The following is a 57671-nucleotide window of genomic DNA, read 5'->3' on the forward strand; positions in this document are numbered from 1 at the left end:
TTTCCTATTTGTAATTTAAAGTTATTCTTTCGCTGACCTTTATTAATTTGAGGACTGAGGTAACTCAGTAACAAGTCGCAAAGAAACTGACAACTCATCCAGCTGGAAGTGTGGTCGCAAGAAAACCACAGATTTGTAGTGACCTGGTTGAGCAGGATCTTCTACAACTTTTACAGACGCTTCGCGTAGAGGGTATTGAGCTTTTGCTTCTTGAGAAGCACCATCATCAAGTAATACATACTGTGACAACCACTCATTTAAGAATGCTTCAACATTTCCAGCAGAAGCAAAGCTACCCACTTTGTCTCTCATCATTGCTTTTAAATAATGAGCAATACGTGAAACGGCCATGATGTACTGAATTTGACTTGATAAAGCAGAGTTAGCATTTGCTGTATCATTGTCATATTTTTTAGGTTTTTGAGTTGATTGCGCGCCAAAGAAAGCAGCGTAATCGGTATTCTTACAATGCACTAAAGGAATAAAGCCCAAATCGCTTAATTCTTTTTCACGGCGATCAGTAATCGCAATTTCTGTTGGGCACTTGAATACCACTTCGCCATCTTGTGTTTTAAACGTATGAACAGGTAAGCCTTCTACTAAACCACCGCCTTCAACACCACGAATTGCAGCACACCAACCATGCATATCAAATGCATTTGTTAAACGAGTACCGAAAGCATAAGCAGCATTCATCCACAAATATTCGTTATGGTTTGCACCCGAAACATCTTCAGCAAAATTAAACCCTTCTGTAGCAGTTCCTTCCTTTGGATGATAAGGAAGACGACCAAGCACATGCGGCAAGGTTAAAGCGACATAACGAGCATCTTCACTGTCACGGAATGAACGCCATTGAACATATTCAGCTGTTTCAAAGATTTTCGACACATCTCTAGGGCGATCAATATCTGTAAATGATTCAAGACCAAGAATGCTTGGACTAGCCGCCGAAATAAACGGTGCATGTGCCGCTGCAGCAACATGAGAGATTTGCTCAAGCAAATACATATCAGAAGGCGTACGGTCAAATTCGAAATCACCAATCAGTGCCGAATATGGTGCACCACCAAAAGATCCATATTCTTCTTCATAGATTTTTTTGAACAAAGTACTTTGATCAAAGTCTGTAGCACCTTGAAAATCTTTTACCAGCTCTTTTTTAGTCGTATTCAACATACGAATTTTAATGAGAGGATTAGAAGGTGTTTCTTGACAGAAGTAGTAAAGACCACGCCAAGTTGACTCAATCTTTTGGAATTGCTCATTGTGCATGATCTGACTTAATTGATTTGAAATCAGAGCATCAATTTCTGCAATACGCTTATCGATTGATAAAGTCATATTTTCAGAAACTGTAATTGTTCCTGCCATTACTTCTTTAGCAAGTTCACCGATTAAGCTTTTTGCACGCGAATGTTCTTCTTCATTTCGAGCAATACGACTCTCTTCAACAATCGAGTCTAGAAGATTAACTTGTTCATTTTCAGCAAGAGGCATTGCTGCCGATTGAGCATTATTCATGATCAGCCTCCGCACTTAATTTACGGATTTGATCAGTACTCTTAAGCACTTCATCAAGTAAGTCTTCTAAACGCTCACTGTTAGAAATCTTATTTCTTAAATCTGTTAAACGCTCACGTGCTTCAACAAGTTTCTTTAATGGGTCAACCTGTTGAACAACATTTTCTGGGCGAAAATCTTCCATTGACTTAAATGTTAAATCAACTGCAATTCTTCCGCCCTCTTCAGTCAGCGTATTATCTACTTGAAAAGCAGCTCTTGGAGACAATGACTCCATAACTTCATCAATATTATCTAAATCGACATTAATGAATTTTTTATCTTTTAATTTTGTACGTTCAAGCTCAGAAGCTGCCGAAAAATCACCCATCACACCAACAACAAATGGTAGTTCCTTCGCTTCTTTTGCATCACCAATTTCGACATCATATGTAAGCTGAACACGTGGAGGTCGAATTCGCTGAAGCTTCTTTTGTACGCTTTCTCTCTTAGCCATAAGATTCTATTCCTGATTATTTAATTAAAGGGTCAAAAGGCGAACTTTTTGATTTATTAACATTGGCTACAGGGGCAGTTTTTGGTTTAACCGCAGTTGCTTTTGCTGGAGTTGCTACTCGTTTTGTTGCTGCTCTGGAAGCTGTAACTCTGTTGCGGGTTACAGTTTGTTTTCTATAACTTCTTCTTTCATTATCAACTGAGCCACCTTCTGTAGCCGCCTTAACATTTGAAATATCTGGCGCAGGCATTGAAGTATGGATATTTTCAATTAATTGTTTAGCGGGTGGATAAGTTACATCATTGCTTAAATAACGCATTTCCTGACTTCGCATTTGCTGCAAAGAGTTATTTGCAATGCTTACACCAGATAAAAATAAAACATCTGTTATTAATGAACCGCGTATATTTTGACTTTGCAATTGACTTGCCAAATTTAATGCTTTAACTGGTTGATTGGTTTGATAAAAGCGCATAGCTGCTTTAGCTAATAAATCATTTTTTTGAGTCGTATTATCACTATCACAAACTTGTTTAAAAATATTCAATAGCTCAGGGTCATTCTGACCTTCTGCTAAAGGATTTTTTTTAATACAACTTTTTTTAAGTTTTACAGGCTCAAGTTCTGCTGCATGAGCACCTGATAGACCGATAATGTTTCCAGTCAGAGAAAGTATCAAAATACTTCGTTTCAACACAACTTTCATTCCTCTGTTTTCTTATTTATTCAAGGCTTTACTGAAAAGTTAATATTAATAAAACATTAAAAAATCAGTCTAAAAACCTTATATTCAAAAAATTTACGCGCAGTTTATCATATAAACAAACATATTTTATATAAAAATCATATCAACTTAAACTAAAAGTAAATAGTTAAGATGGTTATAAAATATAGCTTAATAAAGTTATTCTTATAAAAATATAATATTGTTATTTTTTGTAATTAAAAATAAGTTGTTGATTTTTATGCATTAAATAAAAATTAAAACTAAACCAAAAATTATCATAAATATCATTTAGTTAAGTTTTATGAAACATTTTCTTAAAAATATTTTATTTGATTTAAACGATTGGACAGATTAAATGATTGCAAAAGATACATTTCAAATTTATGAAAGTAAAATTCAATGTAAATAAAATTTAACTTGTCAAGACTAATCTGTCTATTTGGTATATTTTTTATTTCACTCTGGGAGAGCAATTAGAATCAATAAAACTCATAGATTTATGAGTAACCATCTTTCTCTTAAGGTCAAGTTCTTAGATAGTTCAAAACCACACTCAATATCAAGAAAAATAAACTATTTGGCGTTATAGTTTTAAAGAATATTGCGAGTTTTAAGTTAGAGAAAAATAAAAAGACCTTTCCACTCAAAAGAACTTTTATTTAAGTATAAATTTATATTTTAGACTTCCAATAATTAGCTTTTTCAGGACTAAATTTTGAACTACTATCATCCGAATAAATATTAAATAACAACTCTGCTCCAGATTTATTTCCATTGCGTACAGCCATTTCTGCATATCGGATTGATTCATCTAAATTCTGTTTCATACCTGCACCATTATAATACTTAAGAGCAGTATTATATTGCGCTAACGCATGTCCATGATCAGCAGCGCGTTTAAACCAGACAAGTGATTGAAGCGGATCTTGCTCTACACCATCACCTCGCTCATAAGCCAAGCCTACATTGTTTTGTGACTCAAGATCTCCCTGTTCAGCAGCTTTTAATAACCACTTAAAAGATGTTTTGATGTCTTTCTCGACACCATCACCTACATATAATTGAGCAGCAACTACCGTCTGGGATTGTATGAGTCCTAATTCAGCAGATCGAATAAAATATGTAAAAGCTTTTGCTCTATCCTGTTTTACATTTAAACCTTTGTAATAGGCCAACCCAACATTGTGAATTGCGGAAGGATTTCCCTTTTTAGCTCCTTCTTCAAACCAAATTAAAGCTTTTTGATCATCTTTTTTAACAACTTCATTGCCATTTCGATAAATCAGTCCTAATTGAAGCATGGCATTTGAGGAGCCTAGTTGTGCAGATTTTTCAAATAGTTCCAATGCTTTCTTTTGATCAAATTTTTCACCTTCGCCTGTGGCATACATAGATGCTAATACAAAAATAGCCTCTGCATCATTTGCCTTCACAGCCTTTTCCAGATCATGTTTAGACTTGTATTCAGACACATCTTTATAATCTTTAGTCAAAGTTCCGTGAGTGTGTTCTTCTTTGTCTTGAGTGCATGCAGATGTGAATAATATTAAGGTAATGACAAACAATCTAAGCTTCATTAATTAACCTTTTACTTCAAAAATTTTTCTTATCAAAATAATCTTCTGGATAAGGATCTTGGCCTTTTAAATTTTTTCTATACTTCATTACACTAATCTGAACACCATTATCAGTTAAAAAATCATTATAAAAATCCTGCTCTTTAGGATTTTCAAAACCTAATTTTTCAAATATTTGTTCAGATAAATTGCCAAAATTCTCGTATGATTTTCGAAAACTAAAATAATTTATGAATGCAGAAAATGAAAATGAAATAAAAAATGTTATAAGCACTGCCTCAAAGAAGAATATTATACTCTCACCAGAATAATCAGAAGAAGAGATAAAACTAAATATAAGTATCACCATGAACAAGCCAAATGACAGAGCACTAAAAAAACAAGTCTGCATCATAATAGCTCTATATCCCATTTTTACTGAACGACCCATTTCATAGATCATATACAATAGACCTGATTTAGGATCAACAATTGCATAAACTTGATGACGTCCATCAATAGTTTTTTCGCTAATTACAGCAATCAATTCGTCATTTTCTTCAAAACGTGCTGTCGTAAATTGCCCTACTAATGGATACTTATCTATTTCACCTATAAAAGTTATACCATCTTTTGCTTTTCCAGCCATTAATAAAATAGGTGAGCTTGTAAGTAAGGAGCTGCTTCCAGCAAGTACACCTGCAAAAGCGGTACCTGCTGCGATGTCGCCCACATCCTGATTTACAGGTATTTTAGATTTGGCTTTATCTAGAGAATGGATTGGGCCCTGAACCAGTTGAAGATGTAATTTCAAAATCTTTACCTTTAAATAACCTTTTAGCCTTTAGTTATTGGCCCCATTCTTTTATTTTTGCTCTATATAGCTTTCTGGATATGGATCACTTTCAATAACTTTTCTATATTCATATACGGATTCTAGTAACAAATGATCTTTTTCACTCAAATAACGACTTGGCAATAAAAAAACCTCTTGCGGATCTTTAAAGCCATACAAACTAAAAATTTGTTCTGACTTTTCTGAAAAATGTTTTAATGAGTTGGATGCATTTTTAATAATAAAAAATAAAATAAAATAAAATAAAATAGCCACTCCTAAAAAAATTAATATATCAACCTGATTAAAACCTCTTGCCCAAAAATAAATTAAAGATCCTAATAAAATTGTTATTGCGTACCAAACATTTCTACCTTTAGCTATAGAAGTCTGATGAGCTTTAACAGAAGCTCCCATCCCAACCTGCATATGAAGTAAGCCTGTTTTAGGGCTCAATACTGAATAAAGTTCATACAAATTTTTTTCAAGACGTCTTACGACACAAATGACATATTCATTATGTTCAAATAACGCACGATGGAATTGCCCTACGCAAACTTTACCATCGATTTCCATAACAACTGATTTGACATGTAAACGACTACGTGAAGCGAGAAATACAGTTTGTGCAGACAATGAAACATTTTCTGCCACACCACTCAAAATCGCTGAAGATGCAATTTGAGCATCACCAGACTTTCCAAATGCACTTAAAGAGTCATCATAAATCTCTAATCTTTGAATGCGACCTTCAAATTTTAACATCTCATACATTTTAAACGCTCACTATCGCTTTCATAAACTCTTCATATTCTTCATCTGCAGTTTGGAATTTTTTTTCATTTCTAGATGTAGATTTAAATATTGACTCTTTTTTAGGGTCAGATGCTAATTTAAAAGCTGTTTTTTGACACCAATCTTCCATTGCATCATCCAAAACATATTTTTTAAGTAAAATTTCTGCGCTAATTAAGCCTAATGTTATAAGATTCAATCCAGCAATTACTCGAGCACTCATTAAAAATGCGACTAGAGCATTCGCTGTGAATTTAGTTAAAACTCTTTTAATTACTGCATTTTTGCTATGTTGTAAAATAGCACTAGCTAATACACCTGCCTGTCCAATTGACAAGCCTAAGTTGATCAAAATTCTGGTAAATAACATTGTTTGGATAACAAGTGAGTTCGTCTCTTTTAAGGTTTTTGAATCTACATATAAACCAGTTATTCCACCTAAAGTTCCAAGACTTCCAGCAGTTAATCTAAATGCTGCTGCAGAGGCCGCTGCACCTGTGGCAGTTCTACGGCTCCAACTCTCACCTAACATATCAAATGCAACAGCAGATACCGAGAACATCGAACCTACTAATTGTACGGATAGCTCTGGCTTATCTTTAATATCAGATTTCCAAGCATCATATTGGAAATAAAAATTCAGTAACTCAAAAACACCTACGATAGCAAGTATTCGATTTTTGGTAATATCAGGTTGCCCTTTAACTGCTAAGGATACTGAGTTTTTAATTTCTATCGCCCTAGTATTTCGATAAGTATAAGTCATACCACTTTGCGGTAAAGACGAAATTGCAGCAGCTCTAAATTCTAGGTTATACATCAATCTCATCAATGGGATTTGTTGAGCCAAATTTCCTGATCTTAAATATAACAATTGAGCTGTATGACGTTGAGCACCTTCACGCGCCATTATAGTAATTGTACTAATATTTATTGTTCTTAAACGTATATCACCAAACTCTTTTAGAGCCGTATTCAGCATCAAAGATATCCAGTAGAACAGTTTATCTGGCCATTTAAAATCATTTGCCGAGATAAATTTTTTCCCCTCAATACTACCCAACCAACTATCAAAGGCAGCATCGGCTGCGGTAAACATACTAAAACTCTGTTTACTATAATCCAGTAAGTCTTTTGCTGAACTTGGACTTTCAAATATCTTGGCATACTCATCCATCAAGACTTTGTTATTAAAACAATAGGCTCTCAAGAATAGGTTTTTATCCAAAACTTTTTTTTCACATATCCATTTATTAAGTAAATCTTTCCCTTTTTGCAATAAATTCATTCCATACATTAAGTCCATAATAACCGCATGAAAAATAAAGCCATTGCTTTCTTTCGGTGTTTTACCCTGTTTCAATTCCTCACTCTGGTCAAAATAGAACAGACCTTTTAAAAGATTAGAAGAAACCAGCCAGTTATAATGATCATCTACATAGCGAGCCGCAGCAGCATAACTCTCTTCCGATTTCTTATCGACATCCTTACGGAACTTTTCCAAGCCATTCAGATCTAACTGTGCTTGATACTTTTTCCATGCATGATCGCCATCCACAGTCGCTTGTTTAACAGCCTCTGCTCTCTGTTTTTCAAGTTCGGCTGCAGCTTTTGCAGGCGCATTTTTTTCGAAATTTTTAAGATTCTCAAGTCCCTTTTTATCACCCATACGTTCAGCTCTTTGAATCGCTGCTTGAAGATAAGGTTCTGTAATTTTCTTCCTTTGCTGTTCATTTGAATCAATAATTTTGAACTTTGCCTGAATAGAGTTTGCAACTAAGTTTTGCTTCATATTATCAATCAAAGTCATAGTTTGAAGCTTATGTTCGTTGCTAAAGCCGTCTTTATTTTCTTTTAAGAAACTATCAATCTCTTTAAAGCTTAATATATTACGATCTTCATTTAATTTAGAAGTAATTCCAATCGGATCATAAAGCGCAACACCAATATGCTCTTTCGGTTTCTCACTAAATTTCTTGTTTATTGCTCCCCAACGAGCAGAACCATATGATTCTAATGGCAATGCAACAGCACTTAACTGGGCACTAGAAAGACAATGTTGCTGGACAGCTCCTTTTGTTACATCAATTTTTTGCCAGTAGCCTGAAGTCGCATACTGATCAGCATTTTTTTCAAATTGTTCTCTCATTTTTTTGGTGAGTGGAGCGTGAGCATGAAGCAAATAGACCGTCTGGGCATCATCATTATTTATAGAAGGAATGGTAATTAAAGAAGCGTTAGCACTATGTCCAGCTTTATTGCATGCAAAATCTTGAGCAACAATTGGAGCTTTACCCCCTATAGCAAACTCCTGATGAAACCCCTTCTTATTAGTAATATACGCAACCCACTCTTTTTTCCCTGATTTTCTTTTTATGAGTAAGTAAATATATCCTGAATTAATCATTCGAACTGTATATTTATATTCCTTAAGTGAAACATTAGTAACATTGGCCCCTAATTGTGCCGGTAATGGTTTTACTCCTAAACGAGCTACCGAATATTTAAGAGGTAATATATTTATACCTGTAGGGCGACAAAAGTTAGTACATTCCTTTTTAGACATCTGAGTGACTGGTATTTTATTATTCTGAGTCGTCGATGCAGCAGCCTGCTGACTAATTTTGCTTGGATTTGGACTAACGCCTAACTTTTGAACTACTTTCTGCTCTTGTTGTGCTGGCGTCCCAAATTTTTTCATTTGTTTCGCAAAAGTCGGTTTATCATTAGCCATGGTAGCTCTCTTTACATTCTCTTATAACTTGTGAATATTGATTTTCTTCTAAATAGTCCATTGCTTTGGTAAATGAGTTGGCCTCACTTCTATCAACCCAATAATGATCAAGTATGGCTGAAATCAAACGACTTTTTATAAAATTTCTATGCAAAATAACGGAATACATTCCATAAGCAATAAGATCCGTTACATGTAAAATTCCATAATGTGTTATTGCGTGATGAAGTGAATCCAATATCTCATCCTGACGAATCAACAACTTCTCGTCATATATAAGAGATTGTTTAATCACCGTATTCGACAACTCAATTAAATCTAGTTTTGCTGACTCAGCATTTGTAAAAGTAAGAGGAAAAAGCGACCTTTTTTCCTGAATTTTCACCTCATACAAACCGTTAAAAAAAACAAAATGCCAATTCTCTAAAAATGATTCAATTCGTTCGCTTTTCTTATCAATTATTGCGGGCAAGTAAACCAACACTCGTGGATCATACCAACGAAAAATAAATTTATTGTTTGTATCTTTTGCAATAACAAGTTTTTTAAAAGTTTGAACTGCAATTTTTAGATCAACAATTTTGCTAAATCCATGAATAAAATAACCATCCTCATTTTGATCTAAATTCATTAATAATGTATGAGTAATAAAGTCTAATGAATTTGCTAGATCTTCTTTCACTTTTATTTTTATAAAGAAAAGAGCTGGACGGCTATTTTTTTTAGCGCCAGCTGCAATCTCTATTGGTTCCAATTCATAATCTTTTAACTTTTCGATAAACTCATCAAAAAATCCATTCAATAAAGTCTCATCACATAAAAAACTAATATGACCATTTTGTTCAAATAGGTTTAATATTAAATTACTTAACTTTTTAGAATTTAATTCATCTTTAGAAAATAAAAGCTTCATCTTAGTCTAATATCACTTTTGCTGATCCATTTTGAGCAGCTTGAGTCTGTTTAGCAGAACAGTCTGGTAAATCTAATGCAGGTGGATTTATTGATGATCCTCCCATAAACAAATGCTGCCCTGCTTTCACCTCAAGCTTACCGCCCGTAACAGGGAAAATACCCGAACCATTCAACTTAACTTGAGATCCACTTACAGTCAGATTAATTTCAGTTGGGCTAGTAATAAAAACCGTGTCTTCAGTTGAAGTAATTTGTACGCCCTTTCGAGCAATCACATCTAAACCATCACCTTGTGCCTGAATTTCTAGTTTACCTTGACCAGCAAAAATCCGAGCACCTTCTTGGGCGGCAAATAGACTTATTTTTTGACTCGCATGACTCACTATATTCTTTTGCGTACTAATATTAATACTATCTCCAGCACTTTGAGTGAGCTGACCATTTGCACTAAGGTGTATATCTTCATTACTACTTACAGCAATACTTTTTGGAGATGCCAGCAGCATCACTGCTGATTGAAACTCAGCAGCCTTTTTAGGATCTTCTTGTTTGAGAACTTCTAAGAAAGTCTGAATATTCTCAAGCATATCTAACGGGTCGGTTTGCTGATTTTTAGCAACTTCACTGAGTGCCTTGGCATTGTTGAGGCCACCTTCTATTTGTTGTTTGGCCTCATTTGCATTGAGGTGTACGCCTTGAGCTTGATCCTGTTTGTGGGTACTAAGGAGTAAGCCGCTGCCTGCTCTGACTGCCCCCCACTGGTCTGTTCGTAGCTCGAAACCTTCACCACGACTATCACTTTCCGCCTTGTCTTTTGGATGACTTAAATTACCTAAGTTTAGTTGGCTGGCCGCATGGCTACTTTGTAGCTGGGCACTAATTTGCCCTGTGGTGTCATCAAAGCGTAGCTGGTTAAAACCTTTACCGTCGACTTCTTCGGAGCGGATACCACTGAGTTTTTTAGTATCAGGTAACTGCCCTTTCTGGTCGAATTGCGTTGGGTGACGTTCAGCCTCATGAATACGACCCACCACAAACGGGCGGTCAATGTTGCCGTCAAAGAAGTCGATCACAACGATCTCGCCCACGCGAGGCAAGAAACGTGCGCCATAACCCTCACCTGCCCATGGGGTTAATACATCGACCCAAGCCGAGTCAGTGTCATTGTCATTACTTCCTGCACCACCATCATGGCTATGGTCGTCAGTTCGGGTAAATAGGAAGCGAACTTTAATGCGCCCCCATTGGTCAACATGGATACTTTCGCCTTCCAAGCCCACCACTCTAGCGCGCTGCGGGTAAGCAGCTGGACGGTGCTCTAACGGATGGTACTGAGGAACAGTTTTAATATTTCTACGCGACAGAATGAGCTCATTAATCTGACGCTCAGTCTGGTCATTTAGCCCTGATTGATTGTTTTGCCATTGGCTTTGACTAAAAAGTTGATTGATTTGCTGTTGCAAATCTTTAGGCAAATTATTTTGCAGATAGAAGCTTTTCCCAACAATCAGAAACTCTTTGTCTGATCCACTATGCGTATCTATTTCAGGATGTTCATCCAATTCAAACCAATAGCCAACTTGCGCATCACGTACCGTGGTTTGTGCACGGAAATATTTTGATTGAAATGCATAATAATCAGATAGATTCTGATTGAGTTTTTCTAGCTGCTGGTGACCCGATGCAGTGGCTTGGTCTTCTCCATTTAAGTCTTGCATCCAAGCAGGACTGACATGCCATGCATGTTCTAGACTTAAACTCGCATTATCCTGATTAGCACTATGACTATGCTTTGACTGAACACTTCCCATGCCTTCTTCTTGACTTAAAGCATCAGCCTGCCAGCGTTGCACATGCACGGCTGTAGATTGCATGCTCCGAGTTGGTACAAGGCTTGTCATACTGTCTTGTTGTTCAACAGCACTACTGCGGTGATAACGGATATTTCTTCGGTCTAATGCTAAATATGATTCATTATTATCAATTAAACGTAACTTTTGTGATTGAATCTCATCCGAGCTATCAGTGGCAAACAACTGAGCTTCATCAATTAACCAGTTAATGCCTTCACTACGCCAAAGTCGGGTTAAAAACTCATAATCCGTTTCGTTACTTTGCATAACAAAAGGTCGAACATCATAGTCTTGGCTTAGGTTTTTTAAATCCAAAGTTAAGGCAGAAGCAAACAACGGGCTTTTGTTCTGCCACTCAGTAAATAGAATTTCAGTAATGTCCCGTACACTTTTATTCATAAATACACGGCTATTTCGGCGTTTATGCCATAGCGCAGTTGGATCTTGTAATCTCAGTTTATACAAAGTTAATGAACCATCACTCTGCCCCTGACTGGCTTCGGTAATAATTCCTGTAGTTCTAAATAATTGCCCTTGATCAGTTACTTGATCGACTGCAACCTGACAACCAATAAATTGTTTTAATGAAATATGGGCACTGGTAGAAAGACAAAATAAATCAGCAGTTAGTCCTTCATTTAGCTGATGCTGTCCTTCAATACTTTGTAAAAAGACTTGAGTATTCAACGATGGATTAGAAAACTGAACATGAAGCACGCGCTTTTGCGAGCTAATACCCAAATCTTCTAGAATTCTATGTATATGAGATAACATCTTTTTATGAAAATTTTGTCAGGATTGGCATTATTTTATAAAATACAGAAACATCTGTCTATTTTGTAAAGAGAAACTTAACCATATGAATACACGAATGAATGAGAATAATATCCGTGATAAATATAAAAAAGTGAATTAACAACTTACGCTATTAATTCACTTTTAACGATTATTAATTTTTTAGTATTCCAATAAATTTATTAACACCTCTACTAATTATTTAGAAATTCAATTTTTATTTTTTCAAAATTTTCAACAGGAATGACTACTTTAAAACTTCCTATAACTTTAAAAAAAATTTTAAATTTACTTTCTCTCAAACCATATCCACTGCTATTACCTTCTCTCACGTCATACATAAAATCACCAAAATCTGTAGAAGGAATATAAACTCCATTTTTTACATTTAGGGTGTCTTTTATATTTTCAATAGATAAAAAACATATACCATCACTTTTACTCGAAAAACTACTAAAAAAGTTTTGAAAAGGAAAAGTGATACGAATAATTTTATCAAAATAATCATGAGCTATCGTCAACGTAATTTCATCTTGATCACAACTCAAATCCAATAACTTTGAATCATCACTGTTTTCAGTTATTTCTAATAAACTCATGGACATCCTCGAGCCTTTTCATATTTACTATAAAAGTCATCTACCATACCTGAATTTTCAATTTTGTCTTTCATAAATAAGTGCCCTTTCTTCCCACTCACGTCATAATTCAAATGAGGGAAAGTTGAGGTACCAACGCCTTTACCCCAATCTCCATGATTCCAATATACAGTATCTCCTTTAGCATTTTTCCAACCATTCCACTGACCTTTTTCATTATAAGTTCTCACAGCCCCTGGCCCCAACATTTTAGATCCAGCATTCATTGCATCATTTTTATTATTAAATAAGAAATCATCTTTTCTAGCATCATCAGCACTAACTTTTTTCCCGTCTGCATTAATGCAATTTACTAACTTTTTAGTATTACGACTTCTCGCATTAATTGGTAAGGTTTTGTTTCTACTTCTTAAGCCTAACGGATCAATCCAATTATTAGGATTGGGTGCATAAGAATACACATTAAACCCACCCAGCAATCCAATCGGGTCTTTACTAATAAACCGCCCTACATACGGCGAATAGTAACGGTAACGGTTATAATGAAGTCCTGTTTCCCCATCATAATACTGACCTTGAAAACGGATGTTATTGCTTACAATCTCTGAATTTTCAAAGAAATCTGACTTAGCCTGTTCTACCTTACAATCACCCCAAGCTTTATATTGAGCTTTCCAGACAATGGCACCTGTTTGGTTACTCATTTCTTGCGGTGTGCCTAAATGGTCGCAGTGATAGAACCATACATCATCAAAACCTTGGCTTTGTTTTACCGTATTCCACAATGGATCTTTATAAATACTATATGTTTTTTCTGTCCAGTCTTGGGTTTGATGTAGCTCAATGGGGTGATGATACGCTGCTTGCAACAAAGGCACGAAACTATCTTTTTCGTAAAAATAGTGTTTAGTTATATCAGCGCTAGATTCATAAGCTAAAGTATCACCATCCCAACCATAAATAATGTTCTGTTCTTGCCCAGTATGGTGATGCTTACTTCTTTTTTGAATACGTCGACCCAAAGCATCGTAACGATAATCCGCCGTGTATTGATTGTTTCTACTACGAACAAGACGTCCCAACACATCCCACTCAAGATTTAAATCACCTTGTGATGACTTTTGTCGAATCAGTTGCCCAAAAGCACCATATTGATATTGTTGGTCAAGATATTCCTGCACAACGTTATTTACTAAACGGTTATAGCCAAGACCTTTTTCAGTGGCAATATGCTGTGAGGATTGCTCTTTGGTACTGTTATATCGATCTAAAATATTACTTGCTGGGTCAAAATTAAATGTCTCTTTCCCAAGTTTACTGGTTGCCTCTAATAAACGCCCAACAGGATCATATTTATAGTGAATAGTTCCACGACGTGTATCTTTAATGAGCGTTAACTCACCTGTTTTATCGTAATGATATAAGCGTTCAATCAATTGGTTGGTATGCTGGATAGCATTATTTTTAGTTTGAGCCTGATAGCCTTTGTCATGCCCACTCAACATTAATTGCTGAGTTAAGCGCCCGACTTCATCATAACGTTGTTGTTGGCTAAGACCATTTGCATAGTGACGTAATGTCTCTCTATGTAAATCATCACGTTCAAAGCTAACAACATCTTCACCATTTAAGGCCATGCCATAGACATGCCCACTCCCGTAAGTCAGCCAATCTACTTTCTGTCCATCTGGTCGGATGGTTGTAGTTCGATTATTTAATTCATCATAGACATGTTTCCACACCGCAGTTTTCTGAGTCATAACATCTTGATGATGTTCTTTAATTAAATTACCTGCTGCATCATAAAACCATTGCAAGTTAGTTTCGGCATTTTTAGCCTGAACTAGATTACCTAAGCCATCATAAGAAAATTCTTCTGTTTGCTTTTCTTCAAGCTCTTGTCCTTGGTAGCCATATCCTGCTGTACGTTGTTCTAAACGTCCCATGCTGTCAAAAATAAATTGCTGAATACGGTCTTTAGGAGCAGCGCGATCTTTGAAATCTTGACCATAGGCAGAAGCGACCTCAATGCTACTAGTTAAACGACCATTATATTCATCGTACGTATAAGCAGTTTCTTTGCCATCAAAATCAATTTCTTTTACTAATCGACCCGCAACATCATAAATAAATTCATAACTTGCGCCATTTTCATTAATTAAACGTTTTAAGCGACTCAAGCGGTCCCATTGATATTTTAAAGTTTGATTTAATGGGTCTGTACGCTTGGTAATTAAACCAGCTGCGTCATATTCATAACGTGTCAGCTGTCCTTTAGAGTCAACATGAACTAATAAGCGACCTTCTTCGTCATGAATAAAATGTTCTTCAGCACCATCAGCATGTTTAATTTTTTCGAGCTGTCCAAAAGCATTTAGCGGTAAGCCTTTTTTTAGAGGCTGTCTTGGTTCAGCAGTTAATTCCGTATAGAAATATTCAACTTTTTGCTTTAAGGCATTTTCAATAAATTTGACGCGCCCGCGATCATCATAGTGCCAGTGCGTTTCTTTACCAGAACAATCCGTATAAGTAACCAAGTTGCCTTGATCATCATATTTGAGTGTCTTCTTACCGCCTTTAGCATCTTTAATGGAAGTTACCAAACCCATTGCATTGTAGGCATAGGCTGTTTCACGCTTCAGCGGATCAATTTCTTTAATTATATTTCCTGAAGCATCGTATTCTTTAAACCAACGCCCCTGTTCAGCGTCAACAAAACCGGTCAGATTATCTTTTTCGTCATATTCATAATAGAAGGTTGAACCATCGGCCTGAACCATACTTAAGACATTACCACGTTCGTCGTAGGTATACGATGTTTCTGTTCCATCTGTGGCAATATGCGATGTTATATTTTTTGCTTGGTCTCTAAAGAACCATTCTTGCAAATTGTCTGGATAAATAATTCGATAGGTGTAACCCGTAATACCATAATAGTATTCAGTCACATTCCCATCGATATCCATAACAGAAGTTACGCGAACGTTTTCATCCCAATCTAATTTAGTAGCGGAACTATAGTCATCAGCCCATTCTTCAATCGCTTTTGAGCTAGGTAAAACGCCATCCCACTTTAAGTTCATTCCTCTTTGAGTAAGATCAGTATAACGAGTCAATAAGTGAACTTGGTATTGATATTCATAAGAAGCAGCAAACTCATTAGTTGCCTTAATTAAATCGCCTTGCTCGTTATATTGATATGCTGATAGTTGTCTAATGAGTTGACCATCTTCAACCAACCAAGCTGCAACAACTTTCTGCATATCATTAATCTGTAATGCTACATGCGCTAAAGTTTGCTGTTGCTGTTTAAATATAATGTCGGATAAATAGCTATCACCATTTTCTAATTCATAGTCATAACGTAGTCCGATACTAAATCCATTTTGACGTTCTATGGAGACTAAACGAAACTCATTTTTATATTTTTGATAAAAGCGAGTTTCTGAAACACCATATGAAATTGCTCTAATTTCAGGTGAGACAACTGTATAAGTAAAAGTTTCTACTTCATCATAGTAACTCTGCCCAACTTTTAGCTCTGGTAAGCGAACAGGACGACCATCGCTACCAATATACTCCCAACCCTCTTGCTCAATCGGTTCTTTAGGTTCATTTATGTTGTAAGTAGAACAACGAGCAATCTTGGTTGTAAAAGGTGTAATCCACCGTGCTCCGAAAATCGATTGATCATACTGATATAAGTTTGATACATACGTTCTCGAAAATTGCTCTATTAATAATGGATGAATTTGGGCATCGGTATGGTTTAAAAACTCAGTACCCATGGCAAAAGTAATTGATCGTTTAGTCGCAGCACCTTTACAGTTTTTACATGCATTCGCATTATGAGTCGCGTCGGGTTCAGTATTCGCCTTTTCTAATTTATTATTTTTCTTGTCATGTTTAACTTGTGTGGTTTGAGTTGGCTTAACTTGAGCTGGTTTCTTTTTCCTAAATTTAGAGGCACTCATTCTTAATACATCAAATAGCCACCCAATTGTTTGCGGCTGCGCTGCATTTCCCAAGCCTTTAATTTTAGTATTGGCAGTGATACCAATTTTATTAATCGTTGCGCCTACATTTAATATCGGCTGCTTTAAATGTGCAGGAACTAAAGAAGTAACAACTTTAGCATTGGAGTTTGCTCCTGTTTTAATAAGAGCTTTCCCCCAGTTTTCGGTCATGTAAACTAAATTTTTTCCAGCTCGCGTTAAGTCACCACTTTTTATTCCCTTAATAACACCGGCAGCTTGCTGTTGAGCGCGGTTTGTATTTGAGCCTGCATTTGTAAATACTTGGCCTTTTGTTACAACTCGAACAATTCCGCCATTAATTTGTGTAGTAGCATTTTGGACGGTTCCACCACAAGTGGCTAAAATTGAATTTAGTTTGTTTAACCCAGTTTTGCAGAATTTTTCTATGTCCCCTGCAACCTGATCATTTAAATGGTTAGAGATCACCACAATAACTGCTTCACCTAAAGCAGCTTTACCCACACGTTTAACTTCTTGACGGACTAGAAACAGAGCTGGACGAGCAGAAGTACGGATTGCTGTTGTTCCCGGAATAGGCGCAATCCCAATAAGGTCGATACCCATTGTGGTCCAATCCATAATATCGGCATTTTGAAAACCTTTATCGTAGATATAACAAATGTCGGAAACTACATCGATGGCAGCCATGACATTGCCAATAATTGGAATTGTTCCCATTACACTTGCAACCAAGTCTAACGTTACAATTTGATGAGTATGACTTTTTAACCAATTATCTATTTTTTGTTTTGAATGACTAACATCTTTAATAGCAACTTCTGATAATGGTTTAACAACTTCTGTTTTTCCAGACATTTTATTTCTCTACGAATTCTTTTTAAAAGGGCTTTGCAAATATTGAGGAAGAGCATTAGTTATCAAGCTACCGCCATCAACAGAACTTAATTTGCTGAAGTCATTTATTTTTTGAATTGATGCAAGATCAATGTTGTTCCCTATTTTTTGGCCTACTTCTGAAATGGGTAAAAAGCTTTTCACTTGATCAGTCACTAATCCCTGCGCCTCTGTTTTTAACATTGGCATTAAAGCCTTTGCCCCTTCAGATTTTATACTTTGTGCAGTTTGAATATTTTTCATAATATTCGCAGGATTGGTTAATTGTTTAGATAATTCACCAAGCTTGGACTGGGCTGTTTTACTCATTTGTGCAATTAATGAATCTGATTGTTCAGTATCTGCATCATTCTTATTCGGCCACTCAACTGGACGTTTAAAGTCACTTGCTGCATCCCAAGGATCACGGTGATCTGGTTCAAAGAAGACTTTTACTGCACCTGTTGCTAAGCCAGAAACTCTTGCAAATCCCTTATCATCCAACTTGCCAGTGACTTCTTTTCCTAAGTTGTCAACAACCGTATAACTTCCACCTTTAACAAACTCACCATGCGCATAATCATGGATGAGCTCTAAATTTCCTGGGCTACGTTTGGGCGGAGGCGGTAGTGAAGAACTAAAATTCGCACTTCCTCCCCCCATAAACAAATGCTGCCCAGCCTTCACCTCAAACTTTCCACCAGTGACCGGGAAAATTCCCGAGCCATTAATCTTGATTTGAGATCCACCCGCCGTGATAACGATTTCTTTAGAAGCACTAATTTCAACTTTGTCTTCTGTCGAAATAATCTGAACAGCTTTACGGGCAATTAAATCTGCTCCGTCACCTTGTGCTTGTATCTCGACTTTGCCTTTGCCTGCATAGAGTCTTGCCCCTTCTTGCGCTGAGAAAAGGCTAATTTTATTTTGGGCATGCGCGATTAAATTCTTTTGGGTAGACAGATTAATGCTGTCTCCAGCAGTTTGACTTAACTGAGCATCTGCGCTGAGGTGAATGTCTTCATTACTGGCTAGAGCAATACTGTTAGGTGCGGTTAATATCATCAAGGCTTGCTTAAAAGCGGCAGCTTTGTCTTGATCTTTTTCTTCAATTTGTTCTATGAACGTTTTTAAGTTCTCAAGAACTTCCAATGGATCAGTTTGCTGATTTTTAGCAACTTCACTGAGTGCCTTGGCATTGTTGAGGCCGCCTTCAATTTGTTGCTTGGCCTCATTTGCATCAAGGTGTACGCCTTGAGCTTGGTCCTGTTTATAGGTACTAACAAGTAAGCCACTACCAGCTCTTACCGCTCCCCATTGGTCTGTTCTGAGTTCGAAGCCTTCACCACGACCATCACTTTCCGCCTTATCTTTTGGATGGCTTAAGTTACCCAAGTTGAGTTGACTAGCTGCATGGCTACTTTGTAGCTGGGCACTGATTTGGCCTGTGGTGTCATCAAAACGGAGTTGGTTAAAGCCTTTACCGTCGACTTCTTCTGAGCGGATGCCACTGAGTTTTTTAGTGTCGGGTAACTGGCCTTTCTGGTCGAACTGGGTTGGATAACGTTCAGCTTCGTGAATACGGCCCACCACAAACGGGCGGTCAACATTGCCGTCAAAGAAGTCGATGACAACAATCTCACCCACGCGAGGCAAGAAGCGTACGCCATAACCTGCGCCAGCCCATGGAGTCAGCACATCGACCCAAGCGGAGTCGGTGTCATTATCATTACTACCTGCGCCACCGTCATGACTATGGTCATCAGTTCGGGTAAACAGGAAACGGACTTTTATGCGTCCCCACTGGTCGACATGAATGCTTTCACCTTCCAGCCCCACCACTCTAGCGCGCTGCGGGTGAGCAGCTGGACGGTGATCTAGCGGGTTATATTCAGGTACAGCTTTAACATTGCGTCGAACCACGTTCAGCTCAGCAAAGTGGCGCTGCTCTGGGTTTTGTATGTCGAGCTGGGCTGCCTTGAGTTTGTCTTTTGGCAACAGACGCTCAAGTTCCTGTTGTAATTCTTTCGGTAAATTATTCTGGTTGTAGTAGTGCTTGCTTAAGATTAAGAACTCTTTATCGGCACTGTCGTGTTGATCGAGTTCTGGGTGGTCATTGAGTTCAAACCAATAACCCACCTGTGCATCACGAACGTTACCTGAAACGGTAAACTGTTTAGAACTTAGGTGATGATACGCATTAATGTGCTGGTTCAATTGTTCAATCTGGCTATTACCAGAAGCGGTGGCTTGGTCTTCACCCTTTAAGTCTTGCATCCAAGCGGGGCTAACATGCCATGCATCTTCAAGGTTCAGGCTAGCATTGTCATAGTGTTCGCTATGCTTTTGCGTGCCTTGTACGCTGCCACTGCCTTCTTCTTGTTGCAGGGCATCGGCTTGCCAGCGTTGTACATGAACCGAAGTCGGTTGTAAGCGGCGCTCAGCTTTAACCTGAGTAATGGTATCAAACTGTTCTGTAGCACTGCTGCGTTGGTAGCGTAAGTTACGGCGATCAAGGGCTTTATAATTCTGATTTTCATCAATTAAACGTAGGACTTGTGGCTGAATAGGAGCATTCGGGTCAGCGATCAAAAGTTGCGATTCATCGACCAGCCAGTTAATGCCCTCGCTACGCCATAAACGAGTTAAAAAGTCATAATCGCTTTCGTTTGACTGCATCACAAATGGACGCACATCGTAGTCTTTAGTTAAGCCAGATGTGTCAAGCGTTAGACTTGAGGCAAATAACGGGCTTTTCTCCTGCCATTCTTTAAACAGAATTTCGCTAATATCGCGCACGCTTTTATTCATAAACACACGGCTATTGCGGCGTTTATGCCAGAGTGCAGTTGGATCTTTTAAGGTTAAATTATAAATGGTGAGTGAGCCGTCGCTTTGGCCTTGGCTCGCTTCGGTAATAATACCTGTTGTTCTAAAAAACTGGCCTGTGTCAGTGACCTGATCAACAGCAACCTGACAGCCAATAAATTGTTTTAATGCGATATGCGCGTTCGTCGACAGACACAGTAATTCAGCAACGCTACCTTGGTTGAGCGTATGCTCGCCTTCAATGCGCTGTAAGAAGACTTGATTGTTTAATGATGGGTTGGAAAATTGCACATGAACTACGCGATTCTGTGCGACCAAACCTAAACTATCTAAAATTTGAAATATTTTATGGGACATCGTTATTATAAAACTGAGTCATAATCATCGATATTTTATAAAAAACAGACAGAATTGTCTATTTATATAAATTAGCTTATCTTCCATGACTTACATATTTTTTAGTTTAATTGAAAGAAAGATTGGCTATTAAATAATCTATAAATGCTCTCATTTTGGCCGGTAAATTAGAGGTATGAGGATAAAGTAATTGAATACTTTGTAGCGGTAACGAAAAATCAGGAAATAATCGAATTAAGCGATTTTGTTGAATATCTTCATCAACTAACCATGCAGGACAAATCGCCACACCTAAAGATGAAAGAGCCATTTGATGAATTGCTGTAACCGAGTTTGATTCATACTGACTTCGAATAAAAGGTAATGAATATTGCTCCCCTAAACTGTTTTGCAAAATATATTGTGAATCTTGCCAATTTAATAAGGTGTGGCCAATCCAAGGAACATCTGCTAAATCAGATATATTTTCTATAGGATGGTCATTTATAAACTGCGGAGTAGCCACAAGATAAATTGGATATTCTCCGATTTTTCGAGTTTTTAGAGATGAGTTTTTTAAATTCCCTAGTCGAATAACCAGATCTAATTTTTCAGTCACTAAATCATCGAGAGATGAATTAAACGAATACTGTAAACGTAAATCTGGGTAAAGCCGACAAAACTCAGGAAGCAAAGGTAGAATGAAACGTTGGCCAAATTCATTGGTAGACGAAAACCTTAAAGTGCCTGTAATGCTTGTGCCTAAGTGTTGGCTTCGTTCAAATGCCTCATCAATCTGAAGTTGGATTTGTTTAAAATCCTCATAAAAATGCTGACCGATTTCAGTTAATGCAATATTACGGGTGTTGCGAATTAATAGGCTTGTATTGAGCTGCTTTTCTAATTGTTTTATATCAATACTCACCATTGATCGGCTTAAGCCTAAAATTTCAGCAGCCTTGGTAAAAGAACCGGAATCGACAACTTGTAAAAAACTAGTAATTTGCTTGAGATTTTTTTGCACAATTCAGCCGATTGTTTGAAATTATTAAACAATGATTTTACTTCGCTTGCATCGACAATAAAAGAGCCGAATCTTACCCTGCCTGCACGGAGGTAGGTATGTCTTATCGATATAAAATAGCAACGGTGTTTTTACTTGGGTTCTTTATTGATTGCATTAACATTTTTATGTCAGCAATTGCTTTACCTAATATTGCATCATCATTTTCAGTCAGCCAATCCATGGTCGCTTGGGTAACAAATGCCTATATTCTCGGCCTCATTTTAATCATGCCGATGAGTTTATGGTTAGCCACCAAGTTAGGGAACCAAAAGTTATTGTGTTATTCAATGCTGTTATTCTCGATAAGCATTTGCTTTATTGGCTTTAGTGAATCGATTTATAGCTTAATTTTTTGGCGATTTATTCAAGGTATCGCTGGAGGTTTATTAATTCCCGTAGGCCAAGCACTCGTATATGCCTTATTCCCCAATCAAGAGCGCCAACGCATTTCTACAATGATTATGGCAATTGCCTTAATAGCTCCAGCTTTTTCACCCGCCCTTGGTGGTGTGATTATTGATTCATTGAGTTGGCGATGGGTATTTTTTTCTAATCTTCCTTTTTCTTTACTTGCATCAGCTCTAGCATGGCTATGGGTTAAAAAAACAGAGAATGTGTCGAGTGAAAAACCAGACATAAAAGGCTTGGTTATTTTCAATATAAGCCTGTTATGTTTGTTACTCTCATTTTCCTTCTATAGTGATTACCATAACGCCTTATTCGCTATAACGAGTTTTCTAATTTCAGTCGGAATGCTTATTTTTTACATTCGACATGCGAAAAAAATTTCCCATCCTGTTCTTAATCTTGAGTTATTAAAAAATAAAAATTTACGTAATGCATTTATTGTCTATTACGCCGTTCCGGGTATTTTTACTGGCGTTAATTTACTCAATATTTTTAATTTACAACTTAACTTTGGCTTTAATGCAAAACAAACTGGTTTATTCATGTTGCTCTATGCAACTGGGGCACTCGCAGCCATGATTAGTGGTGGCCTGCTCTATCAACGGTTAGGAAAAAAGTCTCTTCTTATTATTGGAATAACCCTACATAGCTTTGGCATATTTCTTTTGTTTTATATTTCAAACGCTAGTCCTTTGAGCTTTTTAGTGATTGCTTATTTATTGATGGGTATGGGTGGCGGTCTAAGTGCCAATATTGCCCAAATTAGCTCATTGATTGATTTTTCAGGACAAGATTTATTACAAGGAAGTGTGCTCTGGAATATTAATCGACAGGTTTCATTTAGTGTCGGTACTGTTGTTCTCATTTCGATATATAACTTGATGTCTGGCTCAAGCGATCTGCTTCGTTATCAACATACTTTTTTAATTGCAGCTTTGATCTGCTTACTTTCACTCATTCCCGTTTTAAAGGAGAAAACCCATGTCTAAACAAATGGATCAAGCCATTCAAAGTGTCATTGACCTACATGTTTTAATAGAAAATGTATTTATAGGCAAAAATGTAGAGCAAAGTCTTAAGCCTCTTTTAGATAGCTTTGATCAGAATTTTAAGATGGTTACGGTTCAAGGCCAGAGTATTGGTTTCGCTGAAGTGAATAGTTTATTTAGCCAAAATATTGGAAAAAAACCTTCATTAAAAATCGACATTATTAAGAGTACAGCTTTATACGAATTTGAAAATTATTGTTGGGTGCAATATCAGGAACATCAGCAAACTGATGAAACGGAAACAGTACGTACCTCTACAGCCTGCATTAAAGTAGAAGGCGAAAAATGTTATTGGGTTTACTTACATGAAACTTTAGTTCCCTCATCTTCTTAACTCATCTAAAGCATTTTAAAGATGGCACCTATTTTGCTTAACAATATTACGTTTTATGAAAATCGTAATACTGATCAAAATGGGGAGCTATCGATATGGGTTATGTTGCAAAGGAATTTACGGGAAAGAACAAGCTGATTCTCAGTATTTGTTCTTTCGTTATTCCAATATGTCTTTGGTGCGCAATCAGTTACTTACCTTTTGTTTGGCATCCTCAAGTACAAATCACGAGTTCGGGAAGTGTTTCTTACTTACAAGTAGGAAGTCGCATTGATAAAAATGTGTTCTATCTCGAAGCACAAAATGCAGTCAATCGAAATTCTGCACCACCACAAGGTATTTTGGTCAATCCGATTTATTTACCTGCTCCCCATGAAGTCGCTAAGGCTTTGGTCACCGCCTTTACCACACCACCAGAACAACCTGATTCGCCGTGGTTTCATCAAAGTTTATGGCACAGTATTAAACTGGTATTTTCAGCCTTTTTTATCTCTTCCCTGATTGGGATTCCACTGGGTATTTTGTGTGGTTTTTCTAAGCGTATATCCTTATTGACGGAACCTTTTGTCGAGTTTTTCCGTTACTTACCCGCACCTGCGTTTGGTGCACTTGCAGTGGCAATTTTAGGAATTAATGATGCACCTAAAATTGCCATTATTGTGATTGGTACACTTTTTCAGCAAATTCTTATTATTGCCAATACCACTCGAATGGTAGATCGAAGCTTAATTGAAGCTGGTTATACGCTTGGCACCAATAAGCTCAAAAGTTTATTTCATGTGGTGATTCCTGCGGCCTTACCTGATATTTACCGCGACTTACGTGTGCTATTGGGCTGGGCATGGACCTATTTAATTGTTTCCGAGTTGATCGGTACGACCTCGGGTATTACATGGTTTATTACCCAACAGGCACGCTATCAAAACTTTGACAATGTCTATGCAGCTATTTTGATTATTGGTGTGATTGGTCTTGTCTGTGACTGGCTATTAATGAAGTTAGGTGAGCGGATGTTCACGTGGAAAGTAGGAGCAAAATAATGAATGATTCAACATTTAACGCGCATGAATACTTTCAAAAAATTTATGAACGCCCTGTTATTTTAGAAGCCAAACAACTGAGCCAAGTCTTTAAACATGGTCACAGCGAACGCACTGTTTTAAATAAGCTCGATTTAAAAATTCATAAAAGAGAATTTATTTGTGTGATTGGTCCTTCTGGCTGCGGCAAATCGACACTGAGCCGTGTTATTGCAGGTTTAGACCCATACCATAGTGGAGAAGTTTTAGTAGACGGCGAATGCATTACGGGTCCATGTCCTGAACGCGGCATGGTGTTTCAGGGTTATACCCTTTTTCCGTGGAAAACTGTAAAAGAAAATGTGATGTTTGGTCCGCAAATGCGCGGCGCTAGTCAAATGACAGCCGAAGCTCAAGCACGTGAATGGATCAATATTATTGGTTTGGAAAAATATGAAAATCAGTATCCACACCAACTTTCTGGTGGCATGAAACAGCGCGTTGCGATTGCTAGAGCACTGGTTAATCAACCCAAAATTTTGCTCATGGACGAACCTTTTGGTGCACTCGATCCACACACCCGTCAAAAAATGCAAAAGCACTTGATGGATTTATGGCAAAACATTGATATCACCATTATTTTTGTGACCCATGACATGGATGAAGCTATTTTACTGGCAGACCGAATTGTGGCACTCAAAGCCAATCCCGGTGAAATTAAAGAAATTATTGAAGTTAATTTGCCGCGTCCACGCTCACTCGACTTAATGAGCACCCCTGAGTTTAAACAGCTTCGTTCACGGGTAGATTATTTAGTTCACGCCGAAGAAGATGAGCTTGACCCTGCTTTACAAGACTTACCAAAAATACCGCGTATGACTCAGGTCAGTACAGAAAAATAAGAAACACATTAAAAAGCCCAAGTTCAACTTGGGCTTTTTTATTTACTAGGCTTATTTGAGTTGTTCTATGAGTGTCGGATAAATCAGCCCATCTACATTTTGTTCGGTTTTATAAATACCGTTTTCAACGTTAAATTTATTGACGTGATAAGTAGAGCCATAAATCGAGTCAAAGCCATCAGATTTAGCAAATACTTTTTTATTGGCATTGATATCTAATAAATGCGTACCGCTGACCATCAACTCATATTGTTTTGGGTCGACCCCTGAACGATTTGCCATGATTTTAACTGCATCAGCATGTGTTGCAGGGTCATTAATATATTTAACTGTTTTATCCCACACCTGAATGACTTTTTTCCATTCTTCTTGATGAGCTGTTAAATGGCTCATGTTGACTGTTAAGGTGTCATAAATTAAACCCGGCTTGTCTTTAGAAGTATAGATAATTTTAGAGCCTGCCACTGCTTTTAATGCCTGACCTGCAACAGGTTGCCAAACAGCAATCGCGGAAATATCTGGGCTATTAAATACTTGAGGTAACTGGTTCGTCGCTGAATTTACCAGCTTTACCTCATTCGCTTTAATGTTATGGTCGGTTAAAGCTGTCGCTAGTAAAAGATGATCAACCAAGCCTTTTTCGACGCCGATCGATTTTCCTTTTAAATCTTGAATGGTATTAATGCCCTCTTTCGCAATAATGACATCATTGCCCGCAGAATAATCCGTTGCCAAAATCATCATGCCTTGCGTGCCACCCGAAGCTGTTACCAAGTTATCGCCATTGGTGACCAACACAGCATCGAGCTGATTTGCGGAAAAGGCTGAAAGCGAAGCCGAATAATCAAACCATTTAAACTCTACATTTAAGCCTGCTTCTTTTAACCAGCCTTTTTCAATAGCCACTTGCCAAGCCACCCAGCCCGGCCAATCACTATATCCAATCGTAATTGGTTTTGTATTTGTGGATGCCTGAGCGTTTTGTTTAGCCTCAGGCACTTTAGCTGTATTGTCACACCCACCCAATACAACTGCCGATAAAATAGATACGGATAAAAACGCTTTTTTAATCATATAGAAACTTCCCCAACATTTTTATTAATAACACTTTGAGCGGTTTGATTGAGTGACTGTATATAGGCTCGCCAGCCTCCAAAATGGCTAATATCGATTGCATCTTGAATGGCATAAGCTTCGCAAATAAAGCCTTTGACCCATGTACCATCTTTTAATTTGAGGTTCCCAATGCCAAGAGGTGCAGGTACTTCAGCCACAACGGCTCCAAAATTTGCTAAAGGAACATCCCATACTTCGACTTCAATTGATGTCCCTGCTGCATCGTATTGCAGGCCAGGTTTTGGTGGCGTGGTATTTTTTAAGGCAAAGAGTTTATAGGTCTCTGCAGTCTGGGTTTTCCTGAGCAAAGTGGCATTACGGCTAGTGAGCTGAAAATTAAGTGGCATGCCTGTTAAATGCGCTCCGACGACCGCAAGCTGCACTGAATGACTCGATTGGATGTCTATACTTTTTTGATAATGTTGAGTTGATTTACCTAAACTCAGCAATGTTTCGGTTTGCCAGAGTTGTGCAAAATTTGCCAATGCCTGATCGTGCCAAGCAGGTGCAATAAAGGTTACCCCGCTTGGTAAACCATCCTCACGCAGTACATTTGGTAAGGCCAATGCAGAAAGATCTGAAAAATTGACAAAGTTGGTATAGGCCCCCATGTGCGCGTTTTTAGTTAAAGGATCGGCTTCAACTTCGGCAATGGTATAAATGGTTGGCGCTGTCGGAACCATCAATGCATCAAAAGGCTTTAACGCCAAATTAATTTTTCGCGCCAGTACCGCGCGGTTATATTCAGCTTGAAGTGCATCTGTTGCTTTGAATTTATCTGCCTGAGAAATAATCTGGGCAATAACAGGATGTGCTTTGTCACGCGTTGTCATGCGTTCAACGGCGACTGTTCTTTCCGCTACCCATGCATCACTATAAAGTGCAGCAGCAAGCTCATTAAACGCGCTGAAATCAATACTCTCAACTTCATAGCCCAGTTTTTTTACGCGCTCGACTGCAACTAAAAAGGCTTTTTCAGATTCAAGATCACCATAAAACTCAAGCTGAGCTGGAATAGCTATTTTTCGTTTAGAAAATTGAGTCGGTACATTGGCTGGATGTACTCGTGAATATTCATCTGTTTCATCATAGCCCTGCATTAAATTGGCAATGGTCCACGCATCATCAACATGCAGTGCAAAAATAGAAATGACATCAATAGTTCGACAGGCAGGAATTAAACCTGTGGTAGAAAACCAGCCCTTTGTCGGTTTGAGGCCCACAATATTGTTATGGCCCGCAGGAACACGCCCTGACCCCGCCGTGTCTGTCCCCAAACTAAAAGGCACAATACCATTGGCAACCACCACTGACGAACCAGAGCTTGACCCACCGCTGATATATTCAGGGTTAAAACTATTTTTTACTGCACCGTATGGAGAGCGAACGCCAACCAGCCCCGTTGCAAACTGATCGAGGTTAGTTTTACCAATCACAATCGCCCCTGCTTTTTTTAGCTTAGCAATTACGGCGGCATCTTGGTTCGCTAAATATTGAATCTCTTTACAGGCAGCAGTCGTGTGAAAGCCAGCGACATCAATGTTGTCTTTAACTGCAAATGGCACACCGTATAGAGGTAAGTCAGCAATATTCTGGTCTTTTAAAACATCAATTTGCGATTGAATCTGCTCGTTCGATGCAATTTCAATCCACGCATGGTCATCATTTTTAATTTCTGCAACATAACTAATCAAATCTTCAAGATGGATTTGCACGTTTTGATATGCTGTTTTCCAGTCTTGAATGGTCCATAAATTTTTCAACACGCTACTCCTCATTTAGTCATTTTGCTGTATAGGCGGCATGACGGCATCCATCAGTTCTAAATGCCCTTTAATCACCCCTTTCAGCACAATAAATTGCTGGCTAATTTGTCTGAGTTCAGAACTTGCGCCCTGCATTAACATGACTTGCAATATCTTTTGTTGGTCGAGCTGGATATGAAGTGAACTAATCACCTGTGCTAAAAACTGTTGCTGCAAATCGACCAATTGATTACGCAAGGTCATTTGGCTAGCGTCATAAAGCAGCGTTAAGGTGCCCACCATGACCTCATTAGCCTGTGCCTGCTCCGCGATCAGGTGTTTATTAATCATGTCGACAATGGCTTGTGAGCGACTTTCATAGTTCTGCTCGACAATTTTTTGGTCGAGTGCGTTGAGGGTCGTTTCAGGTACGGTAATACTGATTCGAGCCAACTTTTGTTTTGCCACAGTCTTATCCTTTTGTTTTAGGCGGCTGATTGTTTTGCTTGATATATACGCCTGCACGTACGCTGAGCAATTCGACTAAAAAGGCTTTTAAAGTTGGCTTTGGTTGAACCACAGGTTTTACATCGTTCATATCGCACCTCTAGTTTGGTATTACCAAATTCATTTTTTGTATTACTGATATGAGATGCAGAAAATGTGCCAGTTTTTAAGCGTCGTTTTGATAGGCTTTATGAATATTTATGAGTGATTTTTGGGCAAAAAAAAGCCCCATGCACAGGGATGGGGCTAATTAAAGTGAGCATTAAAAAATCAATCTTTTATATTAATTATACTAATTGTGAATCGAACTTTTATTCTGCAACCTCAGATAGACTAATCAAACTATGAGCCCATACATATAAAGAATCTAAAACTGGCCTAAAAGTTTTTCCAAAATCTGTCATTTCATAGACAACTTTGATCGGTGCTTTTTCACCATAAACCGTTCTAGAGATTAAGCCGGTTTGCTCTAACTGCTTGAGTTGAAGACTTAATGTCATTTCAGTAATTGTAGGAATGAGTTGCTTGATTTCATTAAAGCGTTTCGGCTTATCTTTTAAATAATACAAAATCACGCATTTCCATTTTCCACCCACCAAGTCCATAGCCATACTGATATGACATGGATAAGTTTTTCCATTTACTGTGACTTCACATGTATTTTCAGTATTTGCCATTTTTTAATGCTACCTATCAACTTTGATAGTTATTGTACGCCAATACTATAAAAATTATAGTGACTATTATTTTTATAGTTTAAAGGCACTCTCATGGCTTTACTGATTTTAGCTCATCCCTACTACGCTCAATCGATTGCAAATAAAACGATTGTGAATGAACTCGTAAAAACCTATCCAGACCTTGAAGTCCGAGATATTTTCCAACTTTATCCAGACTACCAAATTGATGTAAGTGCTGAACAAGAAGCCTTGTTGCGCCATGACACCATCATTCTGCAATATCCAATGTTCTGGTTTAATATGCCGGCAATTTTGAAATTATGGTTTGATGAAGTTTTTACTTATCAGTTTGCTTATGGCTCTCAGGGCGATAAATTAAAAGACAAAAAAGTCATTATTAGTATGACGGTAGGCCAAACAGAAGCCAACATGGTGAACGACCAAGAAAACTTAATCGATAGCTTTTTAAAAGCGGTTCAATATTCAATTCAATATACGCAAATGCAGTTAAGCGCCACTTACTTGCTTTATGACGTATCGCCTTTATCAGGTAACCCAGAGTCAAAAATTAAATTAGAAGCGGTTGAACATGGTCATAAAGTATTAAAGCATTTATCTGAAGCATAAGATTTAAAGAGAGCATCAATATCGATGCTCTCTTTTTAATTTAGGCCACAGGTGCCAATGTAAATAGCACTTGTCCTGTTTTTACGGTTTGCCCTTTTTCAATGGTAATGGTTTCAACCTTCATGCGTTCGGGCGCAATAATTGGAATTTCAATTTTCATTGCCTCAATCACCGCAAGGGTTGCACCTTCTTCAACAATATCTCCCGATGCACATTCAATTTTCCAGATTGACCCCGGCATGTGTGATTCGACTGCACAACCGCCTTCAGGAATAACCACGGTTTCACCTTCATCTACAGCATCTAGGCTTTCAGAGATATATTCTTGTAAACCTGCTTCGTGCCAACGGCGACGTTCAGCCTCGAAATTGGCTTGTTGCATGTCTTTAAAGGCTTGAATGCTGTCTTGATGTGTTTTTAAAAACTCGTTGTATTCTTTTAAATTGAGTACACCGTCTTCAATACGAAGTTGTAGGCGGCCCGCCTTAAAGTCTTCACGCATTTGCAAAAGTTCAGTCTCAGAAACTTCATAAAACTTAACTTGGTCAAAAAAACGCAGTAGCCACGGTTTGCCATCTTCGAAGTCGGCATTTTTACGGTAACGGCTCCACATTTGGGTAGTACGGCCAACAAACTGATAGCCACCCGGCCCTTCCATACCGTACACACACATATAGGCACCGCCAATGCCCACGGCGTTTTCAGGTGTCCAAGTTCGTGCAGGGTTATATTTTGTAGTAACTAACCGTTGGCGTGGGTCGAGTGGTGTCGCAACTGGCGCGCCCAAATACACATCGCCTAAACCCATCACTAAATAATTCGCACTGTAAACCACATCTTTAACCGCTTGCTTTGAAGCTAAACCATTAATACGGCGTATAAACTCGACGTTATCAGGGCACCACGGCGCATCTGGACGAACAATTTGCGTATAGCGCTCGGTGGCAAGCTGAGTTTGTGAATCTTCCCAAGCTAAAGGCAAATAGACAGTCCGTGAAGGAACCTGCATATTTTGAATGTCAGGTAATTCAGCTTCTGCCTGTTGAAGTTTCTGTAAAAGCTCCAGTTGATCGAGTCGAATTGAATCAAAATGAATTTGCAGTGAACGAATGCCCGGTGTTAAGTCGATAATACCCTGTATGTTTTGATCTTTGACCCATTGCATGAGCGCATGAATGCGGAAACGTAAATTTAGATCGAGTACTAACTCGCCATATTCCACCAACAAATAGCTATTTCCTGCTGGTCGATAGGTCACGCTTGGTAAGTCAGCTTTACCGTCTAAAGTAGCTAAAACGGCATCTTTTAAAGTGTCGGGTTCTGCTTGAATGGTTGGGTTGAAATCAATATTAGTTGTATCAGTCGCGGTTAAGCTTTGATGATATTTTTGATCGAGTTCTTTTGCTTGCGCATAACTCACAGGCACAAATTTGACCTTATCACCTGCTTTAAGCTGCCCGATTTTCCAAAGCTCGGAATGAATGACTACCGCAGGGCAAACAAAGCCACCTAAGCTCGGACCATCTGGACCCAAAATAATTGGCATATCGCCCGTAAAATCAATTGCCCCAATCGCATAAGCATTGTCATGGATATTGGAAGGATGTAAACCTGCCTCGCCACCATCTTCACGCGCCCACTCAGGTTTTGGTCCAATTAAACGAATACCTGTACGGCTTGAGTTATAGTGAATTTCGAACTCGTTGGCAAAGAAGGTATCAATATCTTGTTTGGTGAAAAAATCTGGAGCGCCATGTGGGCCATACATGACTGCAATTTCCCAGTTTTGGGTAAAGCTAGGAATTTGTGCTTGAGCTAAAGCTGTAGTCGATTGAGCGGAATATTCAGTAATCGGCAGCATATCGCCAATTAATAAATTACGGCCCGCGTGTCCACCAAATTGCCCCAAAGTGAAAGTCGCCTGTGACCCTAAATAGTCAGGAACATCGAAACCACCTTTCACACCAATATAGCTACGGCAACCTGAACGGATAAGCCCGCATTTTAAAACTTGGCCTTTTTTTACATTAATGGTTTGCCACATCGGCACAAGTTCGCCATCAAGTTTTGACAGCATATCACCGCCGGTAATGACAATTTGGCTATCGCAGTGAAACTTTAAAGTTGGCCCTTGCAAAGTACATTCAAGCCCTGCGGTATTTGGTTCATTGGCCAGAAGCTGGTTTGCCACCGTTAAACTGAGTGGATCGATCGCACCAGATGGCGGCACACCAACATCCCAATAACCTAGTCGACCTGTTACGTCTTGAATGGCAGTTTGAATGCCAGCCTGCAACACCTCAATTTTTTGAGTTTTCCATTCAAACGTATTTAAAAATCGAGTGGTTTGAGTACCTAAAGCAAACACATCGCAAGCAATAATATTTTGTAAATATTCCAAATTGGTTTCAATGCCTGCCACTTGTGTGTTGGCAAGACTAGCACTCATTGCCTGTATGGCTTGTTCACGTGTTCCAGCGGTCACAATGATTTTGGCAATCATTGGGTCATAAAAAGATGACACTGTTGACCCTGTTTCCACCCATGTTTCGACCCGTGCTTGCGGGTCAAATTTAACATGCGTGAGTAAGCCTGCACTTGGTTGGAACTGTTTAATCGGATCTTCTGCATAAAGACGAACCTGAATAGAGTGTCCTGTTGGCTCTAACTTTTCTGTTGGTACTGACCAGTCACCACTTGCCAATGTAACCATCCACTCGACTAAGTCGACACCAAAAACTTGCTCGGTCACGCCGTGTTCAACTTGCAAACGCGTGTTAACCTCTAAGAAATAAAATTCTTGGGTTTCAGTGTCCATGACAAACTCAACCGTGCCTGCCGAGCGGTAGTTCACCGACTGCATGAGTTGAATCGCAACTTTTTGCAGGTAGTCGCGTTGCTGCTCATTTAGGTGTGGAGCGGGTGTTTCTTCAATGACTTTCTGATTACGGCGTTGTACCGAACAATCACGCTCACCCAAGGCTAAAACTTGCCCTTGCCCATCACCAAAAATTTGAACTTCGATGTGGCGTGCATGTTGTACAAATTTTTCTAAATACAAACCTGCATCTTTAAAATTGACTTGCGCTAAATAAGATACGGTTTGATAAGCATCTTTTAACTCGGTTTCATTCCAGACCAGACGCATACCAATACCACCACCGCCCGCGGTACTTTTCAGCATGACTGGGTAACCAATACGGGCTGCCTCAAACAAGGCCTCGGCTTCATCGGCAAGTAGTGAACTGCCCGGAAGTAAAGGCACATTGCTTTTAATAGCGAGTTCACGCGCGGTATGTTTTAAACCAAAATCGAGCATTTGGCTTGAAGTTGGCCCAATAAACGCAATGCCTTGGCTTTCGCACAAATCACAAAACTCGGCATTTTCAGACAAAAAACCATAACCGGGGTGAATAGCTTCTGCTCCCGACCGTTTCGCAACCTCAAGGATTTTTTCAATATTTAAATAACTTTGATGCGCAGGTGCATGTCCAATCAAGAAAGCTTCATCGGCCAAAGTCACGTGTAATGAATCACGGTCGGCTTCGGAGTAAACTGCAACCGAAGCGATCCCGAGTTTTTTAAGGGTGCGAATGACGCGGCAGGCAATTGCACCACGGTTGGCAATCAGAACTTTTTTGAACATGCTTACACCCCTTCCGCTTCACGGACAACCAGTTGAATTTTGGTTGGGTTATAGGCATTACATGGGTTGTTTAGCTGAGGACAATTGGAAATTAAAACTATTAAATCCATTTCTGCCCGAACTTCGACATATTTACCCGGTCCTGAAATTCCATCATCAAATTTAAGCTGACCGTCTGGTGTCACAGGCACATTCATAAAAAAGTTAATGTTTGGGCCGATGTGACGCACATTTAAGCCATGCTTTTTTGCAATTGGGTGTTTTGCCAAGGCATACATAAAGTTGTTACGGCAACTATGCATAGGGTACGTTTCATGTGCATAGCGAACTGTATTACTTTCACATGAACAGGCGCCGCCAATGGTGTCATGGCGCCCGCAGTTATCATCATGAATAACGGCAATTGGGCGGCCAAAGTTACTATAGAGCTTGGTGCCCTTTTCTAAATAGATTTGTTGGTTGATAGCCAAAGTGTCCATTGCACTATAACGCTCAGTTGGATTTTCGGCACTCATAAATAAAGTATCGACCGCTTGGTTTCCCTCAAGATCAATAATCCGAAAATATTGGCCCTTTTTAACCTCGCACATCCACGCTTCACCCGCAGGACAAACCTCATTTAAAACTGCTTTTTCAAATGATTGTAAAACTGTCATGATGCTTCTCCTGATTTAAATATTGCTAAGCGCGTAGTAGCGGGCTGTGTTTTGAAACGCACGCTGATTTTGCGAACATGCATCACGACAAATATCGCTGTCTGTTAGAGAATTGGCTTTAAATAGACTGAGTTGAATATCGGCAGGTTGATAGATTGGGCTAGTATCTAAACCATGCGGTGCAGCAGATAAAAATAGTAAGCAGTCCATTTCAAAACGCAATTCAATGCTTTGATCAGTGTTATCAGAACCGACATAAGACAAAGCGCCGTTTTCATCTGGCACAACTTTAGAAAATAGGTTAACCGCGGCACTCAGGTCTTGGCTGGCAAGTCCGTATTTACACATTTCAATTAGTAAACTGTCTAAGCCGTTTTGATACATATCATTGCGGGCATCTTGAAATGTACGCGTACCGAATTGCTTTTCAATTTGCTCAGGTCGGCTTGGGCCACAAAGCGCATCATTCCAACCATGATCGTCGTGAACAATCGAAGCCATCACACGGCCTAGGTCTGAGTACAGCACATTGGAAGCTTTTAAATAGGCAGTATGTTGCCCTTTTAAACTGTCGGGCATGTTAAAACGTTCAAGCACATCGGCAGCATTTACACAAAACAAAGAAACATTTGCCTGAGCGCCAAGCGATGTAAATCTAAGAATAGTTCCTTTTTGAATACGACCCGACCAGTGATGTCCTCCGGGTAAAAGTTCGGTCCAAATCGCCTGATTGTTATGATAACTTGCAGTGTTCATAGCTACTCCTGTCGGATAGTTTTAGACTTCCTCCCGGGCTTTTATCCCTCCGTGTAGTTCGCTAGGAACCGTGAACTCTCGGTCCAGTCATACTGTAAGTATCGGAACCCTAGATCACTTTTGATTGCTTAAGACTATGCAAAGGACATGCCAGATTAGTATTACGATTTTGGTTAAAAGTAATACCAATCTTGGGCCATTTAGGTGCGGTTTAAAATACAAAGTAAAAAGCTGCACTAAAAACTGTGCATTTCATAGCATCAGTACCGCAGTAATTATCTCAATAGAGATTTGAATAATATTTAATGAATGCACAATAATTTCAGCTAGGAATATTTTTTGTTATTTGATCTAGCAAAAAGCCAATCATCTCTATATTAAAATGATTGGCTCTATTATGAAGACTGGTCTTAATCTAACTTGAGCTGCTGTCTGAGCTTTAAGATATCCACCAATCCTTTATCTCTGGTTTGGTATAAATCGATATCTTCATATTGTGTTAACAGCTGGTTGGTTTGTGTTTCTAATAAGTCTGTTGTCTCGTCTGAATGTTGAAATGCTTGCATATCGTTCCACCATTCTGTCATCGGTGGGCCTAAATGATGGATCGCTTCTTTAAAGCCCTTTTGGTTTGCAAGCTGCATATTAATGTAGGGGCCAAATAACGCCCATCTTAAACCCGGCCCACTGGTAATAGCGACGTCAACATCTTCGGCAGAGCACACCCCTTGTTCAACCAGTGAAAAGGCTTCTCGCCATAGCGCAGCCTGCAAGCGGTTTGCTACATGCCCTTTGACTTCTTTATTTAAAACGATTGGGTTCTTGCCTAATTGTTTATAGAACTCAGAAGCCTGTTTCAAAACTTGTGGAGACGTCAAAGTACCACCCACGATCTCGACCAAAGGTAAAAGATGAGGCGGATTAAAAGGATGCCCTAGTAAAATACGTTCAGGATGTTTTGCCTCTTTTTGAAAATCAGACACTTTTAAGCCTGAAGAGCTTGAAGCAATAATGGTATGTTCAGGGCAATATGAGGTGATTTCTTGATACAGCTTTTGTTTTAAATCCAGACGTTCAGGTGCATTTTCTTGAATAAAATCTACATCTGAAACCGCATCTTTCAAATGATTAGAAATTTCCAGATGAAGCAGTACATCTGCTAGAGAATATGTGTGTTCAGCGTTTTGGTCCAAAGCCAATAAATCGTTTAAATTTGCGTATATTCTTTTTTTAAAAATCGCTTCATCTATAGGATAAGGATCGTAAACCTTAACTTTAAATCCTTTATATAAAAATAAGGCGGTCCAACTTGCTCCAATTACGCCTGCGCCCACCACACCAACCGTTTTAATAACTTCCATATTTTCCTCGTCACAATGTTGTTTTATTCGAAATTTCTTTACCCAATTGGATGCTTAAATAAACATAGCAGATTCAACCAATCAATAAATTTAATTGTTTATATTTTATATAATTTGTCCTATATTCCCTATCTTGAAAATTTATTCCTTTCGCCAGCACAGCTTAATCTTTTACCATTTTCTAACCGTTATTTACTGAATTTTATGTCAAAAAATCTAGCAACATTGATTGGTCTAAGCGCCATTCTCATGTGGGCATCTATGGTCGGTCTGATGAAACAAGTCAGTGCCGCCATTGGACCTGAGCTAGGTGTGACGCTTATTTATTCTTTAAGTGCGCTACTGTTGCTTGCCATTTTCAAAGTTCCAGACTTTAAGCAGATTTCTAAAAAATATTTAATATTGGGTACAGTCCTGTTCGTTGCTTACGAGCTGTGTTTTTCATTTGCGATTGCTTACTCTCAAAGCCCTCAACAAGCAATTGAAGTCAGCATTGTTAACTATCTGTGGCCGAGTTTAACGGTTTTGGCTTTTGTTATTTTTAAGGAATTAAAGTTTAATTTTCTTATTATTCTCGGCTTGCTTATTTCAATTTCCGGCATTATTTTTATTCAAACTGGAAGCGGTGATTTTAGTCTAAGTAGCATTGTCGATAATTTGCATAGCAACCCTCTAAGCTATATTTTGGCATTTGTAGGTGCCATTATTTGGGCTTTTTACTGTGTACTCACCAAAAAAATGAGTAATGGGCAAAACCCGATCTCTATTTTCTTTATTTGTGTTGCCCTAACGCTATGGCTCAAGCTGCTTCTCTCTGGGCAATTCGCCATTCCTTCAATGGATATTCCAACTGTAATCACCCTTTTAGTTGCATCCGCTGCAATTGGCTTTGGCTATGCGGCATGGAACATTGGCATCATTCATGGGAACATTACCATGCTTGTGGTTGGCTCGTATTTCACCCCTATTATTTCGTCTATTTTGGCGATGTTTATTTTACAAACTCAATTGTCCTTAAGCTTTTGGCAAGGAACAGCCATGGTTACGGCTGGTTCATTTATTTGCTGGATTTCAACCAACTGGTCTGTGATTCAGCCTTTCTTTAAAAAATTAAGAAATAAAAAACCGTAACGAGCAGAATTAAAACGAGTCACAATTACTCGTTATTTCACCGTAGTGCTGTAAAAGCTATCAATGGCATCAACCATTTGAGATAAACCCGGTTGCTCTAATGGGTAATGCCCTGCATTTTCCAATATTACGGTTTTTACAGGTACCTTCTGAATACGGCTAAGAAATGGTGTACTTAAATCAAGTGGAGTCCAACGGTCTTTTTCTGGTTGAGTTAACAAGACTGGGCACACATCAAATTCTTCAGGCGTCACTTCAGGTTTGTAATGTATATATGAGTCTAAAAATGTGAGTGAAACCGAGTTACCAGCCGAGGTTTTATCTTTCATAAAAGCCTTTAAAGCCTCTTTATTATTCACCAAGGTACTCATTTTACTTGCCCAGCTCATTGGAATCCGCATTGAGGCCAGAGGTGTTTTTGCAGTCAAATGCGCAATTGGTGTCCCTACTCGACTCATAAATAAGTTACTTGCTACAGTGTCTGTAACCTTCTGACTACTTGTGTCAAGAAAGGTCATTCCTACAATTGCTTTCACTTTTTTATTCTTAGCTGCGACGTGATACGTCAGCATTCCACCTGCACTTAAGCCATAAAGCACAACCGGACGACTATCTTTTGCTAATTCAATATCAATTAAATCACTACCAGCCTGCACCCAATCGTTATAGCTAATAACCTTGCCTTTACTAACTTGAGTTACACCATAGCCCGGCATATCGACTGCAATTGTTTCATATCCCCGATTAGCCAATGGTTTACCTAAAATCATCGACATTTGTCGGCCATTCGTACCTACACCATGAAATAAAATCACTTTAATTTTTGCATTTGGATTTCGATAAGTATCCAAATGGATGTTATTACCATTCCAAGCCCACCATTCTTCTTTTGGTAACTGGTCTTTAGGAATATGAAATTCTTGAGGAAGAAATTGTTCAATTTGTTGCCAAGCAGCTTGATTTTGATAACCCATTGCCGAATCTCCTGATTTTATTTCTTTAGCGGCAGATGCACTTGTGACACAGACTACGAGGCCTATTACACTCAGTTTACTTATTAAATACCGCATAACACCTGCGGGCTTTGTTGGTTGAACAGCATTCATTTTTGTTGTACTCGTTCTTATCCCAAGCATAGATATTAGGCGTTTAAATTTTAATTAACCATGTTAGGTTAAAGCAGATGTTTTAGTATTTAGGTCAATTGATAAATTCAGGGTCTGAGTGCCGAAAACTTAAAACTCCGATGGATTAGAATTCCCCCATTGCCCAAAGCATGCTAATATCCAAATTCTGACAATCGTCCATGTCAAAATAATTTCTAGAGGGAACAAGATGTTAAAAACTCAAACAATCAACATCGTACAAGAATTTGATGCACCCGTAGACAAGGTCTTTGCCGTCTTGAGTGAACATGAAAACCTGAGCAAACTTTTCGCTCCTGCTAAAGTGACTCGCATTAGTAACGGAAAAGACGCTCGTAATGGTGTTGGCTCTGCTCGTAAAATGTCTATGCCATTTACACCTTCATTTGTAGAAACAAATTTAGTCTACAAAGAAAATGAACTCATCGAATATGCAATCACAAGCGGTATTAGCCCAATTAAAGGTCACCGTGGTGTAATGAAGTTTATTGATTTGGGAAACAACCGTACTCGTTTGGATTACACCATTAGCTTTAAAGGACGAGTGCCTTTTCTTGGCCCGATCATTAAAGCAGCTTTACAAAATGGCGTAAGCCGCGGACTTAAAAAACTTAAGTTTTAATCGAGACATATCAAATAAAAAGCCCAACTAAGGGCTTTTTATTTAGCCACAAAAACAAAAGCCGACTCGTTAAAGTCAGCTTAATACCACAGTGTGAGAAAATTGCTTAAATAGTTATTGTTCGTGGCAATCTTCTATCTATTTTCTTTTTCTAACATTAATTTACACCTTGGTTATGACTGTTTGATTAAAAAGAAATCAGAAATACCAAATAAAATGCAAATTAATTCACTCTTAATAGAATAAATGCAAATCAATTAACATTTATTAAAAGTGATGTATATCAACTACATCTTTAGAAATTTTCTAAAGTTTAGTATGCTGAAAACAACTTACTAATTAATAGAAAATAAGCAATACAATGGAACATCAGAGTTTGTTAAAGGAATTAAATTCGCTTATTGAATATTATTCCAAAAGAACAGATTGTCCACCTACCAGAATTCGTATAGGTTACAGAGCCTATGCCAAACTCATGCAGAATCCAAAATTTGCTGATGAAGTAACAAACTCTGCTTTAGATCCAAACAAGCGTAAATATAAAAAGTTGAAAATCAAAGTCACGAAAGATGACGATCAACTAGAGCTCGAATAAATAAAAAGCCCAATTACGGGCTTTTTACTTTTAGAAAGTGTGTAGATTTAGAGCTAAGAGAGCATTATGAAAAAATACTCGAGTAGCTTGTCTCTCTCATCTACACTGTTTTTACTTAAAAGCTGAACCATTGCCCCATCAATCACAAACAAGAACATGTGCGCATCTTTCATTGAAGCCGTAGTTTTGACGGTTAAAAGTAATTTATAGATTTCGTTTATGAGCCAAGTTCTATATTCAATCACCACGCTATAGGCTTTTGGGTAGAGCTTTTTAATTTCAAAAATTGCTTTAAAGGGCAAATGATAAAAACCATTTAAGTCTGCATGTAAAAGGTAAATCTGCTTGAGTTTATCAAGCACCATTTGCTCTTTGTATGAATTAAGAATGGAAAATACTTTTACTTTGAGCGCATCTTTTTGAAAAGTCAGACACATCTCGATCAGTCGTTCTTTTGAATGAAAGTCATTATAGAAAGTAGCTTTGGGAATTTTGGCTTCCGCAATAATTCGGTCAACGCCGACCTTATGAAAACCATCTTGATTAAATAAATCTTTTGCTACGTGAAGCACGCGCAGCGCTCTAAATGAAGATTCTAAATTTTTCATGTATACCGCTTAAAATAATTTTTTGTTGTATCTAAAAGAGATAGAAGTGCCGTCACTCTTAAAATGAGTGCTAAAAAACAGGCATGCAAAAGCAGCACTAAAATGGTGTGCTGACCTATCTCGGTTTTATTGTTGCTATGATTTTTTAGTCGTAACGATTCTTAAGGAGTAGAAAACCTGGAGTCGATTAAACCGTTTTAAAGACCAGTTTGGCAGTATGGGCAGAGATAGTTTGGCAAAGGCCAAAAAATGAGAAGAATTAGTACGCATAGCGGACTCCTTTGTTAACAAAAGAAATCCTACCGATCACTGCTAAATGATGGTGGCAGGACGAAAGAGGGTTAGCAGACTGGCAACAAAGAAACCAGCACACCCGAAGGTGTCCCCCTTCCGCCCTACCGTAGAGAAAAAGGGGGCGAACGAGTTCACGATACACAAAACTAGGTTTCGTATATCGTCTTTGTTAGATAGGGTCTGCTAAAACCCGCTAGCAATGTAGGCTAGCCCGCAAAGGATAGTATTCGCTTTTGTTGTCGTCAAGCGTGTGAAATGACAATCGTATTAAAGTAGAGCGGTTGGGTTTTAAATTATTTTCAAGTTTTGAAGATTTAAAAACCTAATTGAATATTGATATGTAAGATCTGTTTGTCTAGTTATAATAATTAAATAAAAGCTCAGGTATGGATATAATCCTACTAATCTCTACTAAATAATTATGGTAGCAGAACGGAAAAGAGTTAGCAGACTGGTGCCAAAGAGACCAGCACACCCTAAGATGTCCTCTTTCCGTCCTACCAGAAAGAAAGAATAATATTCACTTTCCTTATCGTCAAGCATATAAAATCCTGTTCTTATTAAATTAAAGCTAATAGGATTTAAAGTCTTTTTTAAGTTGTATTTATTTAACTATTAAATCTATAATTTACTCATCACTTTTGATAATTTTGATGTATTAGATAATCCAATTGAATATCAGTATGCATACCTAATTCATCTCTTAATTTATGGTTAATAGGTAAAATTAAGATATTAGTCACTTTCATAAACTCAAGAAGATGATCATGACATTCATTTTTCTCCTTTTGTGACTCAATAATACTTTTTTCAATTTCTTTACTAATTTTTTCACCATCTTTTATTGTTGTTTCTACTAAATCAGATAGCCTTTTTAATCGCTCATCTTCTGGATTTTGAAGAATTATTTCCTCTAGAAAAGTTATTCTTTTTTCAAATAAAATATTTGTATTATTTTGACTTATTTTTAAATTTTTAGTCTTTTCATCAGCATGTATAACTTTATGAATATAAGGAATTTCTTCAGAAATTTTTAATTGAAATTCAACAAGGAATTTACTAATTTCACTCTTAGTGGCAGTTTCACAAACAAAAGAAGATTTATCAATTGCAATACAAAAACTTGTAATTCTTTCAAACAACAACTCCCAATTATGTCCATTTAGCATAAAAATATTAAAACCATTCATCATCAATGAATATTTTTCAACTAGGTCTAAATAAACATCTCTTTTAGTTTCCGCCAGTCGAGCAATTTTTTGAGTATTTAAAGCAGTCTTCCAAGAGAAATAAATTCCAATAAAAATTGCAATTGAGCTTAAAATAGCAGCACCTAAAGTATAATGTGCTTGTATTTGTGCAGCTGTAATTGTTACCTGAGCTGCTATTTCTTCATTTGTCATAGTCAATATCTAACTGTTAAATAAAATTTAAATATTTTAAAAAGATTTACTTATATAATAAAAACTATTCTATCCAATAACACTATTTATACTAATATCTTATTTTGAATATCAGCTAAGATTTATTAAGAAACCTAGCTTAATCCATCAACTTCTTACGGCGATATTCTATAGTTTTAAGAATCATGTACATCTTCATTTTTTGATAATTTGTCTGGCTGCCCGCAATGAGAGCATTGCTTTCTGAAGATAAAACTTAGCCCATTAACAAAAGAACCTAGATCATTCATGAAAAAACCACATTTACACCAAGGGCATATATCGTTAGCTAGCAGCTTAAACATCAAAAATAATATGATAGGAATCATGGTTATCGGAAAATAAATAGATAAGTACTTTTCATCTACTCTTGCTAGCATCAATACAACAATAACAACTGATGGAAATACTAATACTGAGAATACAAAGTTTCTACGTAAACGCATTAATCGCAAGTATTTCTGCATTTTCTCATCGACAAATTGCTTTTTCATTTATATTCCCAATTATTTTTTACTTCTAGGATCAGTAGGACCAAATTGGCAGGTATCTTTTTGATGATCCCATGCCCCTCCAGAGTCAGCACATGCATCCTTCTTGGCAGCATTATCAAAGAATTTATTTGCGATAAACTCGATTACACCGAGCAAGAGAACAAACATTAGAAATAGGACAATAAGCCATTTAAATATTTTTAATATTTTTTTCATTTCAATCGCAAGATACAGGTAGAATAATCTAAATTCAACTACTTAAAACTTATTTTTTACTACTTAACCTAAGCAGAAAAAGACCTACCAGAACTCCAATAAAATAGGAGTTATAAAAATACACCCAATTTTCGTCAGAGATAACCCAAGAAAAGACATTGCCCCATAGCGCGAATAGGAAAACAGAAACTATTGCACAAAGCATCGAAACAATTGAAAGAAAAGGATTAGTTAGAAGGTCTTTAAGGAGTATATAAACTTTATCATATAAAAAGACAAAGACTGCTCTATAGTAGCGCCCAAAAAAAGCACCTGAAAAAGCACCTAACAAAATGATCATGGGAATAGACTCAATCATTTACTACTCCAAATGAGAGAGGACCTAGCTCTTTAATATAAATATTAGATTGCCTAAGACTTTTTAATCTAAACAATTTAAATGACATCATGTCGAATAGCCCACACAACCAAAACTAAAATAAACGTAATAAGTGAACTTAAAGATGAAGATATTAATAAAGAAAGAAGTGCTAAGTGATTAGGACCATCTACAGTAAAAAAGTGCGCATTGGTCCAATCTTTAGGAAATAAAATTGCTAAAACAAATAGAATGATAATAAAAAAAATAAAAACCATATTGGCGCTAAATAGCGCAGCTTCCACCCTGCTTTAACTACAAAATAGCCAATGCCATATAAGAATATAAAAAAAATAGCAAAACCCAATATAGACATAGCACCCTCTTTAAGATTGTTTTTTATATTAACTACTTATCCCTTATTTAAAATTATTATCTTCTGGATGAAATCCAAAAAATATTGCTCCGACTACCCATCCAGATAAATATATAAGCTTACCCAGTTCTGTTATTCCACCACTAAGAATGTGCCACAACATCAATCCTCCTGTTAAATAGATAGAGAAAAAGAGAAAGCAAAAAACAATTGAAAGTAAAAGAACTAAATATTTATTTAAAAATTTATGAACAACATATAAAAAAACAGATAAAGACTTTTCAATTAAAAATATAGTGTATCGCCCAACAAGCAAACCCACAAAAAACGTAAGTATTAGAATAAATATTGGCACAGTTTAAGTTATTCCTTTTTTAATATTAAAATAATTTTCTATTTCTAATTATAGTTCCCAACAAGAAATAGAACTTCATTTCTTTTCATTTGCTTATCATTTTTTATCAAGCATTTAATATGCCAATTTTTATTATTGTTATTAAAAAAAAGAAGATTTAATAGGAGTTAAGCAATTTGAAATCACTCAACTCCTTAGAAATGCTTAATCAATCCATCAACTTTTTACGACGATACAACCCACAATTCCCAGAAAATAGCGCTGCCAATAAACAAGTAATAATGGCATAAGTCGCAACATTCATTCCAAATAGCTCAACAGCTAAAATAATAGACGTTAACGGTGCCTTACTCGCCCCTGAAAACAGACTCACCAAACCTAAGCCTGCAAGCAATGAAATTGGTAGGTTTAAAACCGCCCCTAAAGCATTACCTAATGTAGCCCCCACATAAAACAGTGGCGTAATTTCACCACCTTTAAAGCCCGAACCTAGAGTAATGGCGGTAAATACGGTCTTATTAAAAAAGTCGTAAAACTCAATCGGCACATAAAAAGATGCAATGATTTTATCTGTACCCAAACCATTGTATTGCTGATGCGCAGTGAACAACGTAAGTAGCATAATCACAATACCACCGGCCATGGTTCTTAATGGCAAATAGCGAATGTATTTATAAAAGAGATCACTCGCCAAGTGAATAGCCGCAATAAAGAAACGTGCAGCTAAACCAAACACTAACCCTGCAGCAATCAAGCTCATGAGCACGCCAAAATGAATAGGTGGAAACTCACTAATGACATAATAAATATGCGGATGAACAATATCGAATAGTTCAGGCATGGTCGATGCAATAAGCGCCGACACAAAACATGGGAAAATGGCTGAGTATCTTAAGTTACCTAAAGCTGTAATTTCCAAACCATAGATTGCACCTGCCAGAGGCAAGCCAAACACCCCTGCAAAGCCAGCACCAATACTCGCGATTAAACAGATTTTTCGGTTGTCTTCCGAGATTTTTAATATATGGCTTAAGTGGTCAATTAAGGCACCCGAAAGCTGAACCGCTGGTGCTTCACGCCCTGCCGAGCCGCCAAACAACTGCGTCAAAATTGAGGTGATAAAAATGATGGGGCTCATTCGTTTAGGAATAAAGGACTTAGGCTGGTGAATTTCATCAATCAATAAATGAGTTCCCCGCTCAATCGGTGAACCATATTTTTTAATGAGATAACCAATACCAAACCCAATAAAAGGTAAAAAGTAGATGAGCCAGTGATGCAGGCTTCTGACTTTATTTGAAATATCAAAGGCCACAAAAATTAAAGTCGAGGCCAACCCAGCAACGACTCCAATCACAATCGAGATGACGAGCCAATAGACACTGTATTTTAGAATTTGATCATATTCAGATGAAGGTAGAATTTTCATTCGCTTTCTTCAATTCGCCTTTAAAATGGATGATAAATTCTCAATTTTTTTATGCAGCCAGCTCATTAAGTGAGAAATGCTTAAACTGGGCTAAAAATTAAAGCTCGCACAAGCGAGCTTTCAATACAGTGATTAATTTTGATATCACCAAACAGGGCGAAATATCTCATAACCCTTTCTGGCTTTCAAGTTGAAAATGGTTAACGAGTACTGTGAACATAGCTAACTGAGTTAATAAATAAGCATCTGATTTGACCCAATCAAACTAAAAACAAAATTAGGCCAAATCATTTATTCAAAACTTAATTAATGCTACCAATCACAGTTTCTGCATGGCAGGTTGCACCCTTCTCTGCGCTCATCTGAATAACACCACTGCGATGCGCCAGTACCTGCACTTCCATTTTCATAGCTTCCATAATGGCAACCACTTGGCCTTCTGTGACTTGCTCACCATTTTCGACTTTCCAAGCGCTAATCACACCATTAATTGGGGCAAGTAAATGCTCGGCGCTCACTTCTGGCTCAGCTGTTTGTGCTTGAGCTACGGTTGCTGGGCCTTGTGCAAACATGCCCGCAGGTAAACCTAAACGGTGTAACTTGCCATCAATTTCAATGTAGCTCAGCAACATCGGTTGTTGATGGTTTGGAATGCCGCGTTTAGTCGGTTTCAACTCTTGTTTAAAGTCGTTTTCGATCCAACGCGTGTGTACATTAAACTCATCTGTAAAGTCAGGCTCATTGAGTACCGCGCGGTGAAAGTCTAAAACCGATGCTACACCTTCAATTTTAAATTGCTTCAAAGCACGTTTGGCGCGAGCAATTGCAATTTCACGGGTTGGGCCAGTCACAATGAGTTTTGCCATGAGTGAATCAAAATGACTAGACACCAATGATCCAGTTCGAACTCCTGTATCGACTCGTACACCGTGACCAAAAGGCGCTTCAAATAAACTCAACACACCAAAGGCCGGAATAAACCCGCGAGCTGGGTCTTCGGCATTAATACGAAACTCAATAGCGTGGCCCTGGGCTTTTGGTGTTTCTTTAATAGAAAGCACTTCACCTTGTGCAACACGAATTTGCTCAACCACCAAATCGACTTTTGAGGTTTCTTCGGTCACTGGGTGCTCAACTTGCAAACGGGTGTTTACTTCTAAAAATGAAAGCTTGCCGTCGCGACTTAGTAAATATTCAACTGTTCCTGCACCCACATAGTTTGCAGCCTGACAAATGTTTTTTGCCGAGGTTAAAATTTGCTGGTAAATCTCATCGCTAATAAATGGCGCCGGTGCTTCTTCGACTAACTTTTGATTACGACGTTGCAATGAACAATCACGTGTACCAAGTACCACAATATTGCCATGTTGGTCAGCAATCACTTGCGCTTCTACATGGCGCGGTTTATCGAGATATTGCTCGACAAAACATTCACCACGACCAAAGGCAGCTTTTGCCTCTCGTACTGCCGACTCATAAAGCTCTTGAACTTCTTCGAGTTTCCACGCAACTTTTAAGCCACGGCCACCGCCACCAAACGCAGCTTTAATGGCAATTGGTAAACCATATTGCTTGGCAAACTCTAAAGCTTCCTCTGCATTATTGAGTGGATCTTGCGTACCCTGAACCAAAGGCGCGCCAACGGAAGCTGCAATTTTACGTGCTTCAATTTTATCGCCTAGTTTTTCAATGGCACTTGGTGATGGCCCTACCCATTTTAAGCCCGCATCAATCACGGCTTGGGCAAACTCAGCACGCTCAGATAAAAAGCCGTAACCTGGATGGACCATGGTCGCTTTCGATTTCTTTGCAACTTCAATAATGGCAGGAATATTTAGGTAAGTCTCGCTAGCAGTTGCGCCAGCCAAGCCCCATGCTTCATCTGCAAGTTCAACATGCATGCTGCCAATATCGTCATCTGCATATAACGCGACCGAAGCAATTCCCATGTCACGGCAAGCATGGATAATACGAACGGCAATTTCACCACGGTTAGCAATCAATAATTTTTCTGTATTCATCATTCATTCTCAAAATCTGTAAATTCGGCAATTTTTTTAAATTTGATGCGGCAACCTGCTGGAATCTGTGCCACCAAATCCCAATGGTGTTTAGCAACAGAGCCAATAACAGGATATCCGCCCGTTAAAGGATGATCATTCATAAACAAAACGGGTTGGCCGCTCGGTGGAATCTGTAAAGCACCAATGCATGTGCCTTCACTTTCTAGTTCATGGGTAATTTTGCGAGTTAAAGGCTGTGCACCTGAAAGTCTGAGACCAACTCGGTTGCTTTCATTGGTCACAAGCCACCCTTGCTGACAGAGCAACTCAATACTGTCTTGTTCAAACCAGTCTGTACGTGGGCCCATCACAATATCTAGTTCGACCACTTCGCCAGCTCGTGGCAAATCGCTTTTGCCCACTTCATTTAGGCTAATGTTGGCTGCTTGAACCTGTCCTTGGTAAATGGTATCTCCGAGCTTTAAAGGCTCTGGCCCTAATACCGCCAAGCTGTCAAACGAAGCACTATTGAGTATTGGTTCAACGTCTATACCACCGCGAACTGCCAGATAGTTTCTTAAGCCTGCTGTTGGTGGCTGAATTTGAAATTCATCGCCTTCATCCAAATCAATCGGTTGATAGCTTGCAAAATCAGTGGTTTGACCGTCAGCGAATTTCACACGAATGTTTGAAATGGCACCTGCAACTGCAATAACGCCTGCATGCTGCATTTTGGCTTTTAGGCCGCCATTTAAAACTTCAATAACGGGTGTATCGGTTGGGTTACCTACAATACGGTTAGCACTATGCATGGCAGATAAATCCATTGCACCTGCAACCCCAACACCAATATTGGTCTGATTTAAGCGTCCTTCGTCTTGAATGAGCATCTGTAAACTTGGCGCAGTGATCGTAAATAGTGGCAGAGATTGTTTCGGCTCAACCTTACGTGTGATTTGCTGCGGTACAGTCACAGTCGTTGGACGATGTGTGACATCTTCAAAATGAACGGTCATACCCGGTAACAGCAATGCAGGATTTTTACGCTCTAAATCCCACATTTTTTCTGATGTTGTACCAATCAACTGCCAGCCACCCGGACTGTCTTTGGGGTAAATTCCAGAGTATTTTCCAGCTAAGCCCAAAGAGCCTGATGGTATTTTTTTACGCGGAACCGTTAAACGTGGAATATCGGTAAAAGGCTTATCAGGACTGCTCATATAAGCAAAGCCCGGCGCAAAACCAATAAAAGCGACATTCCACACGCTTTGGTAATGTTTTCTAATTACATCAGCTACAGACAGCCCTTGTAGTTCGGCAACTTGCGCAAGGTCTTCGCCATCGTAACGAATCGGCACAATTACTTCTTGGCTGCTACGCTCAAATCCAGAATCAACTTTGAGGCTCTGAATTGAAGAAACCAGCGTTTTAAAGTTGGTTTCGATCTCGTTGAAAAAAACCAAAATTGTTTTTGCAGCAGGGACTAAGTCTTTAATTCCATTCAATTGCGTATTTTGCAATTTATTGTACAACGCCAAAGTTTCTTCTAGGCTCGCAAGCTCAATCAAGAAACAATCGGCGTTTACCGATAAAAAACGCATTTGCTTATCCTTTTAATTCTTCTTTAGTCCAATTAGCCAATCCAAGCGCGGTCAGGAATGTCGGTAATAAACATGTGACCTGGTGCATGACTAATCGCAAAAGGAATTTTCGAGTTCATAACAGCTGCTTGCGGTGTTACCCCACATGCCCAAAACACTGGAATTTCACCTGCTTCAATACGAGAAGCATCACCAAAGTCTGGCTTATTTACATCCGAAATTCCTAAGCTTTCAGGGTGACCAATATGTACAGGTGCGCCATGCACGCTTGGCATACGTGCTGTAATTTTTACCGCTTCACTAATTTGATGCGATGGAATTGGTCGCATAGAAACGACCATATTTCCTGAAATACGCCCTGCCGGTTGGCACTGAATATTGCTCAAATACATCGGTACATTGGTATCGTCATGAATATGGCGAACTTCAATACCCGCTTCTTGCAAGGCTGTTTCAAAGGAAAAACTACAGCCAATTAAGAAAGTCACCAAATCAGGATGGGCGTTATAAATCTCTCTTGCATCGGTCACTTCATCAACCATTTGGCCATCTTTCCAAATGCGATAACGCGGAAAGTCAGTTCGAATGTCTGAGTCTACTGCAAGCTTAGTTGCATAGATGCCTTCTTCGAGCACATCAAGCACTGGGCAGCTTTGCGGGTTACGGTGTGCATAGAGTAAAAAGTCATATGCCCACTCTTTTGGCACCGAAATCATGTTGACCTGCGTCATGCCCGCAGCCATGCCTGCTGTCGGCTTATCAAAACCTGCACGAATTTTTAAACGCGCATCTAATGCGGCTTCAAGCTGAGCTGGGTCGACTTTAATATCCTTATACATGGTGTTCATCCTTATGCTTTGTTTACAAACGGGCGGATTTCAATATTATTTTTTACAAGCTCGGCTTTAATGGCTGCTGACATCTCTAATGCACCGTCGGTGTCACCATGTAGGCAAATGGTGTCGGCCTGAATTGGAGTAAATACACCGTCAATTGACTCTACCCCACCATTTTTAAGCATTGAAACCACACGGCTCGCAACAAATGCTGAGTCATGTAAAACCGCACCTTCTAGACGACGAGACACCAGTGAACCATCGCTGTTATAGGCACGGTCTGCAAATGCTTCAGAGACTACTTTTAAACCAGCAGCTCGTGCCTGCTCGACTAAGTTCGATCCCGCCAAAGCCACTAAAACCAATTCAGGGTTATACATTTTAATCGCATCAATCACTGCGGCTGCTTGAGCTTGGTCATGTGCAATCGTGTTATAAAGCGCGCCATGTGGTTTAACGTATTGCACTTTTGAGCCTGCCACTTTAGCCAAACCATCGAGTGCAGAAATTTGGTAAAGCACATCGGCAATCAGTTCATCACGTGATAAATCCATATTACGGCGGCCAAAGCCTACAAGGTCTGGGTAAGACACATGAGCACCAACAGTCACACCCAGCTCAACTGCTTTACGAACCGTTTTTAAAATACCGAGCGGGTCGCCAGCATGGAAGCCACACGCAATATTGGCACTGGTCACGACAGGTAAGATCTGATCATCATTACCCATTTTCCATGAACCAAAGCTTTCACCCAAATCACTATTTAAATCTACAAACATGGCATTATTCCTTTATCACTTAACAAAGTCTGGTTTAAAGCTTGGTCAAATAGTTAAACACTGTCGTAAATGACATATAGCCCATCCACCATGTCAACAGACATGTTAACCCACCCAAAATAAGCAACCATTTTGGATAGTTGTAATTACCCATTAAATCTTTACGGCATGCAGCAACATACACAAAAATTGTAAGACCAATTGGCAACACCAAACCGTTAAAACCACCGACGAAAATGAGTAGACCTGCTGGAGTTGCACCCAATAACACATAGAGCAATAAAGCCAATGCGATAAAGGTAATAGTCGTATAGTTGGTTTGTTTTGGTGTTAAGTTCTTTTTAAACGCAGTAAAGAATGAAACTGAAGTATATGCTGCGCCAATGGTGCTACTAATACCTGCTGCCCAGAAAATTAAGCCGAACAATTTAAAACCAAATGTACCAGCTGCATATTGGAATGCTTGAGCTGCCGGATTGGCATCATGGCTGGCTAAATCAATCGTTGCACCGCTCACCACCACACCTAAAAACGCTAAAAACAATACGTAGCGCATGATGCCGACAACAATAATGCCCTTGGTCGCAGCTTTAGCAACCTCATCAATATTTTCAGGACCAACAGCGCCTTTATCGAGTAAACGATGGGCACCCGCGTAGCAGATATAGCCACCAACCGTACCGCCAACAATAGTGGTAATAATGGCAAAGTCGATCTGATCTGGAGCAAAGGTTTGATGTACAGCTTGCCCAACTGGAGGCATTACAATGACGGCAACAATAATAATCAGGAGGATTTTAAGCAATCCCAACACGATCATGCTTTTATCCATGGCAAGCGTTGCTTTTCTTGAAGCAAAAATCAAAATGGCTAAGGCACCACTTAAAATACCGCCCCACTTTGTGTCTAGGCCAAAAAGCGCATTTAAGCCTAAAGCTGCACCTGCAATGTTACCAACACTAAAGAAAAAACCACCCAAAATCACCAGAAACGCCAGTAAATAACCACTACCCGGTAATGCTTTATTGGCAATGTCTGATGCACGCATTTGAGTAAGTGTGACCACTCGCCAAATATTTTGTTGAACTACATAATCAATCAGAATGGAAACTAAAATTGCGAAGCCGAATGCTGCACCTAACTTGACTGTAAATACAGCAGTTTGGGTTAAAAATCCTGGCCCCATTGCAGAGGTCGCCATCATAAAGATTGAGGCTACAATGGCCCATTGGCGATCTGATAAAAAAGAAGATTTCAGTAAAGACATATTAATGCGTTCCTCATCCATTTGAGCTTAACAACGCTATTTTCAGGTTGAACCAAGAACATCATTTTTCCCAAACAATATTCTTTAATCCTTTAAAATGACAAAGATTCCCTGTTCCCCAATCAGCACAATCGGTGATCAAATCTTGTATCTAAAATAAAAACATAGCTAAACCCTACGAACAATAAGACTTTTTACATAAAATTAAAAACTCAAGCATTTGATTTTAAATGGTTTATATTTTATTAAAAAAGCAGGATAAGTTTTACTTATTGAACGAGATAAGCTGCTTTTATGACTTTGCATGCAAGCAGCCTATTTAAAATAAGAAAAAATATTTTATGTGAAATAAAAGTATCGCTTATTTTTGGATTTTCTCATTGAGGCTTTTCATGGCACTTTCCGACACCCTAACAGCAACTTCAGTTAGTTTTTCTTTCAAAGCAACATCATTTCCTTGAATGTAGATTGAGGTGAAATGAAAGGTCTTTAACTGAATGGGAGTATTTAATATTTCTAGTCGTCCGTCGGTAATTTCTTTTAGCGCCGTTAAAGTCGGTACGACAGCAATACCTAGCCCCTGCTCGGCTAAACGCAATAAAGTCGCTAATGAATAACTGGTAATTGAGAGTGGTTCATCAATTCCTTGTTCTTTCATTCTGGCTTTTAATTCTTTATAGGGATAGGTAATTTTGGGGTAAGTTAAAATGGTATGTGACATTAAAGTTTTAAAGGACATTTGAGCTACACCGCCTTTAAATGAAGGTGAAGCCAAGAAACTTAATTCAAAATCACATAAAGCTTGTTCAATACACTCAAAAGCCAAGGTTGGCCCAAGCAAAAAAGCCATGTCCAAGTCGCCTGTTCGAACGCCCTCTTGTAAGTTAGGTGTCAGGTCCACCACAATTTCGACTGAAATTTTTGGAAACTCTTGTTGAACCTTTTCGATATATTCAACTAACCACGTATAAACAATAGTTTCGGAAACCCCTAAACGAATGGTGCCAGTCAGGTGCTGGTTTTCGGTCAGTTCAGCCACCAGATCTGTTTCTAGGCGCATAAATTTTTCGGCGTACTTAAATAAAGTTAAGCCTTTATGAGTCGGTTTAAACTGCCGATAATTTCGATCTAAAACTTTAAAGCCTAATTCATTTTCAAGAGATGTGATTTTTTGAGATACCGCAGGCTGGGTAGTTTGCAATTTAGTCGCAGCCTTATTGAAGCTATTTAAAGTCACAACCCAATAAAATGCTTCAAGATTCTTTAAATTCACGTTTCATCCTGTCTTAAAAATTCCTTCACTTTTATAGTATGTAAGCTTTTAACGCGTTAAGGCCAGCAATAAATAAATTTTTAACTAAAGTTAGCCATCCAAATTTTTAAATGCTTTAGAAAGCTGACTAATTGTTTTGATCTGTTTTGCATAACGGCGGCATGATCGACACGCCAACAAATGCAGTTGTAAACTACTTTGCTCGCGTAAAAACAGCGGTCTATCTTGCTTTTCAGACAATAGTTGAGTGGCTTGTCGGCATGTCAACATGAACAATCCTCCTTCAATAACCATTTATTTTCTAAGCATTCCCGTAATCGGGTACGACTTCGATACATCAACACATTAAAATTTGAAATAGACAATTCCAGCTTGCTACAAATTTCGTTGGAACTCAGCTCTATCACTTCTCTCATCATAAAAACCTGAGCATATTTGGCTGGCAAATGATCTAAACAAGCTTCAAAAATTATCCAGAAATCTGACTGCTCTATCATTTCTTCAGGGCTTTGCCATGCTTGAGGGGCTTCATATTTATGCCAGTGCCCTGATGCATCGAATAACTCGTCGACACTGAGTTCGCTTTCCTCATCTTTAAATAATTCAGACATTGCGACCAAGCGCGACTTTTGCCTAACTACATCAATAATTTTATTTTTTAAAATCGCGAATACCCATGTTTTGAACGCAGCCCGCCCTTTAAATGAATCTAAATTTTGAAAAGCGCTCGTTAATGCCTCTTGCACTACATCCTCAGCTTGCGGAAGCGAAGACAACTGTAAAAAAGCAAATTTAATCATTTGCTGTCTTAAGTCTTGTAAAAAGGCTGGATTATGCAGTTGATCCCCTAGGTCGTCATGACGTGATGCCGCGGCTGAAGTCATCCTTATGCCTCTTTTAAATTATAGGGAGTTTGAATTAATTGTAGCCGAGTTAAGAGGTTTTTGAGTTCTTGAATTTGCAGATAAATTTCAGGCTCAGACAAGTCAGCGAGTACTGATTGAATGAGTGTAAAAATATCATGATCAGTTAACGTTATATTTTGAGTTAACTGTTCAATCAGCATAGCAAACAGTGGAGAGAGTTGTTCAATACATACCCTATCTTGTTCATCGCGCCAGACCATTACTGCACCTGGTGCAAGTTCAACTTGTTCTGGTGTCATTAAAGTCGTCCAAGTATAAACAGGATATTGATAAACCAATACCCATACTTTGGTGGTTAACTGCCAAGCATAATTTTCATGTAAAACAACATCTTCAATTTCAACAGTGTCTAAATATAATTCTAGCCATTCAAACTGTAATAACTCAGCCAACCAAGGATACTCTTGTAATATCGGATGCTGTTGCTCTGTTAAATACTCTCTAAACTCTAAAGAGATATCATTGTATAAAGGTGAGCGACTCTCAGCTTTTTGAAAAAACTCTAACAGCAGTTTTTGCCACTTTAACTCTGGCAACATCGCACGAGCTACCGGATAAACTAAGTTAATAAATGAGCTGACATTATTAAAAAGTAAATCCCGATAAATTTGCATTCTTTGAGGAGGAAGTGCTTGGGGTATTTCCAAATCAGGATCACGAATCCAGTCACAAAACTGACGTTGCATGGTTTGGAAGGATGTTTGATTTCCCTTCATAGCCACTCTCCTGTTGTTGAATAAGTTTAATTTTGGCAAGTTCCTCTTCTAATTCTTGCCATGATGGAATATTAAAGTCGCGTTCTAATAAAGTCGGTTTTACTCCACATACTTGATAGGTATATCTCAACAACTCCCAAACACAGTCACAAACTTCTGCACCATGCGTATCAATTAATAAATTTTTCTGAACTTGTTCATGCCCAGCAATATGTAAATAACGGATGCGCTCTTTTGGCATGTCTCGAATAAATCCAAATGCGTTACTGCCATGATTGATACTGTTGACATAGGCATTGTTTACATCAAGAAGTAAATCACAGTCTGCATATTGAATAACCTCACGGATAAATTCAGCTTCACTCATTTCGGCATTCGGCATGACATAAGTAGAAACATTCTCTATAACTAATCTTTTCCCTAAAATATCTTGCACACGCAAAATGCGTTCAGCCACATATTTAACAGCTGCTTCTGTCATCGGTATTGGCAATAAATCATATAAATAGCCACCATCATTTGTATAACTTAAATGTTCAGAATAAATTGGTACATCATATTGTTCTAAAAAGTTTTTTACTCGACCAATAAATTCGAGATTAAGTGGATGCGGCCCTCCAATAGATAATGACAAGCCGTGACAAATTAACGGCGCTTTTTCAGCACACTGTGCAAGTAATTTTGCATGTCGACCACCAAAACCTAGCCAATTTTCTGGGGCAACCTCAATAAAGTCCGGATATGTTTTTGCTGTTAGAAACGAATCTATGAAATCTCGTCTTAAACCAAGCCCTACACCATTCAACTCCATCATGGTGATTTCTCCTTTTGGAAATGATGCCGACACTTACTAGAAGGCCGACATCATCCATGATTAAATTGTTTACTTGGCACCACACTTACCATCAGCAACTTTTTTATCTGCACCGCATTTACCATCTGCTGCTTTTTTAGCTGCTCCACATTTTGCTTCAGCAGATTTTTCATGTTTTTTCATTTTGTTGGCTCCGCATTTCGCTTCACCACATTTACCATCGGCTGCTTTGGTTGCATGTACTTCGGTTGTTGTATTGGTTGCTGCTACAGCCATTTGCGTAGCTCCTGCAACTGAAAGTGCTAATAATGCTGCCACTGAAGTCATTGAGTTGAGTTTGTTCATTTTCGTATTCCTTTAATGATAATTTCTCGGTTTGTACACATGTACATAAAGTTAGACGGACCAAATCCTTTTTTATTACACCGTAAATAAAAAAATTTTTTATGTAAGAAATACAGCTTCCATCCGACTAATTATTATTCAATCGCAATGGATGTGAAATTATTATGAAGAACTTTATTTATGGCTTATGTAAATACTATCAACGACTCGGCGAGTCCCTACAGCATATTGATGGCATTGCAGCGCTGGCTATTCGATTGTACCTAGTCCCCATATTTTGGATGGCAGGCATAAATAAATTAATGCACTTCAATGACATTGTAGAATGGTTCGGCAACTCAGATGGAGGATTAGGACTTCCTTTCCCCTATTTAATGGCTTTGCTTGCAACAGCAACTGAGCTAGCAGGTGCAATACTTTTAACATTAGGTCTGTTTACCCGTTTAATTAGTATCCCACTCATTATTACAATGTTAGTTGCAATATTTACGGTACATCTCCCTAATGGATGGCAAGCAATTGCTGACCCGCATGCACCCTTCGCAAACATGCAAGTATTGGCCTCCGCTGAAAAGTTAGATAAAGCTCGTGAAATTCTACAGAACTATGGCAACTATGACTGGCTTACATCGAGCGGTTCGTTTGTTATTTTAAATAATGGAATTGAATTTGCTGCGACCTACATGGTTATGTTGCTTGCTCTGCTTGTACTTGGAGGTGGCCGTTACTTTAGTTTAGATTATTGGATTAAAAATAAATTGCACTAATCGATTATTGCACCAGCCGTCATATTTACCACGGTTGCAGTCATTGAGTTCGCATGTTCCGATGCTAGAAAAGCCACAGTTTCTGCAACCTGAGAAAGCGTGGGTAGCCGTTTTAGCATAGTGCTCTGGGCCGCACCTTCTAACCATTGTCCTATGCTAAGCCCCATTGCCTGTGCTTTTGACTCAAATAATTCACGCGTGTAGGAACCAGCTTGAACAGCATCAACAATTGCATGTGAGCGAACACCCAGCACTCGTATATTTTTAGGCCCTAGCTCACTAGCCAGTGCTTTAATAAAAGCTTCGATTCCGGCACAGCCCACAATATGCCCCAGATGGCCCGGTATTGCCATCCGAGCTGAAGGTGCCACAATTGAAATCATTGTTCCACCACGATCACCACCCATATAAGGCACCACAGCTTTAGAGATATTAAACTGAGCCGTTAGAAATGGATTTATTCCCCCGACGAACTCATCAAGATTTAATTCCAAAATTTCTTTGCCTTGATTATGTATAAAACTGGTGGCATTGATGATCAA

51 protein-coding genes, 1 pseudogene and 1 riboswitch (1 of these 53 cut by a window edge) are annotated in these 57671 nt (G+C 38.4%); of the genes and pseudogenes, 9 read left to right on the forward strand and 43 right to left on the reverse strand.

Annotation, left to right across the window (positions count from 1 at the left end; all coding sequences use genetic code 11):
- Positions 1 to 42: 42 nt before the first annotated feature.
- The 13 genes from tssC to QLG01_RS18005 form a co-directional block, all read right to left on the reverse strand.
- On the reverse strand, positions 43 to 1524 hold the full coding sequence (gene tssC / locus QLG01_RS17945) for a type VI secretion system contractile sheath large subunit (RefSeq protein ID WP_004793199.1): 1482 nt from the start codon (positions 1522 to 1524) through the stop codon (positions 43 to 45).
- Entirely contained in the window at positions 1517 to 2020 is a 504-nt protein-coding gene (tssB, locus tag QLG01_RS17950) for a type VI secretion system contractile sheath small subunit (protein WP_003651049.1), read from the reverse strand. The genes tssC and tssB overlap by 8 nt, the downstream gene beginning before the upstream one ends.
- 16 nt (positions 2021 to 2036) lie before the next feature.
- The gene (locus tag QLG01_RS17955) at positions 2037 to 2726 is read right to left on the reverse strand and encodes a hypothetical protein (RefSeq protein ID WP_013198292.1); all 690 of its coding nucleotides are present in this window, start codon (positions 2724 to 2726) and stop codon (positions 2037 to 2039) included.
- 692 nt (positions 2727 to 3418) lie between these two features.
- A complete protein-coding gene (locus QLG01_RS17960) occupies positions 3419 to 4324 on the reverse strand; it encodes a tetratricopeptide repeat protein (protein WP_005304006.1) in 906 nt (301 codons plus the stop codon).
- Between the two features lie 16 nt (positions 4325 to 4340).
- The gene (locus tag QLG01_RS17965) at positions 4341 to 5117 is read right to left on the reverse strand and encodes a putative type VI secretion system effector (RefSeq protein WP_199944852.1); all 777 of its coding nucleotides are present in this window, start codon (positions 5115 to 5117) and stop codon (positions 4341 to 4343) included.
- 51 nt (positions 5118 to 5168) lie between these two features.
- Positions 5169 to 5903, reverse strand: a complete 735-nt coding sequence (locus tag QLG01_RS17970) for a putative type VI secretion system effector (RefSeq protein WP_081399337.1) — start codon at positions 5901 to 5903, stop codon at positions 5169 to 5171.
- 10 nt (positions 5904 to 5913) lie between these two features.
- Entirely contained in the window at positions 5914 to 8667 is a 2754-nt protein-coding gene (locus QLG01_RS17975; RefSeq protein ID WP_282497087.1) for a T6SS effector BTH_I2691 family protein, read from the reverse strand.
- Positions 8660 to 9580, reverse strand: a complete 921-nt coding sequence (locus QLG01_RS17980) for a hypothetical protein (RefSeq protein ID WP_282497088.1) — start codon at positions 9578 to 9580, stop codon at positions 8660 to 8662. Before QLG01_RS17980 ends, QLG01_RS17975 begins: the two co-directional genes overlap by 8 nt.
- A 1-nt stretch (position 9581) precedes the next feature.
- Positions 9582 to 12209, reverse strand: a complete 2628-nt coding sequence (locus tag QLG01_RS17985) for a type VI secretion system Vgr family protein (protein WP_282497089.1) — start codon at positions 12207 to 12209, stop codon at positions 9582 to 9584.
- Positions 12210 to 12424: 215 nt separating this feature from the next.
- A complete protein-coding gene (locus tag QLG01_RS17990; RefSeq protein WP_126645849.1) occupies positions 12425 to 12829 on the reverse strand; it encodes a hypothetical protein in 405 nt (134 codons plus the stop codon).
- Complete coding sequence (locus QLG01_RS17995; RefSeq protein WP_282497090.1) at positions 12826 to 17682, reverse strand: RHS repeat-associated core domain-containing protein; 4857 nt, start codon at positions 17680 to 17682, stop codon at positions 12826 to 12828. The genes QLG01_RS17990 and QLG01_RS17995 overlap by 4 nt, the downstream gene beginning before the upstream one ends.
- Before the next feature lie 9 nt (positions 17683 to 17691).
- Complete coding sequence (locus QLG01_RS18000; RefSeq protein ID WP_282497091.1) at positions 17692 to 20886, reverse strand: type VI secretion system Vgr family protein; 3195 nt, start codon at positions 20884 to 20886, stop codon at positions 17692 to 17694.
- Between the two features lie 106 nt (positions 20887 to 20992).
- Entirely contained in the window at positions 20993 to 21889 is an 897-nt protein-coding gene (locus QLG01_RS18005; protein ID WP_282497092.1) for a LysR family transcriptional regulator, read from the reverse strand.
- Positions 21890 to 21987: 98 nt separating this feature from the next.
- Between QLG01_RS18005 and QLG01_RS18010 the strand changes: the two genes are divergently transcribed.
- From QLG01_RS18010 to QLG01_RS18025, 4 genes are all read left to right on the forward strand, one after another.
- The gene (locus QLG01_RS18010; protein ID WP_282497093.1) at positions 21988 to 23328 is read left to right on the forward strand and encodes an MFS transporter; all 1341 of its coding nucleotides are present in this window, start codon (positions 21988 to 21990) and stop codon (positions 23326 to 23328) included.
- Positions 23321 to 23722, forward strand: a complete 402-nt coding sequence (locus QLG01_RS18015; RefSeq protein ID WP_282497094.1) for a hypothetical protein — start codon at positions 23321 to 23323, stop codon at positions 23720 to 23722. Before QLG01_RS18010 ends, QLG01_RS18015 begins: the two co-directional genes overlap by 8 nt.
- Before the next feature lie 95 nt (positions 23723 to 23817).
- A complete protein-coding gene (locus QLG01_RS18020; RefSeq protein ID WP_282497095.1) occupies positions 23818 to 24762 on the forward strand; it encodes an ABC transporter permease in 945 nt (314 codons plus the stop codon).
- Positions 24762 to 25643: an ABC transporter ATP-binding protein gene (locus tag QLG01_RS18025; protein ID WP_032070481.1), complete on the forward strand. Its 882-nt coding sequence runs from the start codon at positions 24762 to 24764 to the stop codon at positions 25641 to 25643. The genes QLG01_RS18020 and QLG01_RS18025 overlap by 1 nt, the downstream gene beginning before the upstream one ends.
- 51 nt (positions 25644 to 25694) lie before the next feature.
- Here the strand turns inward: QLG01_RS18025 and QLG01_RS18030 are convergent, their stop codons facing one another.
- The 5 genes from QLG01_RS18030 to QLG01_RS18050 all read right to left on the reverse strand — a co-directional run bounded on the left by QLG01_RS18030 (position 25695) and on the right by QLG01_RS18050 (position 29688).
- Positions 25695 to 26717, reverse strand: a complete 1023-nt coding sequence (locus QLG01_RS18030) for an ABC transporter substrate-binding protein (protein ID WP_282497096.1) — start codon at positions 26715 to 26717, stop codon at positions 25695 to 25697.
- Positions 26714 to 28525, reverse strand: a complete 1812-nt coding sequence (gene atzF, locus QLG01_RS18035; protein WP_282497097.1) for an allophanate hydrolase — start codon at positions 28523 to 28525, stop codon at positions 26714 to 26716. The genes QLG01_RS18030 and atzF overlap by 4 nt, the downstream gene beginning before the upstream one ends.
- A gap of 12 nt (positions 28526 to 28537) precedes the next feature.
- Positions 28538 to 28972: a transcriptional regulator gene (locus QLG01_RS18040; RefSeq protein WP_001118705.1), complete on the reverse strand. Its 435-nt coding sequence runs from the start codon at positions 28970 to 28972 to the stop codon at positions 28538 to 28540.
- 4 nt (positions 28973 to 28976) lie between these two features.
- Positions 28977 to 29102 carry a hypothetical protein gene (locus QLG01_RS18045; RefSeq protein ID WP_001000625.1) on the reverse strand — a complete coding sequence of 42 codons (126 nt, stop codon included), beginning with the start codon at positions 29100 to 29102 and terminating at the stop codon, positions 28977 to 28979.
- 220 nt (positions 29103 to 29322) lie between these two features.
- Positions 29323 to 29688, reverse strand: coding sequence for a helix-turn-helix domain-containing protein (locus QLG01_RS18050; protein ID WP_013198311.1), 366 nt, complete (start codon positions 29686 to 29688; stop codon positions 29323 to 29325).
- A gap of 93 nt (positions 29689 to 29781) precedes the next feature.
- Here QLG01_RS18050 and QLG01_RS18055 point away from each other — a divergent pair, with 93 nt between their 5' ends.
- A complete protein-coding gene (locus tag QLG01_RS18055) occupies positions 29782 to 30318 on the forward strand; it encodes an NAD(P)H-dependent oxidoreductase (protein ID WP_013198312.1) in 537 nt (178 codons plus the stop codon).
- Positions 30319 to 30358: 40 nt separating this feature from the next.
- Here the strand turns inward: QLG01_RS18055 and uca are convergent, their stop codons facing one another.
- The 4 genes from uca to QLG01_RS18075 all read right to left on the reverse strand — a co-directional run bounded on the left by uca (position 30359) and on the right by QLG01_RS18075 (position 36737).
- Positions 30359 to 33964: an urea carboxylase gene (gene uca / locus QLG01_RS18060; protein ID WP_282497098.1), complete on the reverse strand. Its 3606-nt coding sequence runs from the start codon at positions 33962 to 33964 to the stop codon at positions 30359 to 30361.
- Between the two features lie 2 nt (positions 33965 to 33966).
- A complete protein-coding gene (locus tag QLG01_RS18065) occupies positions 33967 to 34620 on the reverse strand; it encodes an urea amidolyase associated protein UAAP2 (RefSeq protein ID WP_000217380.1) in 654 nt (217 codons plus the stop codon).
- Between the two features lie 15 nt (positions 34621 to 34635).
- Entirely contained in the window at positions 34636 to 35376 is a 741-nt protein-coding gene (locus QLG01_RS18070) for an urea amidolyase associated protein UAAP1 (RefSeq protein WP_199987105.1), read from the reverse strand.
- A 28-nt stretch (positions 35377 to 35404) separates the two neighbouring features.
- Positions 35405 to 35500, reverse strand: a riboswitch (guanidine-I (ykkC/yxkD leader).
- Positions 35501 to 35786: 286 nt separating this feature from the next.
- Complete coding sequence (locus QLG01_RS18075) at positions 35787 to 36737, reverse strand: 3-hydroxyacyl-CoA dehydrogenase NAD-binding domain-containing protein (protein ID WP_282497099.1); 951 nt, start codon at positions 36735 to 36737, stop codon at positions 35787 to 35789.
- 204 nt (positions 36738 to 36941) lie between these two features.
- Between QLG01_RS18075 and yddG the strand changes: the two genes are divergently transcribed.
- Positions 36942 to 37868: an aromatic amino acid DMT transporter YddG gene (yddG, locus tag QLG01_RS18080; protein ID WP_282497100.1), complete on the forward strand. Its 927-nt coding sequence runs from the start codon at positions 36942 to 36944 to the stop codon at positions 37866 to 37868.
- Between the two features lie 32 nt (positions 37869 to 37900).
- Here the strand turns inward: yddG and QLG01_RS18085 are convergent, their stop codons facing one another.
- Positions 37901 to 38974 carry an alpha/beta hydrolase gene (locus QLG01_RS18085; RefSeq protein WP_282497101.1) on the reverse strand — a complete coding sequence of 358 codons (1074 nt, stop codon included), beginning with the start codon at positions 38972 to 38974 and terminating at the stop codon, positions 37901 to 37903.
- A gap of 229 nt (positions 38975 to 39203) precedes the next feature.
- Here QLG01_RS18085 and QLG01_RS18090 point away from each other — a divergent pair, with 229 nt between their 5' ends.
- A complete protein-coding gene (locus QLG01_RS18090; RefSeq protein ID WP_282497102.1) occupies positions 39204 to 39635 on the forward strand; it encodes an SRPBCC family protein in 432 nt (143 codons plus the stop codon).
- 361 nt (positions 39636 to 39996) lie between these two features.
- The gene (locus QLG01_RS18095; protein ID WP_005047819.1) at positions 39997 to 40230 is read left to right on the forward strand and encodes a hypothetical protein; all 234 of its coding nucleotides are present in this window, start codon (positions 39997 to 39999) and stop codon (positions 40228 to 40230) included.
- Between the two features lie 53 nt (positions 40231 to 40283).
- Here the strand turns inward: QLG01_RS18095 and QLG01_RS18100 are convergent, their stop codons facing one another.
- The 19 genes and pseudogenes from QLG01_RS18100 to QLG01_RS18190 all read right to left on the reverse strand — a co-directional run bounded on the left by QLG01_RS18100 (position 40284) and on the right by QLG01_RS18190 (position 56362).
- Complete coding sequence (locus tag QLG01_RS18100) at positions 40284 to 40838, reverse strand: TetR/AcrR family transcriptional regulator (protein ID WP_282497103.1); 555 nt, start codon at positions 40836 to 40838, stop codon at positions 40284 to 40286.
- 929 nt (positions 40839 to 41767) lie between these two features.
- Positions 41768 to 42535: a hypothetical protein gene (locus QLG01_RS18105; protein ID WP_282497104.1), complete on the reverse strand. Its 768-nt coding sequence runs from the start codon at positions 42533 to 42535 to the stop codon at positions 41768 to 41770.
- 176 nt (positions 42536 to 42711) lie between these two features.
- On the reverse strand, positions 42712 to 43068 hold the full coding sequence (locus QLG01_RS18110) for a hypothetical protein (RefSeq protein ID WP_205469521.1): 357 nt from the start codon (positions 43066 to 43068) through the stop codon (positions 42712 to 42714).
- A 12-nt stretch (positions 43069 to 43080) separates the two neighbouring features.
- Positions 43081 to 43284, reverse strand: coding sequence for a hypothetical protein (locus tag QLG01_RS18115; protein ID WP_282497105.1), 204 nt, complete (start codon positions 43282 to 43284; stop codon positions 43081 to 43083).
- A 49-nt stretch (positions 43285 to 43333) separates the two neighbouring features.
- The gene (locus tag QLG01_RS18120; protein WP_282497106.1) at positions 43334 to 43642 is read right to left on the reverse strand and encodes a hypothetical protein; all 309 of its coding nucleotides are present in this window, start codon (positions 43640 to 43642) and stop codon (positions 43334 to 43336) included.
- A 77-nt stretch (positions 43643 to 43719) separates the two neighbouring features.
- A pseudogene (locus tag QLG01_RS18125) lies at positions 43720 to 44018 on the reverse strand (hypothetical protein).
- A 43-nt stretch (positions 44019 to 44061) separates the two neighbouring features.
- Positions 44062 to 44373, reverse strand: a complete 312-nt coding sequence (locus QLG01_RS18130; protein WP_144731022.1) for a hypothetical protein — start codon at positions 44371 to 44373, stop codon at positions 44062 to 44064.
- 208 nt (positions 44374 to 44581) lie between these two features.
- On the reverse strand, positions 44582 to 45802 hold the full coding sequence (locus QLG01_RS18135; RefSeq protein ID WP_282497107.1) for a chloride channel protein: 1221 nt from the start codon (positions 45800 to 45802) through the stop codon (positions 44582 to 44584).
- Positions 45803 to 46104: 302 nt separating this feature from the next.
- Positions 46105 to 47823 (reverse strand): biotin carboxylase N-terminal domain-containing protein, encoded by a 1719-nt coding sequence (locus QLG01_RS18140; protein ID WP_282497180.1) that lies wholly within the window; start codon positions 47821 to 47823, stop codon positions 46105 to 46107.
- Positions 47823 to 49406: an urea amidolyase family protein gene (locus tag QLG01_RS18145; protein WP_282497108.1), complete on the reverse strand. Its 1584-nt coding sequence runs from the start codon at positions 49404 to 49406 to the stop codon at positions 47823 to 47825. The genes QLG01_RS18140 and QLG01_RS18145 overlap by 1 nt, the downstream gene beginning before the upstream one ends.
- A 32-nt stretch (positions 49407 to 49438) precedes the next feature.
- Positions 49439 to 50254, reverse strand: coding sequence for a putative hydro-lyase (locus QLG01_RS18150; RefSeq protein ID WP_282497109.1), 816 nt, complete (start codon positions 50252 to 50254; stop codon positions 49439 to 49441).
- A 2-nt stretch (positions 50255 to 50256) separates the two neighbouring features.
- On the reverse strand, positions 50257 to 51021 hold the full coding sequence (locus QLG01_RS18155; RefSeq protein ID WP_004793259.1) for a 5-oxoprolinase subunit PxpA: 765 nt from the start codon (positions 51019 to 51021) through the stop codon (positions 50257 to 50259).
- Between the two features lie 34 nt (positions 51022 to 51055).
- On the reverse strand, positions 51056 to 52309 hold the full coding sequence (locus tag QLG01_RS18160) for an NRAMP family divalent metal transporter (RefSeq protein WP_081399177.1): 1254 nt from the start codon (positions 52307 to 52309) through the stop codon (positions 51056 to 51058).
- Between the two features lie 340 nt (positions 52310 to 52649).
- Positions 52650 to 53561 carry a LysR family transcriptional regulator MumR gene (gene mumR / locus QLG01_RS18165; RefSeq protein WP_005303905.1) on the reverse strand — a complete coding sequence of 304 codons (912 nt, stop codon included), beginning with the start codon at positions 53559 to 53561 and terminating at the stop codon, positions 52650 to 52652.
- Between the two features lie 90 nt (positions 53562 to 53651).
- Positions 53652 to 53831: a zf-HC2 domain-containing protein gene (locus tag QLG01_RS18170; RefSeq protein WP_002048456.1), complete on the reverse strand. Its 180-nt coding sequence runs from the start codon at positions 53829 to 53831 to the stop codon at positions 53652 to 53654.
- Complete coding sequence (locus QLG01_RS18175; RefSeq protein WP_151987577.1) at positions 53825 to 54445, reverse strand: RNA polymerase factor sigma-70; 621 nt, start codon at positions 54443 to 54445, stop codon at positions 53825 to 53827. The genes QLG01_RS18170 and QLG01_RS18175 overlap by 7 nt, the downstream gene beginning before the upstream one ends.
- 2 nt (positions 54446 to 54447) lie before the next feature.
- Positions 54448 to 55203 (reverse strand): putative DNA-binding domain-containing protein, encoded by a 756-nt coding sequence (locus QLG01_RS18180; protein WP_151987575.1) that lies wholly within the window; start codon positions 55201 to 55203, stop codon positions 54448 to 54450.
- Complete coding sequence (locus QLG01_RS18185; protein ID WP_151987573.1) at positions 55154 to 56017, reverse strand: DUF692 domain-containing protein; 864 nt, start codon at positions 56015 to 56017, stop codon at positions 55154 to 55156. Before QLG01_RS18185 ends, QLG01_RS18180 begins: the two co-directional genes overlap by 50 nt.
- 69 nt (positions 56018 to 56086) lie before the next feature.
- Positions 56087 to 56362 (reverse strand): hypothetical protein, encoded by a 276-nt coding sequence (locus tag QLG01_RS18190; protein WP_151987571.1) that lies wholly within the window; start codon positions 56360 to 56362, stop codon positions 56087 to 56089.
- Between the two features lie 164 nt (positions 56363 to 56526).
- On the opposite strand from QLG01_RS18190, the gene QLG01_RS18195 reads away from it, so the two are divergent.
- Positions 56527 to 57129, forward strand: a complete 603-nt coding sequence (locus QLG01_RS18195; protein ID WP_151767694.1) for a DoxX family protein — start codon at positions 56527 to 56529, stop codon at positions 57127 to 57129.
- Here the strand turns inward: QLG01_RS18195 and QLG01_RS18200 are convergent.
- Positions 57126 to 57671: the 3' portion of an SDR family oxidoreductase gene (locus QLG01_RS18200; protein WP_151987569.1), read on the reverse strand. It continues 252 nt past the right edge of the window; only the last 546 of its 798 coding nucleotides appear in the window; the start codon falls outside the window, past its right edge; the stop codon is at positions 57126 to 57128. The genes QLG01_RS18195 and QLG01_RS18200 overlap by 4 nt on opposite strands.

The organism is Acinetobacter sp. V89_4 (assembly GCF_029967875.1).
Classification (GTDB): Bacteria; Pseudomonadota; Gammaproteobacteria; order Pseudomonadales; family Moraxellaceae; genus Acinetobacter; species Acinetobacter oleivorans.

What these genes read in the sequence shown, in the direction of transcription:
- tssC (WP_004793199.1), bottom strand. Translation starts at nt 1,524, where the DNA reads ATGAATAATGCTCAATCGGCAGCAATGCCTCTTGCTGAAAATGAACAA.
- tssB (WP_003651049.1), bottom strand. Translation starts at nt 2,020, where the DNA reads ATGGCTAAGAGAGAAAGCGTACAAAAGAAGCTTCAGCGAATTCGACCT.
- QLG01_RS17955 (WP_013198292.1), bottom strand. Translation starts at nt 2,726, where the DNA reads ATGAAAGTTGTGTTGAAACGAAGTATTTTGATACTTTCTCTGACTGGA.
- QLG01_RS17960 (WP_005304006.1), bottom strand. Translation starts at nt 4,324, where the DNA reads ATGAAGCTTAGATTGTTTGTCATTACCTTAATATTATTCACATCTGCA.
- QLG01_RS17970 (WP_081399337.1), bottom strand. Translation starts at nt 5,903, where the DNA reads ATGTTAAAATTTGAAGGTCGCATTCAAAGATTAGAGATTTATGATGAC.
- QLG01_RS17975 (WP_282497087.1), bottom strand. Translation starts at nt 8,667, where the DNA reads ATGGCTAATGATAAACCGACTTTTGCGAAACAAATGAAAAAATTTGGG.
- QLG01_RS17980 (WP_282497088.1), bottom strand. Translation starts at nt 9,580, where the DNA reads ATGAAGCTTTTATTTTCTAAAGATGAATTAAATTCTAAAAAGTTAAGT.
- QLG01_RS17985 (WP_282497089.1), bottom strand. Translation starts at nt 12,209, where the DNA reads ATGTTATCTCATATACATAGAATTCTAGAAGATTTGGGTATTAGCTCG.
- QLG01_RS17990 (WP_126645849.1), bottom strand. Translation starts at nt 12,829, where the DNA reads ATGAGTTTATTAGAAATAACTGAAAACAGTGATGATTCAAAGTTATTG.
- QLG01_RS17995 (WP_282497090.1), bottom strand. Translation starts at nt 17,682, where the DNA reads ATGTCTGGAAAAACAGAAGTTGTTAAACCATTATCAGAAGTTGCTATT.
- QLG01_RS18000 (WP_282497091.1), bottom strand. Translation starts at nt 20,886, where the DNA reads ATGTCCCATAAAATATTTCAAATTTTAGATAGTTTAGGTTTGGTCGCA.
- QLG01_RS18010 (WP_282497093.1), top strand. Translation starts at nt 21,988, where the DNA reads ATGTCTTATCGATATAAAATAGCAACGGTGTTTTTACTTGGGTTCTTT.
- QLG01_RS18015 (WP_282497094.1), top strand. Translation starts at nt 23,321, where the DNA reads ATGTCTAAACAAATGGATCAAGCCATTCAAAGTGTCATTGACCTACAT.
- QLG01_RS18020 (WP_282497095.1), top strand. Translation starts at nt 23,818, where the DNA reads ATGGGTTATGTTGCAAAGGAATTTACGGGAAAGAACAAGCTGATTCTC.
- QLG01_RS18025 (WP_032070481.1), top strand. Translation starts at nt 24,762, where the DNA reads ATGAATGATTCAACATTTAACGCGCATGAATACTTTCAAAAAATTTAT.
- QLG01_RS18030 (WP_282497096.1), bottom strand. Translation starts at nt 26,717, where the DNA reads ATGATTAAAAAAGCGTTTTTATCCGTATCTATTTTATCGGCAGTTGTA.
- QLG01_RS18045 (WP_001000625.1), bottom strand. Translation starts at nt 29,102, where the DNA reads ATGAACGATGTAAAACCTGTGGTTCAACCAAAGCCAACTTTAAAAGCC.
- QLG01_RS18050 (WP_013198311.1), bottom strand. Translation starts at nt 29,688, where the DNA reads ATGGCAAATACTGAAAATACATGTGAAGTCACAGTAAATGGAAAAACT.
- QLG01_RS18055 (WP_013198312.1), top strand. Translation starts at nt 29,782, where the DNA reads ATGGCTTTACTGATTTTAGCTCATCCCTACTACGCTCAATCGATTGCA.
- uca (WP_282497098.1), bottom strand. Translation starts at nt 33,964, where the DNA reads ATGTTCAAAAAAGTTCTGATTGCCAACCGTGGTGCAATTGCCTGCCGC.
- QLG01_RS18065 (WP_000217380.1), bottom strand. Translation starts at nt 34,620, where the DNA reads ATGACAGTTTTACAATCATTTGAAAAAGCAGTTTTAAATGAGGTTTGT.
- QLG01_RS18070 (WP_199987105.1), bottom strand. Translation starts at nt 35,376, where the DNA reads ATGAACACTGCAAGTTATCATAACAATCAGGCGATTTGGACCGAACTT.
- QLG01_RS18075 (WP_282497099.1), bottom strand. Translation starts at nt 36,737, where the DNA reads ATGGAAGTTATTAAAACGGTTGGTGTGGTGGGCGCAGGCGTAATTGGA.
- yddG (WP_282497100.1), top strand. Translation starts at nt 36,942, where the DNA reads ATGTCAAAAAATCTAGCAACATTGATTGGTCTAAGCGCCATTCTCATG.
- QLG01_RS18085 (WP_282497101.1), bottom strand. Translation starts at nt 38,974, where the DNA reads ATGAATGCTGTTCAACCAACAAAGCCCGCAGGTGTTATGCGGTATTTA.
- QLG01_RS18090 (WP_282497102.1), top strand. Translation starts at nt 39,204, where the DNA reads ATGTTAAAAACTCAAACAATCAACATCGTACAAGAATTTGATGCACCC.
- QLG01_RS18095 (WP_005047819.1), top strand. Translation starts at nt 39,997, where the DNA reads ATGGAACATCAGAGTTTGTTAAAGGAATTAAATTCGCTTATTGAATAT.
- QLG01_RS18100 (WP_282497103.1), bottom strand. Translation starts at nt 40,838, where the DNA reads ATGAAAAATTTAGAATCTTCATTTAGAGCGCTGCGCGTGCTTCACGTA.
- QLG01_RS18105 (WP_282497104.1), bottom strand. Translation starts at nt 42,535, where the DNA reads ATGACAAATGAAGAAATAGCAGCTCAGGTAACAATTACAGCTGCACAA.
- QLG01_RS18110 (WP_205469521.1), bottom strand. Translation starts at nt 43,068, where the DNA reads ATGAAAAAGCAATTTGTCGATGAGAAAATGCAGAAATACTTGCGATTA.
- QLG01_RS18115 (WP_282497105.1), bottom strand. Translation starts at nt 43,284, where the DNA reads ATGAAAAAAATATTAAAAATATTTAAATGGCTTATTGTCCTATTTCTA.
- QLG01_RS18120 (WP_282497106.1), bottom strand. Translation starts at nt 43,642, where the DNA reads ATGATTGAGTCTATTCCCATGATCATTTTGTTAGGTGCTTTTTCAGGT.
- QLG01_RS18135 (WP_282497107.1), bottom strand. Translation starts at nt 45,802, where the DNA reads ATGAAAATTCTACCTTCATCTGAATATGATCAAATTCTAAAATACAGT.
- QLG01_RS18140 (WP_282497180.1), bottom strand. Translation starts at nt 47,823, where the DNA reads ATGAATACAGAAAAATTATTGATTGCTAACCGTGGTGAAATTGCCGTT.
- QLG01_RS18145 (WP_282497108.1), bottom strand. Translation starts at nt 49,406, where the DNA reads ATGCGTTTTTTATCGGTAAACGCCGATTGTTTCTTGATTGAGCTTGCG.
- QLG01_RS18150 (WP_282497109.1), bottom strand. Translation starts at nt 50,254, where the DNA reads ATGAACACCATGTATAAGGATATTAAAGTCGACCCAGCTCAGCTTGAA.
- QLG01_RS18155 (WP_004793259.1), bottom strand. Translation starts at nt 51,021, where the DNA reads ATGTTTGTAGATTTAAATAGTGATTTGGGTGAAAGCTTTGGTTCATGG.
- QLG01_RS18160 (WP_081399177.1), bottom strand. Translation starts at nt 52,309, where the DNA reads ATGGATGAGGAACGCATTAATATGTCTTTACTGAAATCTTCTTTTTTA.
- QLG01_RS18170 (WP_002048456.1), bottom strand. Translation starts at nt 53,831, where the DNA reads ATGTTGACATGCCGACAAGCCACTCAACTATTGTCTGAAAAGCAAGAT.
- QLG01_RS18175 (WP_151987577.1), bottom strand. Translation starts at nt 54,445, where the DNA reads ATGACTTCAGCCGCGGCATCACGTCATGACGACCTAGGGGATCAACTG.
- QLG01_RS18180 (WP_151987575.1), bottom strand. Translation starts at nt 55,203, where the DNA reads ATGAAGGGAAATCAAACATCCTTCCAAACCATGCAACGTCAGTTTTGT.
- QLG01_RS18185 (WP_151987573.1), bottom strand. Translation starts at nt 56,017, where the DNA reads ATGATGGAGTTGAATGGTGTAGGGCTTGGTTTAAGACGAGATTTCATA.
- QLG01_RS18190 (WP_151987571.1), bottom strand. Translation starts at nt 56,362, where the DNA reads ATGAACAAACTCAACTCAATGACTTCAGTGGCAGCATTATTAGCACTT.
- QLG01_RS18195 (WP_151767694.1), top strand. Translation starts at nt 56,527, where the DNA reads ATGAAGAACTTTATTTATGGCTTATGTAAATACTATCAACGACTCGGC.